At 63.0% G+C, this 57,671-nt stretch carries 48 protein-coding genes, 3 tRNA genes and 6 pseudogenes (1 of these 57 running past the window's edge); 38 read left to right on the plus strand and 19 right to left on the minus strand.

Annotation, left to right across the window (positions count from 1 at the left end):
* Window positions 1–1,417: pseudogene (locus tag BF95_RS30985) on the plus strand (glycine--tRNA ligase subunit beta); the annotation flags it as partial.
* A gap of 142 nt (window positions 1,418–1,559) precedes the next feature.
* Window positions 1,560–4,261: pseudogene (ppdK, locus tag BF95_RS10325) on the plus strand (pyruvate, phosphate dikinase).
* 54 nt (window positions 4,262–4,315) lie between these two features.
* Here the strand turns inward: ppdK and BF95_RS10330 are convergent.
* Window positions 4,316–4,795 carry a hypothetical protein gene (locus BF95_RS10330; RefSeq protein WP_043151306.1) on the minus strand — a complete coding sequence of 160 codons (480 nt, stop codon included), beginning with the start codon at window positions 4,793–4,795 and terminating at the stop codon, window positions 4,316–4,318.
* A gap of 140 nt (window positions 4,796–4,935) precedes the next feature.
* On the opposite strand from BF95_RS10330, the gene BF95_RS10335 reads away from it, so the two are divergent.
* Together BF95_RS10335 and BF95_RS10340 are read left to right on the plus strand one after the other, a co-directional pair.
* Window positions 4,936–5,012, plus strand: a tRNA-Arg gene (locus tag BF95_RS10335).
* A gap of 55 nt (window positions 5,013–5,067) precedes the next feature.
* Window positions 5,068–5,144 (plus strand) — tRNA-Arg (locus BF95_RS10340).
* 15 nt (window positions 5,145–5,159) lie between these two features.
* Here BF95_RS10340 and BF95_RS10345 read toward each other — a convergent pair.
* The 7 genes and pseudogenes from BF95_RS10345 to BF95_RS10375 all read right to left on the minus strand — a co-directional run bounded on the left by BF95_RS10345 (window position 5,160) and on the right by BF95_RS10375 (window position 11,928).
* Window positions 5,160–6,608, minus strand: a complete 1,449-nt coding sequence (locus tag BF95_RS10345; RefSeq protein ID WP_043151363.1) for a cobyric acid synthase — start codon at window positions 6,606–6,608, stop codon at window positions 5,160–5,162.
* A gap of 46 nt (window positions 6,609–6,654) precedes the next feature.
* Window positions 6,655–6,873: a hypothetical protein gene (locus BF95_RS10350; protein WP_043151364.1), complete on the minus strand. Its 219-nt coding sequence runs from the start codon at window positions 6,871–6,873 to the stop codon at window positions 6,655–6,657.
* Window positions 6,874–6,904: 31 nt separating this feature from the next.
* Window positions 6,905–8,164 carry an N-succinylarginine dihydrolase gene (locus tag BF95_RS10355; RefSeq protein ID WP_043151307.1) on the minus strand — a complete coding sequence of 420 codons (1,260 nt, stop codon included), beginning with the start codon at window positions 8,162–8,164 and terminating at the stop codon, window positions 6,905–6,907.
* Window positions 8,161–9,178, minus strand: a pseudogene (locus BF95_RS10360) (arginine N-succinyltransferase). Before BF95_RS10360 ends, BF95_RS10355 begins: the two are co-directional and overlap by 4 nt.
* 18 nt (window positions 9,179–9,196) lie before the next feature.
* Window positions 9,197–10,407: pseudogene (locus BF95_RS10365) on the minus strand (hydrolase).
* Window positions 10,408–10,453: 46 nt separating this feature from the next.
* A complete protein-coding gene (locus tag BF95_RS10370; RefSeq protein ID WP_043151308.1) occupies window positions 10,454–11,353 on the minus strand; it encodes a DUF481 domain-containing protein in 900 nt (299 codons plus the stop codon).
* Window positions 11,354–11,442: 89 nt separating this feature from the next.
* The gene (locus BF95_RS10375) at window positions 11,443–11,928 is read right to left on the minus strand and encodes an RNA pyrophosphohydrolase (RefSeq protein WP_043151309.1); all 486 of its coding nucleotides are present in this window, start codon (window positions 11,926–11,928) and stop codon (window positions 11,443–11,445) included.
* A 188-nt stretch (window positions 11,929–12,116) separates the two neighbouring features.
* Here BF95_RS10375 and BF95_RS10380 point away from each other — a divergent pair, with 188 nt between their 5' ends.
* Both BF95_RS10380 and BF95_RS10385 read left to right on the plus strand, forming a co-directional pair.
* Window positions 12,117–13,499 (plus strand): cryptochrome/photolyase family protein, encoded by a 1,383-nt coding sequence (locus tag BF95_RS10380; RefSeq protein ID WP_152542653.1) that lies wholly within the window; start codon window positions 12,117–12,119, stop codon window positions 13,497–13,499.
* Window positions 13,500–13,535: 36 nt separating this feature from the next.
* A complete protein-coding gene (locus BF95_RS10385) occupies window positions 13,536–14,801 on the plus strand; it encodes an SAM-dependent methyltransferase (protein ID WP_043151312.1) in 1,266 nt (421 codons plus the stop codon).
* 46 nt (window positions 14,802–14,847) lie between these two features.
* Here BF95_RS10385 and BF95_RS10390 read toward each other — a convergent pair whose 3' ends face one another.
* Both BF95_RS10390 and purF read right to left on the minus strand, forming a co-directional pair.
* Window positions 14,848–15,561 (minus strand): SDR family NAD(P)-dependent oxidoreductase, encoded by a 714-nt coding sequence (locus BF95_RS10390; protein ID WP_043151313.1) that lies wholly within the window; start codon window positions 15,559–15,561, stop codon window positions 14,848–14,850.
* 143 nt (window positions 15,562–15,704) lie between these two features.
* Entirely contained in the window at window positions 15,705–17,165 is a 1,461-nt protein-coding gene (purF, locus tag BF95_RS10395; protein WP_235209679.1) for an amidophosphoribosyltransferase, read from the minus strand.
* A gap of 215 nt (window positions 17,166–17,380) precedes the next feature.
* Here purF and ccmC point away from each other — a divergent pair, with 215 nt between their 5' ends.
* The 8 genes from ccmC to BF95_RS10430 all read left to right on the plus strand — a co-directional run bounded on the left by ccmC (window position 17,381) and on the right by BF95_RS10430 (window position 24,393).
* Entirely contained in the window at window positions 17,381–18,115 is a 735-nt protein-coding gene (ccmC, locus tag BF95_RS10400) for a heme ABC transporter permease CcmC (protein ID WP_043151315.1), read from the plus strand.
* Window positions 18,116–18,132: 17 nt separating this feature from the next.
* Window positions 18,133–18,264, plus strand: a complete 132-nt coding sequence (locus BF95_RS30330) for a hypothetical protein (protein WP_268747164.1) — start codon at window positions 18,133–18,135, stop codon at window positions 18,262–18,264.
* Window positions 18,261–18,707 carry a cytochrome c maturation protein CcmE gene (ccmE, locus tag BF95_RS10405; protein WP_043151316.1) on the plus strand — a complete coding sequence of 149 codons (447 nt, stop codon included), beginning with the start codon at window positions 18,261–18,263 and terminating at the stop codon, window positions 18,705–18,707. Before BF95_RS30330 ends, ccmE begins: the two co-directional genes overlap by 4 nt.
* A gap of 135 nt (window positions 18,708–18,842) precedes the next feature.
* On the plus strand, window positions 18,843–20,771 hold the full coding sequence (locus BF95_RS10410) for a heme lyase CcmF/NrfE family subunit (protein ID WP_043151317.1): 1,929 nt from the start codon (window positions 18,843–18,845) through the stop codon (window positions 20,769–20,771).
* The gene (locus BF95_RS10415; RefSeq protein ID WP_043151365.1) at window positions 20,768–21,295 is read left to right on the plus strand and encodes a redoxin family protein; all 528 of its coding nucleotides are present in this window, start codon (window positions 20,768–20,770) and stop codon (window positions 21,293–21,295) included. Before BF95_RS10410 ends, BF95_RS10415 begins: the two co-directional genes overlap by 4 nt.
* Window positions 21,292–21,702: a cytochrome c-type biogenesis protein gene (locus tag BF95_RS10420; protein ID WP_043151319.1), complete on the plus strand. Its 411-nt coding sequence runs from the start codon at window positions 21,292–21,294 to the stop codon at window positions 21,700–21,702. Before BF95_RS10415 ends, BF95_RS10420 begins: the two co-directional genes overlap by 4 nt.
* Window positions 21,699–22,340 (plus strand): tetratricopeptide repeat protein, encoded by a 642-nt coding sequence (locus tag BF95_RS10425; RefSeq protein WP_043151320.1) that lies wholly within the window; start codon window positions 21,699–21,701, stop codon window positions 22,338–22,340. Before BF95_RS10420 ends, BF95_RS10425 begins: the two co-directional genes overlap by 4 nt.
* Window positions 22,341–22,467: 127 nt before the next feature.
* Entirely contained in the window at window positions 22,468–24,393 is a 1,926-nt protein-coding gene (locus tag BF95_RS10430) for a potassium transporter Kup (RefSeq protein ID WP_043151321.1), read from the plus strand.
* A gap of 55 nt (window positions 24,394–24,448) precedes the next feature.
* On the opposite strand, the gene BF95_RS10435 is transcribed toward BF95_RS10430, so the two are convergent.
* Window positions 24,449–24,922, minus strand: coding sequence for an Hsp20 family protein (locus BF95_RS10435; RefSeq protein WP_171899275.1), 474 nt, complete (start codon window positions 24,920–24,922; stop codon window positions 24,449–24,451).
* Window positions 24,923–25,025: 103 nt separating this feature from the next.
* Window positions 25,026–25,169, minus strand: coding sequence for a hypothetical protein (locus BF95_RS27865; RefSeq protein ID WP_161774267.1), 144 nt, complete (start codon window positions 25,167–25,169; stop codon window positions 25,026–25,028).
* Window positions 25,170–25,442: 273 nt separating this feature from the next.
* Here BF95_RS27865 and BF95_RS10440 point away from each other — a divergent pair, with 273 nt between their 5' ends.
* The 3 genes and pseudogenes from BF95_RS10440 (at window position 25,443) to dnaE (ending at window position 30,973) form a co-directional block, all read left to right on the plus strand.
* Entirely contained in the window at window positions 25,443–26,693 is a 1,251-nt protein-coding gene (locus BF95_RS10440; protein ID WP_043151322.1) for a lipoprotein-releasing ABC transporter permease subunit, read from the plus strand.
* On the plus strand, window positions 26,686–27,360 hold the full coding sequence (locus BF95_RS10445; protein WP_043151323.1) for an ABC transporter ATP-binding protein: 675 nt from the start codon (window positions 26,686–26,688) through the stop codon (window positions 27,358–27,360). The genes BF95_RS10440 and BF95_RS10445 overlap by 8 nt, the downstream gene beginning before the upstream one ends.
* A 68-nt stretch (window positions 27,361–27,428) precedes the next feature.
* Window positions 27,429–30,973, plus strand: a pseudogene (dnaE, locus tag BF95_RS10450) (DNA polymerase III subunit alpha).
* On the opposite strand, the gene BF95_RS10455 reads toward dnaE, so the two are convergent.
* On the minus strand, window positions 30,974–32,038 hold the full coding sequence (locus tag BF95_RS10455) for a PA0069 family radical SAM protein (RefSeq protein ID WP_043151324.1): 1,065 nt from the start codon (window positions 32,036–32,038) through the stop codon (window positions 30,974–30,976). It abuts the pseudogene before it with no gap.
* Between the two features lie 103 nt (window positions 32,039–32,141).
* Here BF95_RS10455 and rnr point away from each other — a divergent pair, with 103 nt between their 5' ends.
* On the plus strand, window positions 32,142–34,442 hold the full coding sequence (gene rnr, locus BF95_RS10460; protein WP_043151325.1) for a ribonuclease R: 2,301 nt from the start codon (window positions 32,142–32,144) through the stop codon (window positions 34,440–34,442).
* Between the two features lie 100 nt (window positions 34,443–34,542).
* On the opposite strand, the gene BF95_RS10465 is transcribed toward rnr, so the two are convergent.
* Entirely contained in the window at window positions 34,543–35,274 is a 732-nt protein-coding gene (locus BF95_RS10465) for an SIMPL domain-containing protein (protein WP_043151326.1), read from the minus strand.
* Window positions 35,275–35,414: 140 nt separating this feature from the next.
* Between BF95_RS10465 and BF95_RS10470 the strand changes: the two genes are divergently transcribed.
* The 6 genes and pseudogenes from BF95_RS10470 to BF95_RS10495 all read left to right on the plus strand — a co-directional run bounded on the left by BF95_RS10470 (window position 35,415) and on the right by BF95_RS10495 (window position 41,669).
* A complete protein-coding gene (locus BF95_RS10470) occupies window positions 35,415–37,196 on the plus strand; it encodes an ABC-F family ATP-binding cassette domain-containing protein (RefSeq protein ID WP_043151327.1) in 1,782 nt (593 codons plus the stop codon).
* Window positions 37,197–37,310: 114 nt separating this feature from the next.
* Window positions 37,311–38,030, plus strand: a complete 720-nt coding sequence (locus tag BF95_RS10475; RefSeq protein ID WP_043151329.1) for a VIT1/CCC1 transporter family protein — start codon at window positions 37,311–37,313, stop codon at window positions 38,028–38,030.
* Between the two features lie 34 nt (window positions 38,031–38,064).
* On the plus strand, window positions 38,065–38,610 hold the full coding sequence (locus BF95_RS10480) for a glutathione peroxidase (protein ID WP_043151330.1): 546 nt from the start codon (window positions 38,065–38,067) through the stop codon (window positions 38,608–38,610).
* Window positions 38,610–39,916: pseudogene (locus BF95_RS10485) on the plus strand (M20/M25/M40 family metallo-hydrolase). The gene BF95_RS10480 and the pseudogene BF95_RS10485 overlap by 1 nt, the downstream one beginning before the upstream one ends.
* 180 nt (window positions 39,917–40,096) lie before the next feature.
* A complete protein-coding gene (gene hemB, locus BF95_RS10490) occupies window positions 40,097–41,092 on the plus strand; it encodes a porphobilinogen synthase (RefSeq protein ID WP_043151331.1) in 996 nt (331 codons plus the stop codon).
* A 1-nt stretch (window position 41,093) separates the two neighbouring features.
* Window positions 41,094–41,669 carry a gamma carbonic anhydrase family protein gene (locus BF95_RS10495; protein WP_043151366.1) on the plus strand — a complete coding sequence of 192 codons (576 nt, stop codon included), beginning with the start codon at window positions 41,094–41,096 and terminating at the stop codon, window positions 41,667–41,669.
* Window positions 41,670–41,676: 7 nt separating this feature from the next.
* Here BF95_RS10495 and BF95_RS10500 read toward each other — a convergent pair whose 3' ends face one another.
* From BF95_RS10500 to zwf, 5 genes are all read right to left on the minus strand, one after another.
* The gene (locus BF95_RS10500; RefSeq protein ID WP_043151367.1) at window positions 41,677–42,189 is read right to left on the minus strand and encodes a hypothetical protein; all 513 of its coding nucleotides are present in this window, start codon (window positions 42,187–42,189) and stop codon (window positions 41,677–41,679) included.
* Window positions 42,190–42,229: 40 nt separating this feature from the next.
* Window positions 42,230–42,850: a bifunctional 4-hydroxy-2-oxoglutarate aldolase/2-dehydro-3-deoxy-phosphogluconate aldolase gene (gene eda / locus BF95_RS10505; protein ID WP_043151333.1), complete on the minus strand. Its 621-nt coding sequence runs from the start codon at window positions 42,848–42,850 to the stop codon at window positions 42,230–42,232.
* Window positions 42,847–43,827, minus strand: coding sequence for a glucokinase (gene glk / locus BF95_RS10510; protein WP_043151334.1), 981 nt, complete (start codon window positions 43,825–43,827; stop codon window positions 42,847–42,849). Before glk ends, eda begins: the two co-directional genes overlap by 4 nt.
* A 116-nt stretch (window positions 43,828–43,943) precedes the next feature.
* The gene (gene edd / locus BF95_RS10515; RefSeq protein ID WP_043151335.1) at window positions 43,944–45,770 is read right to left on the minus strand and encodes a phosphogluconate dehydratase; all 1,827 of its coding nucleotides are present in this window, start codon (window positions 45,768–45,770) and stop codon (window positions 43,944–43,946) included.
* Window positions 45,763–47,226 (minus strand): glucose-6-phosphate dehydrogenase, encoded by a 1,464-nt coding sequence (gene zwf, locus BF95_RS10520; protein ID WP_043151336.1) that lies wholly within the window; start codon window positions 47,224–47,226, stop codon window positions 45,763–45,765. The genes edd and zwf overlap by 8 nt, the downstream gene beginning before the upstream one ends.
* 206 nt (window positions 47,227–47,432) lie before the next feature.
* Here zwf and BF95_RS10525 point away from each other — a divergent pair.
* The 14 genes from BF95_RS10525 to BF95_RS27325 form a co-directional block, all read left to right on the plus strand.
* A tRNA-Leu gene (locus BF95_RS10525) sits at window positions 47,433–47,517 on the plus strand.
* 487 nt (window positions 47,518–48,004) lie between these two features.
* Window positions 48,005–49,321, plus strand: a complete 1,317-nt coding sequence (locus BF95_RS10530; protein WP_235209680.1) for a tyrosine-type recombinase/integrase — start codon at window positions 48,005–48,007, stop codon at window positions 49,319–49,321.
* A gap of 491 nt (window positions 49,322–49,812) precedes the next feature.
* The gene (locus tag BF95_RS10535; RefSeq protein ID WP_043151338.1) at window positions 49,813–50,037 is read left to right on the plus strand and encodes a helix-turn-helix transcriptional regulator; all 225 of its coding nucleotides are present in this window, start codon (window positions 49,813–49,815) and stop codon (window positions 50,035–50,037) included.
* Window positions 50,038–50,244: 207 nt separating this feature from the next.
* Complete coding sequence (locus tag BF95_RS10540) at window positions 50,245–51,753, plus strand: DUF3987 domain-containing protein (RefSeq protein ID WP_161774269.1); 1,509 nt, start codon at window positions 50,245–50,247, stop codon at window positions 51,751–51,753.
* Window positions 51,754–52,094: 341 nt separating this feature from the next.
* Window positions 52,095–52,370: a hypothetical protein gene (locus BF95_RS10545; protein WP_152542646.1), complete on the plus strand. Its 276-nt coding sequence runs from the start codon at window positions 52,095–52,097 to the stop codon at window positions 52,368–52,370.
* Window positions 52,371–52,437: 67 nt separating this feature from the next.
* A complete protein-coding gene (locus BF95_RS10550; protein ID WP_043151343.1) occupies window positions 52,438–53,040 on the plus strand; it encodes a hypothetical protein in 603 nt (200 codons plus the stop codon).
* 274 nt (window positions 53,041–53,314) lie between these two features.
* Window positions 53,315–54,016, plus strand: coding sequence for a hypothetical protein (locus tag BF95_RS10555; protein WP_043151345.1), 702 nt, complete (start codon window positions 53,315–53,317; stop codon window positions 54,014–54,016).
* A gap of 29 nt (window positions 54,017–54,045) precedes the next feature.
* The gene (locus BF95_RS25580) at window positions 54,046–54,531 is read left to right on the plus strand and encodes a DUF5681 domain-containing protein (protein WP_043151346.1); all 486 of its coding nucleotides are present in this window, start codon (window positions 54,046–54,048) and stop codon (window positions 54,529–54,531) included.
* A gap of 85 nt (window positions 54,532–54,616) precedes the next feature.
* A complete protein-coding gene (locus BF95_RS10565) occupies window positions 54,617–55,036 on the plus strand; it encodes a hypothetical protein (RefSeq protein WP_043151347.1) in 420 nt (139 codons plus the stop codon).
* On the plus strand, window positions 55,026–55,355 hold the full coding sequence (locus tag BF95_RS10570; protein ID WP_043151349.1) for a hypothetical protein: 330 nt from the start codon (window positions 55,026–55,028) through the stop codon (window positions 55,353–55,355). The genes BF95_RS10565 and BF95_RS10570 overlap by 11 nt, the downstream gene beginning before the upstream one ends.
* Before the next feature lie 4 nt (window positions 55,356–55,359).
* Window positions 55,360–55,590: a hypothetical protein gene (locus tag BF95_RS10575; RefSeq protein ID WP_043151350.1), complete on the plus strand. Its 231-nt coding sequence runs from the start codon at window positions 55,360–55,362 to the stop codon at window positions 55,588–55,590.
* Complete coding sequence (locus tag BF95_RS25585; protein WP_051519953.1) at window positions 55,580–55,930, plus strand: hypothetical protein; 351 nt, start codon at window positions 55,580–55,582, stop codon at window positions 55,928–55,930. The genes BF95_RS10575 and BF95_RS25585 overlap by 11 nt, the downstream gene beginning before the upstream one ends.
* Before the next feature lie 518 nt (window positions 55,931–56,448).
* Complete coding sequence (locus tag BF95_RS29020) at window positions 56,449–57,159, plus strand: integrase arm-type DNA-binding domain-containing protein (RefSeq protein ID WP_161774271.1); 711 nt, start codon at window positions 56,449–56,451, stop codon at window positions 57,157–57,159.
* Window positions 57,153–57,671, plus strand: partial view of a tyrosine-type recombinase/integrase gene (locus tag BF95_RS27325; protein ID WP_327195446.1) — the 5' portion only. Its footprint extends 60 nt past the window's final position; only the first 519 of its 579 coding nucleotides appear in the window; its start codon is at window positions 57,153–57,155; its stop codon lies beyond the right edge, outside the window. Before BF95_RS29020 ends, BF95_RS27325 begins: the two co-directional genes overlap by 7 nt.

Consider the following 57,671-nt stretch of genomic DNA (forward strand, 5'->3'; position numbering starts at 1 on the left):
CGCGCGACACCGGCGTCGAACCCCCTCACCCCAGCCCTCTCCCCGCAGGGGAGAGGGAGCAGTTGGCCACCCTAGCCGAACAAGCCGCCCGCCTCTGCAAGGCCGACCTCGTCACCGAAATGGTCGGCGAGTTCCCAGAACTGCAAGGCATCATGGGCGGCTACTACGCCCGCGCCGAAGTGGATGAGAATGGCCTGCGGCGCTGGCCCGACGCCGTAGCCGACGCCATCCGCGACCATTACAAGCCGGTCGCCAAGGCGACGACGTCCCCACCGCGCCGGTCACCGTGGCAGTGAGTTTGGCGGATAAGCTGGATACTCTGTTCGGCTTTTTTGCCATGCATGAAAAGCCTAGCGGATCGCGAGACCCGTTTGCACTCAGGCGGGCAGCGATAGCGTCTATAAGGCTTATTTCTGAGAATAGGCTGCGTGTACCACTATCAGAGGTTCTTTTTGCTTGGCTGTTTATATTTGGCCGAGAAGGGTATGCATGGACGCTAGATGATGAAGTCGTTCGGAATGATGAAATCCGGTTCCATGGCCAGACTTCAGGTTTCAGGATGCGCGCCGAGGGTTTCAGCACGCGCGTAATTTCCGTCTTTGATGCCAAGACTGGGCATACGCTTGAGAATTACGTATTTTCCGAAATGAAATTTGCGAGTGAGGAATGGGCGAATAGTCGCATTTCGTTCATCGTTGAACGCGAACTTGGCGGTATCGAACTGGGCAAGTCGTATCAGGAAGGCGATGTCCACCTTTGGGATGTTGATGCTCCCGTAGATCAGGCTGCAAGTATCCTCGACTTCTTCGCCGACCGCCTCAAAGTCCAGCAACGCGAAGCCGGTGTCCGCCACGACCTGATCGACGCGGTGTTCGCGCTCGGCGGCGAGGACGATCTCGTCCGCCTGCTCGCCCGCGTCCATGCGCTGCAATCCTTCGTGGCGACCGATGACGGCGCGAACCTGCTCGCAGGCTACAAGCGCGCCGCGAACATCCTCAAGAAGGACGCGCCCGCCTCTTCCCCCCTCCCTATTAGGGAGGGGCCGGGGGTGGGTGCCGCCGTAGGCGGCTCCGACCTCTCGACGGAGGAAGGCTCGCTCCGCTCGCCACCCACCCCCAACCCCTCCCTGGAAGGGAGGGGAGGAAATTCGCTGTCCTACACGCCCGAAATAGCCGAAGCTGCGCTCATCGCCGCGCTCGACGTGGCGGAACCGCGCACGGCGCAGGCGGTGGCGGCGGAGGAGTTCGAGGGGGCCATGGCGGCGCTCGCTACACTCCGCGCGCCGATCGACGCCTTCTTTGAAAGCGTGACGGTCAATGACGCCGATCCCGCCAAGCGCTCGGCCCGCCTTGCGCTGCTGGCGCGGGTGCGTGACGCCGTTCATAGCGTGGCAGACTTTTCGAAGATTGCGGGATAACGCAACGAAATGCCAAGATGTGCGGGAAAAGTGCGAAGTTAAGACGGAATAATCCTATTCGATCGGGCGCGATCCGGCTATTGCTGCTGGATTGTTGCAACGCAATATATCGCATCGGCAATCAGTGCAGGGAGAGCCGGGAATGACTGAGACAGATGAGGCCATCATGACCAAGACCACGACGCGTTATGTCTATCGTTTTGGCGGCGGCGTGGATGATGGTGGGCAGGGGGATCGCAACCTTCTGGGCGGCAAGGGCGCGAACCTCGACGGCATGGCCGCGATCGGCCTGCCGGTGCCGCCGGGTTTCACCATCACGACGGAAATGTGTACGCGCTATTATGAAGATGGCGGCGTCTATCCCGATAGCGTGAAGGCGGAAGTCGCCACGGGCCTTTCCCATATCGAAGGGATCACTGGCAAGAAGTTCGGCGACGCCGCCGATCCGCTGCTCGTCTCGGTCCGTTCCGGCGCGCGCGCTCGATGCCCGGCATGATGGACACCGTCCTCAACCTCGGCCTCAACGACGAAACCGTCATCGGCCTCGCCACCACCTCGGGCGACGAGCGGTTCGCCTGGGACAGCTATCGCCGCTTCATTCAGATGTATTCGGACGTCGTGCTGGAACTGGACCATGGCGCGTTCGAGGAAGCGCTCGAAGTCGCCAAGGAAGACCAGGGCTACAGCCTCGACACCGAAATGACCGCCGACGACTGGAAGGCATTGGTCGCCGAATATAAGGCGCTCGTGAAGAAGCTGTGGGACAAGCCCTTCCCGCAGGACGTGCATGACCAGCTTTGGGGCGCGATCAGCGCCGTGTTCGGCTCCTGGCAGTCGGAACGCGCGAAAGTCTATCGCCGCCTCAACAACATCCCCGGCGAATGGGGCACCGCCGTCAATGTGCAGGCGATGGTGTTCGGCAATATGGGCGAAACCTCGGCCACCGGCGTCGCCTTCACCCGCGATCCCTCGACCGGCGAAAATGTCTATTATGGCGAATTTCTGATCAACGCCCAGGGCGAGGACGTCGTCGCCGGCATCCGCACCCCGCAATATCTGACGCTCGCCGCGCGTGAGCGGGCAGGGGCCAAGCCGCTGTCGATGGAAGAGGCGATGCCGGACACCTATGCCGAACTGGCCAAGGTGTTCCAGATCCTCGAAACCCATTATCGCGACATGCAGGACATTGAATTCACCGTCCAGCAGGGCAAGCTGTGGATGCTCCAGACCCGATCGGGCAAGCGCACGGCGAAGGCCGCGCTGAAGATGGCCGTCGACATGGCGCATGAAGGCCTGATCACCGAGGAAGAAGCCGTCGCCCGCGTCGATCCCGCCGCGCTCGACCAGCTGCTTCACCCCACGCTCGATCCCAAGGCCCCGCGCGACGTGCTGACCAAGGGGCTGCCCGCCTCGCCCGGCGCGGCATCGGGCCATATCGTGTTCGACGCCGACACCGCCGAACGTCGCAACGAAATGGGCGACGCCGTCATCCTCGTCCGCGTCGAAACCAGCCCCGAAGACATTCACGGCATGCATGCGGCCAAGGGCATCCTGACCGCGCGTGGCGGCATGACCAGCCACGCCGCCGTCGTGGCGCGCGGCATGGGCCGTCCCTGCGTCTCGGGCGCTGGCGGCATTTCGATCGACACCAAGGCGAACATCCTGCGCATCGGCGGCCGTGAGCTCAAGGAGGGCGATATCCTCACCCTCGACGGGTCGACCGGCGAAGTCATGGCGGGCGAAGTGCCCACCGTGCAGCCTGAGCTGGCGGGCGACTTCGGCGTCCTGATGGTCTGGGCCGACAAGGTCCGCCGTCTCAAGGTCCGCGCCAACGCCGAAACCCCGCAGGACTGCAAGGTCGCGCGCGAATTCGGTGCGGAAGGCGTCGGCCTCTGCCGCACGGAACATATGTTCTTCGACGCCGCCCGCATCACCGCCGTCCGCGAAATGATCCTCGCCGACAGCGAAAAGGGTCGCCGCATCGCGCTCGAACGGCTGCTGCCGGAACAGCGCGACGATTTCGCGCAGATCTTCATGGTGATGGCGGGCCTGCCCGTCACCATCCGCCTGCTCGATCCGCCGCTGCACGAATTCCTGCCGCATGCCGAAGCCGAGTTCGAGGAAGTCGCCAAGGCGGCGGGTATTTCGGTGGACGTGCTCAAGCGCCGCGCCAGCGAACTGCATGAATTCAATCCCATGCTGGGCCATCGCGGGTGCCGTCTGGGCGTCACCTATCCCGAAATCTACGAGATGCAGGCCCGCGCAATCTTTGAAGCGGCGTTGATCGTCAAGCAGCGCGGCGGCGAAGCGCCGATCCCGGAAGTCATGATCCCGCTCGTTGCGACGCGCAAGGAACTGGAGTTGATGAAGGCGATCGTCGATCGCGTCGCCGCCGAAGTCTTCGCCGAACAGGGCGACAGCGTCGAATATCTCGTCGGCACGATGATCGAACTGCCCCGTGCCGCGCTCAAGGCCGGGGAAATCGCGGAAGTTGGCGAATTCTTCTCCTTCGGCACCAACGATCTGACCCAGACGACGATCGGCATCAGCCGCGACGATGCAGGCCGGTTCCTCGGCACCTATGTCGACAAGGGCATCTTCGCCCGCGATCCCTTCGTCAGCATCGATGTCGAAGGCGTGGGTGAACTGATCCAGCTCGCCACCGAACGTGGCCGCAAGACCCGTCCCGGCATCAAGCTCGGCATCTGCGGCGAACATGGCGGCGATCCGGCCTCGATCGCTTTCTGCGAAGAGACGGGACTCGATTATGTCTCGGCCTCGCCCTATCGTGTGCCGATCGCCCGCCTGGCCGCTGCGCAAGCCGCACTCGCCAGCAAGGCATAAGAAAAGGGCGGGGAGCAATCCCCGCCCTTTCCATGTGTAAACCGACGCTGGGGCTTAGCCGAACAAGCCACGCTTGGCGGGCTTGGTCTCCAGCGTTTGTGCCTGACCGCGCCAATCCTCCCGCGCGATCGTGCCGGGCTGCAACCCCAACCGGGCTTCCAATGTGGCTTCCTGCTCGGCACCGAGCGTCGCGATCTGCCCGAACCGCTGATAGCCCGCTTCGTTGAGCGACACTTCCTGCGCCTGGCTGATCCCGTTGATGCGGCTCAGATCATCGCGCTCATGCGTGGCAGCAGCGGCCACGCCGCTCGTCGCACCGGCGCCTACCGGCACCGCCTGCCGTTCCAGCTCGCGCACGCGCGTCTCGGCCGCCTCTAACCGGGCATCGCGATCCTTCACCGATTGCCGATGCAACAATTGTTCGTCGCGCCAGGCCCGGCGATATTTGCCGCGCCCACTTATCATCAGGCCGAATATCAGGCCGATGACCAAGGCGATCAACAGCAAGGCAATGTCATTCAGGGTAAAGCTCATGGCGGGTCCTCCTGCCCATCCGAACGGTGCAGCGCGGCAAAAGTTGCTCGTTCTTCGTTCCGGTTCGGAAACGGGCCATAAAAGTGCAAAAAAGGGGCTTGCCCAAATGGCCGGGCGCTTCTATCTGCGCCTCTCCAAATGCACCCATAGCTCAGCTGGATAGAGCATCAGACTACGAATCTGAGGGTCGGGCGTTCGAATCGCTCTGGGTGCACCATTTTCCGAAGGGCTTTATCGGGCAGGCTTCCAGCCTCTCCGCCAGCCTTTCCTCTGCACCCATAGCTCAGCTGGATAGAGCATCAGACTACGAATCTGAGGGTCGGGCGTTCGAATCGCTCTGGGTGCACCATTTTTCCCATCAGCGTCAGCCCATCGCCAGCGCGATCATGGCATCGACATCGGCATGGGTTTCGAGCAGGTTCGCGACCTCCTCCAGCGCATCCTCGACCGACTGGTCATAATCCTGCCCCGCCGACGCACTGCCCAACCGCCGCAGCAAGGCATCGCGCAACGCCGTGCTGGCAAGCAGCCCATGGATATAGCTGCCCATCACCCGCCCATCGCGGCTGATCGCGCCATCTGGCCTGTCGCCCAGCATGGCAAAGGGCCGCGCGCAATCCGGGCCAGCGGTCCGCCCCATATGCATCTCATAGCCGCCAAATTCGGCCCCCAGCGCCCGGCCACGCACCGCTTCCAGCGTCTTGGTCCCGCCGAGCACCGTCTCGATATCCAGCAGCCCCACCCCCGCGACCGACCCCGGCGGTCCCTCCAGCCCGTCCGGGTCGGCGATCGTCCGCCCCAGCATCTGGTATCCGCCGCATATCCCCAGCACCGCGCCGCCGCGCCGGTGATGCGCGCATATGTCGATGTCCCACCCCTGCGCCACCATCGCCCGCATATCCGCGACGCTGGCCTTGGAGCCGGGCAGGATCACCAGCGCCGCCTCGGCCGGAATGACCTGACCCGGCCCGATCATGCGCAGGTCGATGCCGGGTTCCAGCTTCAGCGGATCGACATCATCGAAATTGGAAATGCGCGGCAGGACCGGGCAGGCGACCACCAGCGGCGCTTCGACCGAAAATTGCCGCCGCTCCAGCACGACCGCATCCTCGCTCGGCAGCCGCGCGACGGCATCCAGCCAGGGCACCACCCCCATGCCACGCCAGCCTGACAGCGCCTCGATCTGCGCATAGCCATCCATGAACAAAGCCGGATCGCCGCGAAATTTGTTGATCAAAAATCCGCGGATCATCGCCGCATCCGCCGGGTCGATCACCGTGCGCGTGCCCACCACCGCCGCGATCACGCCGCCCCGGTCGATATCGCCGACCAGGATTACCGGCACATTGGCGGCGCGGGCAAAGCCCATATTGGCGATGTCGCCCGCGCGCAGGTTGATCTCGGCGGGCGATCCCGCGCCCTCGACCACGACGATGTCGCATTGCGCCTGCAACCGGGCATAGCTGTCCAGCACCGCCCCCAGCAATTCGCCCCGCGCCGCGCGGAAATTGCCCGATCCCAACGTGCCGCGCACCTGGCCATGGACGATCAGCTGCGATGTGCGGTCGGCCTGCGGCTTCAACAGCACCGGGTTCATATCCGTATGCAGCGGCACGCGGCAGGCAATCGCCTGCAACGCCTGTGCGCGGCCGATCTCGCCGCCATCGGCGGTCACCGCCGCATTGTTGGACATATTCTGTGGCTTGAACGGGCGGACCCGATAGCCGCGCCGCACGAGCGCCCGGCACAGCCCGGCGACCAGCACCGACTTGCCGACATCCGATCCGGTTCCCTGCAACATGATGGCACCCATGGCCATCATTCCTGACCGGCGGGGCCGACCAGCGCAAGCCCTTGGGCTATCCGTAGGTGCGCCGATATTCGAGCGTGTCCAATATCATGCCGCCGCCCATGAACACCGCGCCGGTGCACGCGAGAGCCAATAGCTGTCCGCCGGTGCCGGGATATTGCTGCATATAGGCGACGCCGCGCTCGGTCGCGCCCAGCGCGAGCGCATAGATGATCAGAAACGCCTCGAACTTGGTCTTGACGATGAAAAGACGCTTGATCCGTTCCATTTCGATTCCATCCGGCGTTTGGCCCCCGCCATCAGGGCGATAGATCGCCGGAAAGCTGCAGATGGTCAACAAGCGTTAACCATGATTGTTCGATCCGCGCGATCAACGTGGTGTCGCCCAGCCCGTCTGGCGCGATGTCTTCGGGCCAGTAATCTGCCACGATTCCCGCGATTGCGTCCAGCTTCGCCTCATCCACCAGGAAGCGCGGATCGATCGTCGCCGGATCGGCCACGACGCGCAGGCGCAGACAGGCCGGACCACCGCCATTGGCCATTGATTGACGCACATCGACAGGTACGAGTCGCCGGATCGGCCCATTGCCCGCGATCATCTGCTCCAGCCATTGCCATACCGCTGGCGTCTCCCGCGCTTCGGTCGGCAGCACCAGCGCCATTTCGCCGGTCGGCAGCGTGACCAATTGCGCATTGAACAGGTAACTTTTGATCGCATCGGACAGGCTCACCGCGCTGGCGGGCACCTCCACAATCTCGACGCAGGGCAGGGCGGCGCGCAGATCGGTATAGAAACCCTCCTTGTCGGCAAAGGCCAGTTCATGGGTGAACAACACCCGCTCATTGGCCACCGCCACCACATCATTGTGGAAAGCGCCCGCCGCAATCGCTTCCTCGGACTGCTGCACGAACAAAGTCCGCGCCGCGTCCAGTCCATGCCGCCGCGCCACGGCCTTGCTCGCCTCGACATGCTGGCGCGCGGGGAAGGGGCCGCCCGACTGGCCATAGACGAAGACCTCGACCCCCGGCTGGTCATGCCGTTCGGCCAACCGCATATGATTGGCCGCGCCCTCGTCGCCAAAGGGCGGCGGCACCGGGCCATGGACGGCGAAAACGCTCTGGTCGGAAAAGGCGACCCGCAATTGCGCCAGCGTCTGGGGCCATTCATGGCTGCGATGCGCCATCGTCACCAGGTTCGCGACGGTCAAATGCGTGCGCCCGTCGCCTGTGTCGCTGGCGGGCGACACCGTCGCCGCATTGGCGGCCCACATGGACGAAGCCGACATCGCCGCCGCGCGGATATGCGGCTCGGCCGCGCCGACATCAGTCCCCAACTGCGCCAACCACGCCCCATCGGGTCGCCATTGCGGCAGGAATAGGCCCTGTGTCAGCCCCAGCCGAATATTGCCGCGCATCTTTTCGATACCCTGCAACGCCGCCGCGCGCGGATGCGACACCGCGCCCGCATTGCGCGCCGACGCCAGATTGCCGACGCTCAAGCCCGCATAATTGTGGCTCGGCCCGATCAGCCCGTCGAAATTAATCTCGGTAACGCTCATGCCCGCCCCGCCATGGTGAACTCGACCCCCGGTTCCAGCCCGATCCGCGCCGCGCTCGCCGCATCGAGCGACACGACGCCGTCCACTTCCTGCACGAAACCCCAGGTGCAGCGATAGTCCGCCAGCCGCCCGGTCGCGATCAGCATCTTGTCGCCGCCCTTGTCATGCGTCGCACCCAGCGTCACGTCGCGCGCGCCCGCAATCGTCTTCAACTGGTCGATCTGCCCGACCATCGTCGGCCCGCCGTCGAAAAATGTCGACATAGCCCGCATTGTCGAACCCTTCGGTCTCCAACATCCGCATCGCCGCCCGGCCATTGGGATGGGGCAGGCCGATGACCGCGCGCGCACTGTCGGTCAGCATCGCGGTATAGATGGGCGTCTTGGGCATCAGGTCGGCGATGAACTGGTTGCCGTTGACGGCATTGAACTCGTCCGCCTCCTGAAAGCTCATGCCGAAAAAGCGTCCGGCCAACCCGTCCCAGAAGGGCGAACCGCCCGCCTCGTCGATCACCCCGCGCAATTCGGCGATCACCTTGTCGCCGAAACGCTGCCGATGCCCGCGAATATAGAGATAGCGGCTGCGCGACAGCAGCAGACCCAGCCCCTCGGCCCGTTCGCGCGGATGCAGGAACAGCCCGCCGACCTCGACCGACCCTTCCAGATCGGTCGTCAGCGATAGCATCTGCGCCCGGAATGTCCGGCCGAGTTCACGGCTATGCTGGGTCAGCATCCCCAGCCGATAGGAATAGAAGGGCCAGCTTTGCCCCACGGTCGAGAAGATCTGGCAAGTGCCGCGCACTTGCCCCGTCTCGACATTTTCCAGCACCATGACGATCAGCTCGTCGGCAATGCCATCCTCCTCGCGCGCCAGCGCCGCCTCGGTCCGCTCCAGCTTGGCGGCCAAAGATTTGCGGTCGGGCGGCAGGTTGGTGAAGCCACCTCCGGTTAGCTTCGCCATTTCATACAGCGTCTGCAAATCCTCCGCCCGCGCGGTTCGCATGATGAAACTCAAGCGCTTACCCTCTCTTCTTCATATCTTATATCTGCCTTGCGCGATCCGCAGCAGCGCCAGCGCCGACAACCGCGCCCGTTCGGGCAGGCTGTCGGCGATCAGAAATTCGGCATCGCTATGGATGCTCCCGCCGCGCACGCCCATCGTGTCGACCACCGGCACACCGCAGGCCGCGATATTATTGCCGTCGCACACGCCGCCCGTATCGCGCCACCCGATCTCCAGTCCCAGGTCCGCGCCACATTGCTTGACCAGCCCGAACAAACGCTCGGCCTTGTCATCCATGGGCTTTGGCGGCCGTCCGAAGCCGCCGTGGAGATGCAGGCTGACATCATGGTCGCGCGCCACATCGGCCATCGCCCGCTCGATCAGCGCTCGCGCTGCCGCCTCATCCGGCGCGTCCGGGGCCGGAAATTGACCCGCAGTACCGCATGGTCGGGCACCACATTGTTCGGCCCGCCGCCTTCGATTTTCACGGGATTGCACGAACAGCCGGGGCCACTCCCGGCCTTGAGCCGCAACGCCAGATCGGCCGCCGCCAGCAGCGCGTTGCGCCCATCATCGGGATTGCGCCCGGCATGGGCGCTCAGACCGGTCACCACGATCGAGAAATTGCCGCTCCCCGCCCGCGCGCCCGCCAGCGTACCATCGGGCAGGGCAGGCTCATAGGTGAAGGCCGCGACCTTGCCAGCCGCCACTGTCCGCAACAATCCGGCGGAGGAGGGGCTGCCCACTTCCTCGTCACTGTTGATGACGACGTCATAGCCAAGTGTCTGCGCCGCCTCCGTTCCCTCGATCGCGCGCAGCGCCGCCAGCATGACCGCAATGCCGCCCTTCATGTCGGCGACCCCCGGCCCGTTCAGAACGCCGGGTTCAATCCAGCGCTGCGCTTGGAACGGGTGATCGGCGGCAAAGACCGTATCCATATGTCCTGTGAGCAAGATCTGCACCGGGGCTTCCGGCCGCACCGATAAATGCAGATGCTGCCCATGCCGGATCGTCTCGACGCGCCCGTCGGCGCGCATCGTCTCGACCGGTGCCGCTTCGATCAGCGTCACGTCGCCCGGCAGCACGGAAAAAGCATCCGCCAGCGCCGCCGCCATCTGCGCCAGTCCATCCAGATTGCGTGATCCGCTGTTGATCGCTGCCCAATCCTGCACCTGCGACAGCATCGGGGCATCCGCAGCCCGCTCCAGCAGAGCGGCTTCGATCGATGATAAGGGGTTCATGGCAAGGGTCTATCAGAGCGCGTCGCGCGCCTCCACCCCCACCGCGTCAGAAGTCGTAGGTCAGCGTCAACCGGCTCAGCGTGTCCAGATCGCGCGCGCTCAGCAGCGTTTCCGATTCATATTGGACGTTATAAGACAAGGCGGCCGACAGTCGCGCCGCCACCTTCGTTTCTACTGCCGTCAGCGAATTGAACGAATAGACATCGCTCTCCGCATAACCTGCCGCCGTCTGCTTGAGCGTCAGCGTCGGCGACAAGCGCCACACCGCCGCCATCGATCCACGCGCACCGAGTTTGGTCTCGCGCTCGCCGGTCAGATATTTGGCATGGCGCACCGACGGGCCGATATCGACTTGCAGGTCCAACGGCGTACTGACGATCAGTTTATAGCCGATGCCGACTGACCCGGTATAGCGTTCATCATAGCCGATCGACGTGTCGCGCTCGAACTGCGTCAACCCATAAGCAAAGCCGCGCGGATCGAACTGATAGCGTGGCTCATAGCCGGCAAGATAGCGTTCGCGCGACGTCACGCCATTGGCGCGGCGATAATCCGCCGTCGCGCTCAATTTGTGGGACCATTGCAGGCCGGTACGAGTCGCGGTGGCCGTGCCGCTCAGGCCCAGCTCGCTGGTGGAGCCGGTCGAGCGGAACCCGCCCGCTTCGACCCGACCAGTCCATAATTCGGTGAAGCGGGCCTCGCGAATCACGGTGTCGTGGGTCGCCTTGGTCCGTTCCTTCCAGCTATTGACCATCCGCTGGATTTCGTCGCCCGACGCCGGATTGGTCTGACGGGCGATTTTGGCGACGGTGGCGATCTCCGTCTCGCTGCCATTGGCGATTGCCGCTTCCAGCATTTCGCGCACCGATGTCGGCAACAAAATGGGATCGGCAGCCAGGGCCGGGGCAGCAAACAGGAAAGACATCAGGATCAGACAAGCGCGCATTTGTCCGTCATAACCGCTCGACCGCAAAACTTAAGCCCCTAAGTGCCCGTTTTAAACACGGCCCGCCGCAGGAAGTGTGTCGCAACGGTTCAGATCAACGATTTGAATTCCTGCAGGATATCGCGATACAGCTTGCGCTTGAACGGCACGATCAGTTCCGGCAGCGTTTCGGGTTCGGCCCATTTCCAGCTGCGAAATTCGGGATGCTTGGTCTCAATATTGACGTCGCTGTCCTGCCCCAGGAAACGGGCGAGATACCAATATTGCCGCTGGCCGCGATATTTGCCGCCCCATAATTTGCCTAGCAATTCGGGCGGCAGGTCATAGAAATGCTCGTCCTTCGCCTTGGCGATGATCTCGACATGCTCCGGGCCGATGCCGGTTTCCTCGCCCAGTTCGCGCAGGGCTGCCGTCTTGGCGTCCTCGCCCTCGTCGATTCCGCCTTGCGGCATTTGCCAAGCTTCCACGACATTATCGAGCCGCTGGCCGACGAAGACCTTGCCATCCCTGTTGACCAGCATGATGCCGACGCACGGCCGATATGCCATTTCCCGTTCATTGGGCGTGGAAGCCATAAATCCCCTGAATCTTTCTCATATGATGCCACTCACCCCAAGCAGGGCACCGGCCCTAAGGATAAGCGCGGCCGCAGCGCGCGTCCATGGATCGAATCGCGCATGGCCTGATTTGCGACGGGCCGTTGGTCAGCAATATGCCCGATAGGGTGGTTGGAACCCGGCCCGGTGCCGCGCATTGCCCAACCATGTCCACCAACGCCCCCGTCCTGCTCTGGCTTCGCCAGGATCTGCGCCTGTCCGATCAGGCTGCGCTCGCCGCCGCCGTTGAGGAAGGCCCGGTTATCCCGGTCTATATATTGGACGATGCCACCCCGCGCACCTGGGCGATGGGCGGCGCGTCGCGCTGGTGGCTGCACCACAGTCTGTCCAGCCTGGACGCGCAGCTGCGCGAAAAGGGATCGCGCCTCATCCTACGGCGCGGGGCGTCCGCCGAGATGCTCGCGCAACTGGCGCAGGAGACGGGTGCGCGCCGCGTCCACGCCCTCCATCATTATGAACCTTGGTGGCGCAATGCGGAAAAGGCAGTGGCCAAGGCGCTCGACCTTTGCCTTCATGATGGTGGTCTGCTGCTGCCACCGGGCGCGGTGCGCACCGGGGCAGGGGGCATCTATCGCATCTATACGCCCTTTTCCCGCGCGGTGATGGAGCATATGCCGCCGCCTACGCCCACCCGCGCGCCTGCAACCATCCCGTCACCCGACCAATGGCCAGCCAGCGACGCGCTGGAGGACTGGGCCTTGCTGCCCACCAAGCCCGATTGGGCCAGCGGCTTCACCGAAGACTGGACGCCCGGCGAAGCAGGTGCGCGCGCGCATCTGACCGCCTTTCTCGATGAGGTTGGCGACTATCCGGTCGCGCGCAATCTGCCTTCGGTCGAAGGCTCCTCGCGCCTGTCACCCCATCTCCACTTCGGCGAAATTTCGCCCGCCACCGTCTGGCACCGTGTCGCGGCTTCAGGACAGGATGCAACAATCTACCTCAAGGAACTGATCTGGCGCGATCATGCCCATGTGCAGATTTGCCAGATGCCAACCTATGGCTCCGAAAATGCCCGCGCCGATTTCGACGCGCTGGAGTGGCGCGACCTGCGCGGTGCCGGGTCCGATTTTGCCGCTTGGAAGACCGGCCATACCGGCTATCCGATCGTGGATGCGGGCATGCGCCAGCTTTGGGCGACCGGCTGGATGCATAACCGTGTGCGCATGATCGCCGCCAGCTTCCTCATCAAGCATCTGCTGATCGACTGGCGCCATGGCGCGCGCTGGTTCTGGGATACGCTGGTCGACGCCAGCTACGCCAATAACAGCGTCAATTGGCAATGGGTCGCGGGCAGCGGGGTGGATGCTAATCTGTTCACCCGCATCATGGCCCCGCTCAGCCAGTCGGAAAAATTCGACGCCGCCGCCTATATCCGCCGCTGGGTGCCTGAACTGGCCGACCTCAACGACAGCGTCATTCACGACCCCGACGCGCATGGCGCTCGCCCCGCCGCTTATCCGCCCAAGATCATCGAGCATCGCGAAGGCCGCGAGCGCGCGCTGGCCGCCTATCGTCACGCAAAGGGGTGATTGCAGCGCCCGCCTGCTTGGGGCAGGAATGACGTCATGAATGCAGTCGATCCCCGCCGCGGCCGTCGCGCGCTTTCCGTGCGTCAGCCGCCCCGTTCCGGCAAGCCCGGCCGGTTGGGGCGAGTGCTTGGACCGCTCTTCCATCATTTGCTCGACCGGATCGACCGGGGATTGGATCAGGGATCGCTCGATGCCATTCTGCCCGACGGCGCGCGCCGGATGTTGGGCGGTCGTGCGCCGGGGCCGCATTGCGAAGTCCATCTCGTCCATTGGCGCGCGCTGGTCCGCTTGGCCACTGGCGGATCGGCGGGCTGGTATCGCGCTTGGGCGGCGGGCGAATGGACCAGTCCCGACCCGGTGCCGCTCTTCGCGCTGTTCATGACCAATGCCGTCGCGCTGGGCCGTGTCGCGCGTCCCAATGGCCCGACCCGCTGGATTGGCCGTGCCATCCACTGGGCCCGCCGGAACAGCCGCACCGGATCGCGCCACAACATCGCCTATCATTATGACCTGGGCAATGACTTTTACCAGCTCTGGCTCGACGAACTCATGCATTATTCCAGTGCCTTGTTCACTGATCCTGACAGCGAGTCGGAAGACCTGGAACAGGCCCAGCGGCGCAAAGTCGATGCGATCCTCGACCGGCTGGCGCTCAAGGATGGCGATTCCCTGCTCGAAATCGGCTGCGGATGGGGTGGCCTCGCCGAACAGGCGATGGAGCGGCGGGCGATCGCCTATACCGGCCTGACCCTCTCGACCGAGCAGGCCGATTATGCGCGCGACCGCCTCGGCTCGGGCGCACAAATATGCCTCACCGACTATCGCGATGCACAGGGGCAATATGACGCCATATCCAGCGTCGAGATGGTCGAAGCCGTCGGGCTACGCTATTGGCCCGCCTATCTCGCCACCATCCATCGCTTGCTCAAACCCGGCGGACGCGCCGCGATCCAATATATATTGATCGATGACGCCATTTTTGACCGCTATGCGCGCGGCGCGGACTTCATCCAGACCTATATCTTCCCTGGCGGCATGCTGATGTCGGAAAGCCGCTTCCGCGCGCTGGCCGAGAAGCAAGGGCTGGAATGGCGCGACGTCCATCGCTTCGGCCAGCATTATGCCCAAACGCTCCGCCGCTGGCGCGAACGCTTCGACCAGGCGATCGAGCAGGGCCGCTTGCCTGCCAACTTCGACCAGCATTTCGTGGCTTTATGGCGCTATTATCTTATGTATTGTGAAGGCGGCTTCCGCGGCGGCGGCATCGACGTCGCGCAGGTCACACTGGTAAAGCCCAGCTAAAATCACTGTTGGTTTCGAGCGTAGTCGAAAAACGCCCGCGCCGCGTTCAGCCATCGACCCGCATGCGATATCCAGTCGGCGTATCCGCCGCGACCATCCCGACGATCGCATCGGCCACCACTTCCGGGCCTTTGAGCGTCGCAGGGTCTTCCCCCGGAAAGGCCCGCGCGCGCATTGCCGTGCGGGTCGCGCCCGGATCGACAATATGGGTGCGGATGGCCGAGATATTCTTCATCTCTTCGCCATAGGCCCCCACCAACGTCTCCAGCGCCGCCTTCGACGCGCCATAAGCGCCCCAATAAGCCCGCGGCACCACCACCGACGATGTCACCGCCACCACTCGCGCATCGCCGCTTGCGCGCAACATGCCGTCGAACGCCGCTATCAGCGCCTGGGGCGCGACGATATTGAGCGTCAGCATCCGCGCAAATTCCTTGGCGTCGATCGCCGGCACAGCCGCCAGCGCGCCCAGCGTCGCGGCATTCAGCACCAGGATATCGAGCGCGTCCCAGCGCCCGCCGATCGCCTGCGCCAGCCGCCCGATGCTCTCGCCGTCGATCAGGTCGAGCGGCGCGATCGTCGCGCTGCCGCCTGCGCCATGAATGCGCTCCTCCACTTCTTCCAGTCCGCCGGTCGTCCGTCCCGTAAGCACGACATGCGCGCCCGCTCGGCCCAGCGCCTCGGCGGTCGCTGCGCCAATGCCCCGGCTCGCCCCCGTAACGAGAGCCAATTTGCCGGAAAGGGGAAGCGTGTCAGTCATAGCATCTCGTCATTGTCAAACAGAGTAGGTTCCGTTCGCCCTGAGCCTGTCGAAGGGCCTCACTTCCTGGAGAAGGAAGGGGCTGCGACAGGCTCAGCCCGAACGGATATTTTAGGTTCGGAGAAAAGCGCAAGGAAAGCCCGTCAGGCCACCCGTTCGGCCAGCAATTCCAGCTGGTTGGTTACCACCACGTCATCCTGGTCGGTCAGTGCGGTGGGATAGTCGCCGGTAAAGCAGGCGTCGCAATATTGCGGCCGCGTATCGGCCCGCTTCGCCTCGCCCAGTGCCTTGTACAGACCATCGATCGAGATGAAGGACAGGCTGTCGGCATGGATGAAATCCTGCATGCCGCCCACGTCCAGCTTATGCGCCAGCAGCTTGGTGCGTTCGGGCGTATCGACGCCATAGAAGCAGCTATGCTTGGTCGGTGGCGACGCGATCCGCATATGCACCTCAGCCGCGCCCGCCTCGCGCATCATCTGCACGATCTTTAAGGACGTCGTCCCCCGCACGATCGAATCGTCGATCAGCACGATCCGCTTGCCTTTGATCAGCGCACGGTTGGCATTATGCTTCAGCTTCACGCCCAGATGCCGCACCTTGTCGCCCGGCTGGATGAAGGTCCGCCCGATATAGTGCGAGCGGATGATGCCCAGTTCAAAGGGAATGCCCGATTGCTGCGCATAGCCGATCGCGGCAGGCACGCCGCTGTCGGGCACGGGGATCACATAATCGGCCTCGACCGGATTTTCGATCGCCAGCTGCGCGCCGATCGCCTTGCGGACTGAATAGACGCTCGACCCATCGACGATCGAATCGGGGCGGCTGAAATAGACATGCTCGAAGATGCAGGGGCGCGGATGCACGGCGCCGAACGGCCGATGCGACCGGATTTCGCCTTCATTGGTGACGATCACCAGTTCGCCCGGCTCGATCGTGCGCAGATATTCCGCACCAACCACGTCCAGCGCGACTGTTTCGGACGCGAAGATCGTCGTCTCGCCCAATTTCCCCATCACCAAAGGCCGGATGCCCAGCGGATCGCGGCAGGCGATCATGCCTTCGGGCGTCATGACGATCAGCGAATAGGCACCCTCGACCTGCTTCAACGCATCGATGAACTTGTCGAGCAACGTGCGATAGCTTGATGTCGCCACCAGATGGATGATGACCTCGGTATCCGACGTCGACTGAAAGATCGACCCGCGCCGAATCAGTTCGCGCCGCACCTTCATCGCGTTGGAGATATTGCCATTATGAGCGATCGCGAATCCGCCCGAATTCAACTCGGCATAGAGCGGCTGCACATTGCGCAGCGATGTCTCGCCGGTGGTCGAATAGCGCACATGGCCGCAGGCCGCGTCGCCCGGCAATCCGCGAATCACCTCGTCCCGGTCGAAATTCCCCGCCACATGGCCCATGGCCCGGTGGGTGTGGAAATCATGCCCGTCCCAGCTGGTGATACCGGCGGCTTCCTGCCCCCGATGCTGGAGCGCGTGGAGGCCGAGCGCGACGATAGCGGACGCCGAATCAGCGCCGGAAACGCCGAAAATGCCGCATTCCTCGCGCAACTTGTCGTCGTCGAAGGGGTTCGTAGTCATCATGGGTGCGAGCGGTTCCATAGCCGTTCCAGAACAACCCGAAAGGAATATCCCAGGGCCGTCGTTGAGCGCGCATATAGGGACTTGCGACCGCTTTGTCGCCCTCCTGTCATAAAAAAGCGTCGGGGCGTGCCGCAACGCAGCGTTTCCGTCGGCTCGCTATCCGCAAAATGCCCCACTGGCATTGCTTCCTACGCCCCGCTACAGACGCAGCCCTGATGCATCGCTTTGCCAATCCCGCCCGCTTCCTCAAGATCGCGCGCCCATTGACGGGCTGGCTGTTCTGGCCGGGCCTTGCCCTGTTGCTGGCGGGCTGCGCTTGCGGCCTGTGGCTGACGCCCGCCGATTATCTGCAGGGGCAGACGGTGCGCATCCTTTATATCCATGTGCCCGCCGCCTGGCTCGGCATGGGTGGCTGGACCGGCATCGCCATCGCCGCGCTGGTGCAACTGGTGTGGCGGCACCCGCTTGCCGCCGTGGCTGGCCGCGCCATTGCTGCGCCCGGCGCGCTGTTTACCGCCATCTGTCTTGCCACCGGATCGATCTGGGGACGCCCGACCTGGGGAACCTGGTGGGAATGGGACGGGCGTATGACCTCCATGCTGGTCCTCTTGTTTCTCTATCTTGGCTATATCGCGCTCGCCAATGCCAGCGCGCGACAGGGAACGAGCGCCGGGCAGGGCGGCGTCAGCAACGTCACCGCCATCTTCGGCCTGGTCGGCGCGGTCAATATTCCAATCATCAATCGCTCGGTCGTCTGGTGGAATAGCCTGCATCAGGGGCCATCCATCACCATGCGCGGGTCCAGCATCGATATGGCGATCCTGTGGCCGCTGGGCCTGACGTTGCTCGGCTTCACATTGTGGTTCGGCGCGATCGTGCTGATGCGAATGCGCGCGATCCTGGCGCAGAACAAGGTCGAGGCGCGGATGCAGCGCCTTGCCCGTGGATAGGCGGAGAGGGTGACCCGATGAACCAATGGACCTTCGTCATCGCCGCCTATGCGGTCACGCTGCTGGGCACGGCGGCGGTCAGCTGGCTTAGCTGGCGCGCCATGGGCCGCGCCGAAATCCAGGCCGAAAAGCTGGTGGACCGCGCATGAAGGCCAAGCATCAACGGCTGATCCTCGCGCTCGCCGCGCTGATCGCGCTCATCGGCGCGGGCCTGCTCGCCGCCTCTGCGCTCAAGGATGAGGCCGCCTATTTCTATGCGCCTGGCGATGTGAAGACCAAGGGCGTCGAACCCGGCAAGGCGATCCGCCTGGGCGGTATGGTGGTCAAAGGCAGCCTCAAGCGCGCACCCGATGGCGTCACCCTGTATTTCGACGTCACCGACGGCAAGGCGACCGTCCCCGCCACCTTCAGCGGCATCGCGCCCGACCTGTTCAAGGAAGGCAGCGGCGTCGTCGCCGAAGGATCGTTCGATACCAAAGGCACCTTCATCGCCACCAACCTGCTCGCCAAACATGACGAACGCTATATGCCCCGCGAACTGGAAGGCATGAGTTACAATGAAACCACCCGCGAAATCGAGGTGGACCGGTGAGGCGTTTTCAAAATTCCGTTCGCCCTGAGCCTGTCGAAGGCTCGACCGACCGAAGGGAGGTCACTTCGCTTCGCTCAGCGGAGGGCTTCGACTTCGCTCAGCCCGAACGGTAGCTATTATGATGGCATCCGCCCTATGATCGCCGAAATCGGCCTCGCCGCGCTCTGGCTCGCCGCCGCGCTCGCGCTGCTGCAACTCGTCCTCGCCTTCACTGGCCTCAAGGGTAACAAGCCCGATCTGCTCGCTGCCGTTCGCCCCGCCGCCGTGGCGCAGGGCGTGTTGACCGCCATCGCCTTCGCCGCGCTCGTAACGCTCTTTCTGCGCTCGGACATGTCGGTGCTGCTGGTCGCCACCAACAGCCATTCGGCCAAGCCCTGGCTCTATAAATTCGCGGGCACCTGGGGCAATCATGAAGGCTCGATGCTGCTCTGGGTCACGGTCATGGGCGTCGCCGGGGCCGCCGTCGCCCTGTTTGAGCGCGCGCTGCGCCGTGACACCCATATGGCGACGCTGGGCGGACAGGCGGCGATTTCCCTCGGCTTCTACGCTTTCCTGCTCTTCTCCTCCAACCCCTTCGCCCGCATCGCCCCGGCACCGGCGGACGGGCAGGGGCTGAACCCGCTGCTGCAAGACCCCGGTCTCGCCTTCCATCCGCCCACGCTTTATATCGGCTATGTCGGCCTCTCGGTCGCCTTCTCCTTCGCGATCGGCGCACTGCTGACGCGGCAGGTTGATGCCGCATTTGCGCGTGCGATGCGTCCGTGGGTGCTGGCCGCTTGGGTGATGCTGACGCTGGGCATCACCGCGGGCAGCTACTGGGCCTATTATGAATTGGGCTGGGGCGGCTGGTGGTTCTGGGACCCGGTCGAAAATGCCTCGCTCATGCCCTGGCTCGCCGCGACCGCCTTGCTCCACAGCGTTACCGTGCTGGCGACCCGCGACGCCCTGCGCGCCTGGACGGTCATGCTGGCGGTCGTCGCCTTCTCCATGTCGATGGTCGGCACCTTCCTTGTGCGGTCGGGCATCCTCACCAGCGTCCACGCTTTCGCGGTGGACCCGGAACGCGGCAGCTTCATCCTCGGCCTGCTCGCCCTCTATATCGGCGGTGCGCTCGCCCTTTTCGGCTGGCGCATCGGTGCCGTCCGCGAAGGCGCGCCATTCGAACTGGTCAGCCGCGAAACCATGTTGGTTATCAACAACTTGCTGCTAACGGTCATATTGGGCCTGGTCCTTATCGGCACCCTCTATCCGCTGATGACCGAAGCGTTCGGCCACAAGGTCTCGGTTGGCGCGCCCTATTTCGACCGGATCGCCGGGCCGATCGCGCTGGCGCTGATGATCGCCATGGCGGTCGGGCCGATGGTGCGCTGGCGCAGGGACAATGCACGAGTAGTGACCAAACGTTTGGTAATCCCCTTTCTCATAGCGCTATCCTTGTCCGCTTCGCTGTCCGTTTTGGCGTGGGGCCGCATCGGCATTCTGCCGTTCCTTGGCCTCGTCATCGCCGGAGCGGTTGGAGTCGCCAGCCTCGCGCCCTTGTGGAAACGCAACCTCCGCCGCACTCCGCTGTTCACTTATGGCATGGTCATCGCGCATCTGGGCTGTGCCGTCAGCTTGGGGGGAATGGCCAGCGACTCCGCCTTCACGGTCGAGAAACTGGTCGCCGCCCGCCCCGGCGACATGATCCAGACCGCAGGCTGGCAGCTCCGCTTCGTACAGATACAACCCATAGCGGGCGATAACTGGACCGCGCTCCAGGCCGACATGGAAGTGCGTCGCGGCGGCGCGCCGGTGATGATCCATCCCCAGTCCCGCTTCTTCGCCTCGCCCCCGACCACGACCAGCGAGGCGGCTTTGCTCACCCGCTGGAACGGCCAGCTCTACGTCGTGCTGGGCGAAGAGGTTGAAGGCGGCCGCTGGCAATTGCGCATCTGGTGGAAGCCCTTCGTCACGCTCATCTGGTTCGGCGGCATCCTGATCGCCTTGGGTGGCGCGCTGGCGCTGCTCGGTCGCGAACGGCGCGGCTGGCTGATGAAGTGGCGCGCAAAGGCGGCGATGGCATGAGGAAGCTGCTGATCTGGCTCCCGCTTGGGCTTTTCCTGGGCTTCATCGCCCTGTTCGCCAGCGGCTTGTTCCAGCCTGACGATCGCGTCATCCATTCCCGCCTGGTCGGCCAGCCGCTTCCGGCTTTCATGCTGCCCGCCGCCGCCAGCGACCGTCCGCCGCTCGCCAGTGCGCAAATGGCTACGGGCCAGCCGCGGCTGCTCAATATCTTCGCCAGCTGGTGCGTCCCCTGTGCGGCTGAAGCCCCGCAATTGCTGGCGCTCAAACAGGCCGGTGTCCCGATCGACGCGATCGCCATCCGCGACGCCCGGCCCGATGTCGATGCCTTCCTCGCCCGCTATGGCAATCCTTACGCCCGCATCGGCCTCGACGCCCGCAGCGCCGTCCAGATCGCACTTGGATCGTCGGGCGTCCCCGAAACCTTCATCGTCGATGGCAAGGGCCGCATCGCCTACCAGCATATCGGCGACATCCGCGCCGACGATGTGCCGATGATTCTCGAAAAGCTTAGGGCCGCGCAATGAGACTCATCCTCGCGTTCCTCTTCGCGCTGATCGCGACCCCGCTCGCCGCCCAAACCGCGCTGCCGCCCGCGCCCTATGCCGATCGCCAACTCGCCGACCCGGCACAGGAACACAAGGCCAAGGCGCTGATGGAGACGATCCGCTGCCTGACCTGTCAGAGCCAGTCGATCGCCGACAGCAATGCCAGCATGGCCGGCGACATGCGCTCGCAGATCCGCGAGCGGATCATGGCGGGTGAGCAACCCGAAGCGATCCGCGCCTGGCTCATCGCCCGCTATGGCGACTGGGTCAGTTACGAACCCACCGCCGCCCCCATCCTCTGGCCGCTGTGGGGCGCGCCCTTGCTGCTGCTTGGCCTTGGCCTGCTGTTGCTGCGCGGCCGGATCAAGCGAAAGGCGCGGTCATGACCGGCTGGTTCCTTGCCTTCGGCCTTGCCGCGATGGCCTTCATCGCCATGCTGCTGCTTGGCCGCATTCCGCGATCCGCGCGCGAGATCAGCGCGGCCGCGTTGCTCCTGGGGCTTGCGGGTTATGCTTGGCAGGGCAATCCCGGCCTTGCCGGTGCGCCACGCTCGACCAAGCCGATCAAGGGCCAGTTCGACGAGAAGCTCGCCGAAGAGCGGCGCAATCTTGGCGAGCGCTTTGGCCCGACCGGGCAATGGCTGATCCTGTCCGATGGCCTCGGCCGCCAGGGCAAGACGAAGGATGCCGCCAACATCCTGCTGTCGGGCCTGCGCGCCAGGCCCGACGACGCTACGCTGTGGCTCGGCTTCGGCAATGCGCTCGTCGCCCACGCCGATGGCATATTGTCGCCGGGGGCGGACTTCGCCTTCCGACGCGCCATGGCGCTCGATGCCGAAGGCCTTGCGCCCCGCTATTTCTACGGCCTGGCGCTGGCGCGCAACGACCAGTTGCAGGCGGCGCGCGCGATGTGGGCACCGCTGGCGGCCAGCGCGCCGGAGGGTAGCAAGTTCAAGACGGAACTTCAGGCCAATATCGCGCGTATCGATGCCCTTCTGGCTCAGGATGGAACGGCCGCACCTTAGGCACGCAGCGTCGCATTGCACGCCCCAGTGGGGCATGGTAGGGCGCGGCGGTTTGTGGGGTGACAGCATCGTCCGTCATCGCTTCTCTTCGGATGTCGACACAGTATGACCATTGCGTTTTTCCTGCATGGCTGACCTGCTTCCCAACACCGCGCCGACGTCCGGCGAGGAAGAAACAGGCCACGGACACGCCCGTCAGAAAGCTACCGTCAAGCTGGTGGTTGGTGCCATCGGCATCGTGTTTGGCGACATCGGCACCAGCCCGCTTTACGCCTTCCGCGAAACCTTCGCCGGTCATCACCAACTGACGCTCGATCCCGACCATATATTGGGCGTGATCAGCCTGATGTTCTGGTCGATGATGCTGGTGGTGACGCTGAAATATGTCAGCATCATCATGCGCGCCGACAATAAGGGGGAGGGTGGCAGCCTGGCGCTGCTCGCGTTGATCAACGGCAAGACCCAGACCCAGCGATGGTCGCGCGGCATCGTCCTGCTCGGTGTGTTCGCGACGGCGCTCTTCTACGGCGACTCGATGATCACCCCGGCGGTTTCCGTACTGTCTGCGGTCGAAGGACTTGCGGTCTACAATCCCGTCTTGGCACCCGCGATCCTGCCCGTGGTAATCCTGATTCTGGTCGGTTTGTTCTGGATACAGGGTTTGGGCACGAATAAGGTCGCGACGCTCTTCGGCCCGATCATGCTGCTTTACTTCTTGACGATCGCGACGCTGGGTGTGCTCTCGATCATCCAGACCCCTGGCATCCTCTACGCCTTCAACCCCTATTGGGCGGTGATGTTCTTCGTCACCGATCCGCTGCCCGCCTTCCTCGCGCTTGGCTCAGTCGTGCTGGCGGTCACCGGTGCAGAAGCGCTCTATGCCGATATGGGCCATTTCGGCCGCAACCCGATCCGCGTATCCTGGCTTGCTTTCGTGCTGCCCGCGCTGATGCTCAACTATATGGGGCAGGGCGCTCTGCTGTTCCGTGAAGGGGCCGCAGCGCTTGACAGCCCCTTCTACAATCTCGCACCGCAATGGGCGCAGTTGCCCTTGATCGGCCTTGCGACCATGGCCGCGATCATTGCGTCGCAGGCGGTGATCTCCGGGGCCTTCTCGGTCACGCAGCAGGCGATCCAGCTTGGTTTCATGCCCCGCTTGCGTATCGCCCACACCAGCGCCGCGACCGCAGGCCAGATCTACATTCCCCTCATCAACTGGGGTTTGATGGTGATGGTCATCCTGCTTGTGCTGACCTTCAAGACCTCGTCCAACCTGACCGCTGCCTATGGCATCGCAGTCACCGGCGCGATGTTCATCGACAACGTCCTGCTGACCGTCGTGCTGTACCGGTTGTGGAACTGGAAATGGTATTATGCCGCGCCGGTGCTGGCCGTTTTCTACATCGTCGATGGTGCCTATCTCGCAGCAAACCTGACCAAGGTGCCCGATGGTGGCTGGTTCCCGCTGCTGATCGGCTTCATCATCTTCACCCTGCTGACCACCTGGTCGCGCGGTCGCCGCCTGGTGCAGGATCGCCTGCGCGAAGCCGCGATGCCGATTCCGGTCTTCGTGGCATCCGCCGCCAACAGCGCGGTGCGCGTGCCGGGCACAGCGGTTTTCATGACCTCGACGCCCGATGGCGTACCCCATGCGCTGCTCCACAACCTCAAGCATAACAAAGTGCTGCACGAGCGGGTCATCCTGCTGACGGTCAAGATCAAGGACGTGCCGGTGGTCGAGGATGACGGCCGCTGCAAGCTGGAGGATCTGGGCCGGGGCTTCTTCCGCATGGTCCTGCAATATGGCTTCATGCAGGAACCCGATGTCCCCGCCGCGCTCAAAAATGTGTCGGGCTGCGGCCAGGCGTTCAAGATGATGGACACCAGTTTCTTCCTGGCGCGCCAGACCCTGTTGCCGTCGTCCAAGCCCGGCATGCCGCTGTGGCGGGAAAAAATCTTCGCCTGGATGCTCCGCAACGCGGAAAGCGCGATGGAATTCTTCCGCCTGCCCACCAACCGCGTGGTCGAATTGGGCAGCCAGGTCGAGATATAAAAAGGGCGCGGCCTTTACCAAAGCCGCGCCCCACAGGCTTACGTCATTCCACCGCTCATGCGGCGTCGCGGTCCTTGGCGGTGATCTCCACAAGCTGACCGCCATTGATGGCGATCTTCTTGGGCTTCATCGCTTCGGGCACTTCGCGCAACAGGTCGATCACCAGCAGGCCATCGGCGAGGTCAGCCTTTTCCACCCGCACGAAATCGGCGAGTTCGAACCGCCGCTCGAAGCTGCGGTTGGCGATGCCGACATGCAGATATTTGGACCGATCCGATGCCGACCCTTCATCCTTGCGACCGATCACCTGGAGCAGGTTCTGCTGCGCAGTGATGTCGATCTCATCAGGACGAAAACCGGCGACGGCCAGCGTCACGCGATAGCGATCCTCCGACAGGCGCTCGATGTTGAACGGGGGATAATTGTCACCCTGGCTCAACCGGGCGTTGTTTTCGATCAGGTCGAACAGACGATCGAAACCGACGGTGGAACGACGATAGGGGGTAAGGTCAAATGCACGCATTGTCATAATCTCCCAAAGAGCAAAATGAACAAGCCGGACCCGAAACAGGCGTCCAGCGATACTGCGTCCAACCCCATGTGGCGGCTGGACAGCGTGGATATGGTTTTGCCTAAAGCGGTTTCAAGAGGTCAGGATGCGGCCGCCCGATGGCCGGAAAAAGCAGGCCTTGGACCTTTTGTCCAATGGCGATCATCAGAAAGCGCAGCCAAATAAAAAGCGCCCGGATCGTGTTTTCACGATCCGGGCGCTTCATAGACGATCACTCGTCTCCCCCTTGGCCTGCCTCAACCGCTTCTCAGCCCCCTAAGCTCGAAGCGGGATGCAGTATCCCTGAACCACGGCCTTTTACCTGTGCTTCTAGGGTCTTGCTATGACTGCGGCGGCCCGGAGTCACGGGCAAAATCGGGCGATTGTGATTTTGCGGTGCGCCCTGTGGCCAGGATGCAACAATCTGGCAATGCTTGCCGTTCGGCCCCGCCATGCCTAGACGATCAGCCTATCCTTCCACAGAGGCCGTCCGCGCCACATGATTCTTTCCCGCTACGAACGCATGATCGCCAAGCGCTACCTTTTGCCCGGCAAGGGGGAAGGGTTCATCTTTCTGGTTGCTGGGATCAGCCTCGCCGCAGTGATGCTCGGCGTCGCCGCGCTCATCATCGTCATGAGCGTGATGAACGGCTTCCGCGCCGAACTGTTCGACAAGATTGTCGGCCTCAACGGTCATGCCGTGGTGCAGGGCTATGGTGGTCGCCTGCCGGACTGGCAATCGGTGCTGGCGCAGGCCAGGGCGACGCCCGGCGTCACCAACGCCACGCCGATGATCGACCAACCGCTGCTCGCGACCTTCAACGGTCGTGTGGAGGCGGTGCTGGTCCGTGGCATGACGGTGCCCGACATTCGCGCAAACAAGACGCTCAAGGGCAAGGTTTTGGCCGGCAGCCTGAACAATCTGGTCGCCAATGGAGGCAAGATCGGCATCGGGTCGCGGCTGGCCGAGAATATGGGTGTCCAACTAGGCGACAGCCTGACCATCGTTAATCCGGCGGGGCGATCGACGCCGTTCGGCACCGTGCCGCGGCAGGTCGCCTATCAGGTCGCCGCCATTTTCGAAGTCGGCGTCTATGATTATGACAAGGCCATGGTGGTCATGCCGATCGAGGATGCGCAGACGCTGCTGCTGCTGGGCGACGTCGTGGGCATGATTGAGGTCGAAACCGTGGATGCCGATCGGGTCGGCCAGATATTGGAGCCGCTCGCTGGCAAGGTTGCGGGTCGAGCTGTGGTAAACGACTGGCGGCAGATGAACGCTTCGCTGTTCGAGGCGCTGGCCGTGGAGCGCATCGCGATGTTCGTCGTCCTCTCGATCATCGTGCTCGTTGCCGTGTTCAACATCCTCTCCTCGCTCATCATGCTTGTTCGCGCCAAGACGCGCGACATCGCCATCCTGCGGACGATGGGGGCGAGCCGGATCGGGCTGGTCAAGATTTTCATGACGGTCGGCGTCACCATCGGCACGCTGGGCATGGTGGCGGGCATGGTGCTGGGCTTCACCTTCCTCTTCTTCCGCCAGGGGATCGTCAACGCGATCCAGTTCGTGACGGGGCAAAATCTCTGGGATCCGTCGATCCGCTTCCTGACCGAATTGCCATCGCAGCCTGATCCGGTGGAGATCGCCACCATCTGCATCATGGCGCTGGTGTTCAGTTTCCTTGCCACCCTCTATCCGGCCTTCAAGGCCGCCAATACCGATCCGGTCCAGGTGCTGCGCTATGAATGACATATTGAAGGTCACGGGCCTCACCCGCAGCTTCACCCAGGGCGGCGTCACCATCGATGTGCTGCGGGGCGTCGACCTCAATGTAGGGCCAGGCGAGATCGTGGCCCTGCTAGGCCCATCGGGGTCGGGCAAATCAACGCTGCTCCAGGCGGTCGGCCTGCTGGAAGGAGGGTTCGAAGGATCGATCCGCATCGATGGCGAGGAAGCGGCCAAGCTCGACAATGACGGCCGCACTCGCCTGCGCCGCGATGCCCTGGGCTTCGTCTATCAGTTCCATCACCTGCTGCCCGATTTCAACGCGACCGAAAATGTGATCCTGCCGCAAGTGATCCGCGACGTGGACATGGGTGCTGCCAAGGCGCGCGCCGAATCGCTGCTGACCGCGCTCGGCCTTGGCCATCGGCTCGACCATCGGCCCAGCCAGTTGTCAGGGGGCGAGCAGCAGCGCGTCGCGGTCGCCCGCGCCCTCGCCAACCGTCCGGCGCTGGTGCTGGCCGACGAGCCGACCGGCAATCTGGACGAGCGCACGGCGGATATCGTCCTTGCCGAATTTTTAGGGCTGGTTCGTGGCGAAGGATCGGCGGCGCTGGTCGCTACCCATAATGAACGGCTCGCCAGGAAGATGGACCGCGTCGTTCGGCTGCACGAAGGGCGGCTGGAGAGTTGAGCGATTTACCCACAGCTTTTGTCGGCATCAGGCTGGCCTCATCGGACGCGCCTGCCTAGACTGACCTGATGCCTCATGCCGCTTTCGTTCCCCTCCGCATATTCTCCTCCTACACCATGCTGGAAGGCGCGATCGATCCCAAGGTCATCGCCAAACAGGCCAAGGCGCTGGGCTTTCCGGCCGCCGCCATCACCGACCGCAACGGCCTCTATGGCTCGATGGCCTTTTCCGACGCGTGCAAGAGCGATGGGGTACAGCCGATCATCGGCGCGATGCTGGGCATCCTGCGGCCGGGCCGTCCAGCCAATGCGTCGGCGGTCCATGATTGGCTCGCCCTCTATGCGCAGGATGCGACGGGCTATGACAATCTTTGCGCGCTCGTCTCAATGGCCCATCTCGACCGGCCGTTGGAAGAAGTGCCCCATGTCGGCCTCGACGTGCTGGAAGGTCGCACCGATGGACTGATCGCGCTGACCGCAGGTGGGGAAGGGGCGCTGGCGCGCCTCTTTGTCGAGGACCAGCCCGACGCAGCCTTCGCCTATGCCGACCGGCTGGAAGCGCTGTTTCCCGACCGGCTCTATATCGAACTTTGTCGCCGTCTCGATCCGGTCGAGGGTAAGGCCGAACCGCATCTCCTCGATCTGGCCTATGCGCGCGACCTGCCCTTGGTCGCGACCAACCCGACCTGCTTTACCGAGCCGCATTTCCACGCCGCGCATGACGTCATGCTCTGCATCGCCGACAGCGCCTATGTCGACATGCCCGACCGGCGGACCAGTTCGCCCGACGCCTGGATGAAGCCGACCGGCGAAATGAAGCGGCTGTTCGAGGATTTGCCCGAAGCGCTTGCCAACACGCTGGTTGTGGCACAACGCTGCGCCGTCGCCGCGCCCAAGCGCAAGCCGATCCTTCCTAGTTTGGCAGGTGACATTGAGGGCGAGGCAAGGATGCTGCGCGAGTCGGCCAGCGCAGGCCTCGAAGCGCGGCTCGCCAAGCTGGGCATCATCGACAGTGCGGCCCGTCAGACCTATCTGGACAGGCTCCAGTTCGAGACAGACATCATCATCCAGATGGGCTTTCCCGGCTATTTCCTGATCGTCGCCGACTTCATCAAATGGGCGAAGGATCACGATATTCCGGTGGGTCCGGGCCGTGGGTCCGGTGCAGGGTCGGTTGTTGCCTGGGCGCTGCTGATCACGGATCTCGATCCGCTGCAACTGGGCCTGCTGTTCGAACGCTTCCTCAACCCGGAACGTGTGTCGATGCCCGACTTCGACATCGATTTTTGCGAAACCCGGCGCGGCGAAGTGATCCGTTACGTCCAGCAGAAATATGGTGTCGACCATGTCGCGCAGATCATCACCTTTGGAAAATTGAAGGCGCGCGCCGTGCTGAAGGACACCGGCCGCGTGCTCCAGATGAGCTATGGCCAGGTCGATCGGCTCGCCAAGCTGGTGCCCAACCATCCGACCGACCCCTGGACCCTGGAACGCTCGTTGAACGGTGTTGCCGAATTTCGCGCCGAATATGACAATGACGCGCAGGTCAAACGGCTGATCGACTATGCGATGAAGCTGGAAGGCTTCCCGCGCCATAGCAGCACCCATGCGGCGGGCGTGGTCATCGGTGACCGGCCCTTGCAGCAACTCGTGCCGCTCTATCGCGACCCTCGATCCGACATGCCCGTCACCCAATTCGATATGAAATATGTCGAGGGCGCAGGCCTGGTAAAGTTCGACTTTCTGGGGTTGAAGACGCTGTCGGTGCTGCAAAAGGCGGTCCAGTTACTGGCGACGCGCGGGGTGACGGTTGATCTCGACACGCTCGCCTGGGAGGATAGCGCCGTCTACGACTTGCTCCAGCGCGGCGACACGGTCGGCGTGTTCCAGTTGGAATCCGAAGGCATGCGCAAGACGCTCGCCGCCGTCCGGCCGACCAATTTTGGCGACATTATCGCGCTCGTCTCGCTCTATCGGCCCGGCCCGATGGACAATATCCCGATGTTCGGTCGCCGAAAAAATGGGCAGGAAGAGATTGAATATCCCCACATCCTGCTGAAACCGATCCTCGAAGAAACCTATGGCATCTTCGTCTATCAGGAACAGGTGATGCAGGCCGCGCAAATCCTTGCGGGCTATAGCCTTGGCGACGCCGACCTTTTGCGCCGCGCCATGGGGAAGAAGGTCAAGGCCGAGATGGACGCGCAGCGCTCGCGCTTCGTCGAGGGCTGCGCTGCCAAGAGCGACATTCCCAAAGCCAAGGCGAACGAACTGTTCGATTTGATCGACAAATTTGCAGGCTATGGCTTCAACAAGAGTCACGCCGCCGCCTATGCTCTGCTCGCTTATCAGACCGCCTGGCTCAAGGCGCATTATCCGGCGGAATTCTACGCCGGGTCGATGGCCTTTGATATCCACCTGACCGACAAGCTGACGATCTTCGTCGATGATATGCGCCGCATGGGGCTGACCTGTCTTGCGCCCGACATCAACCGCAGCCAGGCGGACTTTTCGGTCGAGGCGGTGCCTTATGAAGGCGAAGACCCGCGTTTGGGCTTTGCCGTACGCTATGCTTTGGGTGGCCTCAAAGGCGTGGGCGAGAAGGCGATGGACCAGTTGGTGGCGGAGCGCGATGCGGCCGGGCCTTTCGAATCGCTGGATGATTTCGCCGACCGCATCGAACCGCGCCTGCTCAACCGGCGGCAGTTGGAAAGTCTGGCGGCGGCGGGGGCGTTCGATGATGTGCATCCCGACCGCGCCGGGGTCCATGCTGCTGCGGAAACGATCCTGGCCGTTGGTGTCAGTGCGGCGCAGGCGCGGGAGAGCGGGCAGGGTGGTCTGTTCGGCGACGTTGAGACGCCCCATGCTGATGTCCGCATTCCGCCGCATCAGSCTGGACCGTGTCCGATCGTATGGCGCAGGAAAAGGAGGCGTTCGGCTTCTATTTCTCCGCCCATCCGGTCGATCGCTACCGCCATCTGGCCGATGCGCGCGGCGCGCGCAGCTATGGCGCGGTCTGTCAGCAGCCGGTGGGCATGCCGAACGAGGAAGGGCGCGTGATGACGATCATGGCGGCGATGGTGGAAGATGTGCGCTGGCGCGAAACCAAGCGCGGCGCGCGTTATGCCAACGCGACCTTCTCCGACAGTAGCGGCCAGTTTCAGGCCAGTTGTTTTGAGGAAGATGCGTGCAAGGCGATTGAGGAATTGGCGCGCGACGGTGATTGCGCCCTGCTAGTCGTCGAACTGGATCGGCTGCCGGGGGAAGAAACGCCGCGCGTCACGGTTCGCGGCGTCGAACCCTTCCGCCAGATCGCCAGTGCTTCGCGCATGGAATTGACGGTGGACGTGGAAACGGCGGAAGCGGTTGCCAAGCTGGCGGAGATATTGAGCCAGGCCGAAGGTGGCCGCAGCGAGATATTCCTGCGCGCGCCGGTCAGCGATGGTCAGGCGGCGCGCGTCTTCCTGGGCGACAGGTTCAGTCTGGGCGCGGATCAGGTCGATGCGATCGGTGCGATCCGGGGTCTGACCATCCACCGCTTCGAGCGGATGGACGTGAAGGCTGACGGCTATAAGACGCGCACCCGCCGGTCGGGCATGCGGTTGGTGGGTTGATCAGAAAAGCCGCATCTGCGCCCCTTCGGGTGGGCGGAACAGGTCGGTGCGCAAGGTCAGCCGATCGTCGCCAAAGCCCGCCTTCCGGCGCGCCTTGACGAAGCGGCTGCGGATCAGGTCGGCCCAGACCCCCTGTCCGCGCATTCGGCTGCCAAAATTGGGGTCATTGTCGCGCCCGCCGCGCAGGTCGCGGATGATCGCCATCACTTTGGCCGCGCGGTCGGGATGATGCGCGTCGAGCCAGGCGCGAAACAGCGGCGCCACCTCATGTGGCAGGCGGACGAGGATATAGTTGACGTCCCGCGCCCCTGCCGCCGCGACGCGGGCGACCATGCTTTCGATTTCATGGTCGTTGATGGCGGGGATGATCGGCGACATGTTGGCCGACACGGGAATGCCCGCCTGCGCCAGTTGCGCAATCGCTTCCAGCCGCCGTTCCGGGTGCGGCGCGCGCGGCTCCAGTGTGCGGGCAGCCTTGGGGTCGAGCGTGGTGACCGAAATCATGACCGCCACCAGATTGTCGCGGGCCAGATCCGCCAGCAGATCGATATCGCACAGGATGCGGTCGGATTTGGTCGTGATGAAGGTCGGATGCCGCGTTTCGACCAGCACCTCCAGGACTTGCCGCGTGATCCGCCAGTTCTTTTCGATCGGTTGATAGGGATCGGTATTGGTGCCCATCGCGATCGGCGCGACGCTGTAATTTTTCCGCGCTAGTTCGGTGCGCAGCAGGGCGGCGGCGTCGGGCTTGGCGAAGAGCTTGGTTTCGAAATCCAGCCCCGGCGACAGGTCATGATAGGCGTGACTCGGCCGCGCATAACAATAGATGCAACCATGTTCGCAGCCCCGATAGGCGTTGATCGACCGGTCGAAGCCGATGTCGGGAGAAGCATTGCGGGCGATGATGGTGCGTGGTCGTTCGACCGTGACTTCGGTGCGGAGTCGCGGGAGCGCGCCTTCCAGCATCGCCAGGTCGAGCCAGTCGCCGTCGACTGCCCGCTGTAGGAGGTTGAAGCGAGCACTTTCGCCGTTAACGGTCGCGCCTCTGCCCTTTTCGATGGTCATGACCAAGACTAGAACAAATAAGGAACGTTGGCAACATCCTCGACTGAGACTTCGTTCATGCGGGGCACTGGCGTCGCAGGGGCGGCGTCCCTATAGCTGATGCATGGCATCAACCCAAAAACACAAGACACCGGACAAGGTCCGCCCCGCAGGTTTCCCGACGCGCGACCAGGTGATGGATTTCATCACCACATCGGACCAGCCCGCAGGCAAGCGGGAGATCGCTAAAGCCTTCGGCCTCAAGGGTCAGGAGAAGATCGCGCTCAAGGCGCTGCTCAAAGATATGGCCGACGAAGGGCTGATCGATCTTGGTCCAGCGCGCGCTTTTCACAAGCTGGGCGGGGTGCCCAAGGTGACGGTGCTGCGGATCATCGATGTCGATGAAACGACGCTGATCGCGACGCCCGAACGGTGGGAGGCGGAAGGCCAGCCCGCGCCGCGGCTGCGGATCGTGGAGCGTGGCAAGCGTGGCGCGCTGACGATCGGCGATCGCATCCTGGCGCGGACCGAGGAAGCCGGGCGCGGCTGGGTTGCGCATCCGATGAAGAAGCTCGCCAAGGCGACCGAGATGCTGCTGGGCGTAGTTGAGGAGATGGCCGACGGCAAATTATGGCTGCGCCCGGTGGACAAGCGCATCCGCAAGGATACGCCGATCAGCGACGCGGGCAACGCCAAGAAGGGCGACCTCGTTCTGGCCGAGCCATCCGGCCGCCCGCCGCGCATTTCGGCGCGGGTGACCGACATATTGGGCGACCCCTTCGCCCCGCGCAGCTTCAGTCTGATCGCCATTCACAAACATGGCATCCCCCATGTATTCCCCGAAGCGACGGAGGAAGAGGCGCTGGTCGCCGCCGCCCTGTCGCTGCATGAGGAGAAGCGCGAGGACTTACGGCACCTGCCGATCGTCGCGATCGATCCGGTGGATGCGCGCGACCATGACGATGCCGTGTGGGCGGAAGCGGACAGCGACCCGGACAATAGTGGCGGGTTTCGCGCGATCGTCGCTATTGCTGATGTCAGCTACTATGTACGCCCCGGCAGTGCGCTCGATCGCGAGGCGCGCAAGCGGGGAAATAGCGTTTATTTTCCAGACCTTGTCGTGCCGATGCTGCCGCATCAGCTATCTTCGGACATGTGTTCGCTTCGGGCCGGACAGGACCGGGCGGCGATGGCCTGTCACCTGACGATCAATGCGCAGGGAAAGGTGACGGCCTGGCGCTTCACCCGCGCGGTGATCCGCGTCGCGTCGGTTATGGCCTATGAAGATGCGCAGGCGGCGATCGACGGGACGGGCGAGCATGCATTGCTGGAAACGGCGCTCAAGCCGCTTTGGGCTTGCTGGGCGTTGTTGCACAAGGCGCGGCTGGCGCGCGAGCCGCTGGCGCTCGACCTGCCCGAACGGCGGGTGGTGCTGGACGAATGGGGCAAGATCGTCAGCGTCGCTGTCCGTGAACGGCTCGATGCGCATATGCTGATCGAGGATTATATGATCGCCGCCAATGTCGCGGCGGCCAAGGCGCTGGAAGCGAAGAAGGCGCCGGTCATGTACCGCGTCCATGAACCGCCAAGCCGCGACAAGCTGGTAGCGCTCAAGGAATATCTCGCCACCTTCGACATTGAGTTCGCGTTGGGGCAGGTGATCCGGCCCGCTACCTTCAATCATCTGATCAAACGGGTGGGGGAGGCTGAGGCCAAGCCGCAGATCATGGAGCAGATATTGCGCAGCCAGACCCAGGCCTATTACAGCCCGCAGAATATGGGGCATTTCGGGCTGGCGCTCGGTTCTTACGGTCATTTCACCTCGCCGATCCGCCGCTATGCCGACCTTCTGGTCCATCGCGCGCTGGTGGGGGCTTATGGGCTGGAACTGCCTGCGCCCAAGGGCGGGATCATTCCCGACCGATCCTCGCTGAGCCAGGAGGATTATGAGAATATGGGCAAGGTCGGCGAGATGATTTCGGGCCATGAACGGCGCGCGATGGAGGCGGAGCGCGATACGGTCGATCGCTATGTCGCCGCCTTCCTGGCCGCTCATGTCGGCGAACTGGTCAAGGCGCGGATTACCGGGGTGCAGAATTTCGGCTTCTTCGCGACCGTCGATGGCCTCGGCGGTGACGGGTTGGTGCCGGTATCGACTATGGGGGCCGAACGCTTCTTCTATGACGAGGCGGGCAAGGCGTTGGAAGGCGTCGAGAGCGGCGATCGCTATACGGTCGGTCAGCGGCTGGAACTGCGGCTGGCCGAAGCGGACCCGATCAATGGATCGCTACGCTTCGAACTGCCCGATCACCCCGCGCCGCGCGGCGGGCCGATGAAGCGGGACCGGACCAGGCCGGGCAGCCATCGGGGACGGCCGATCAACATCCGGCATGTCGGTGCCAAGCGGGGCAGGCATAAACGGTAGGTGGCATATCAACACCTCCCTACCGTTCATGCGCTGAAGGCCATCCATTCTGGACCTAAGCCGCTTAAGCTTGCGGTTCCGCCTTGGTGGACGCTAGGGCTTATTTGTCCAATGCATATTGTACGGTCAGCGTGACCGACGCGCTGACCTGACCGGGCTCGACCGGCGTCGTCGCGACCGAATCCGCCTTGAAACGCGCGCTTTGCAGCATTGACATTGGCGGCTGGCCACCGCTGTTGTTTTCGCTGATCGAAATCAGCCGCGCGGCGCGGAAACCCGCCGCCTGGGCGTAGAAATCGGCCTGCGCCTTGGCGCTCTTGAGGGCCTGGCCGCGTGCCTGGGCCAGCATTGGCGTGGGATCGTCGATCGCGAAGCTGGGACCGTTGATGTTCGTCGCGCCGGCCGCGACCATCGCGTCGAGCAGCGTACCGACCTTCTTCACGTCGCGCAGCTTGACGGTCAGATTGTTCGACGCTTCATAGCCCAGAAAGCGCGGGCCAGTGGGTTCGCCGTCGCGCTGATTATAGTCATATTGCGCATTCAGGTTGATGCCGCTGGTCTGAATGTCCTTCTTGGCGATACCTGCACGAGCGAGCGCGGCAATCAGCTTTTCGGTCTTGGCGGCATTGTCCTGCATCGCGGCCTGTGCGGTCTGGGCACGGGTCTGAACGCCCGTGCCTACGGTCGCGATGTCGGGCGATCCTGCCACGCTTTCGGTGACGTTGAGCGTTACGACCGGTGCGGTTTCAGCGATGGTCACGCTGGTCTGGGCAGCCGCGATGGCGGGCAGGGCGGCGCTGGCCAAAGCCAGAAGGACGAGGGCAGATTTCATAAAGGGTAAGGCTCCAATAGGGATGCAGGTCTTTTGTATCGGCTGCGATGAACGGACGCTGACATGCGTTGAAAGCCGTAGGACAGCTTCCGGTTCCTTCGCGCTTGCCCCCCGGCGCGCTAAGGCCTAGCTGCACGACCATGGCAGCACCTATTCTTTCCTATGAAAATCTCGGCCTCTCGCAGGGCACCCACTGGTTGTTCGAGGGGATCGATATTCATGTCGGCCAACGCGACCGGCTGGCGCTGATCGGGCGTAACGGCGCGGGCAAGACGACCTTGCTGAAACTCGTCGCCGGGCTGATCGAGCCGGACAAGGGCACACGCTCGGTGCAGCCGGGCGCGCGGGTCATCATGCTGGAGCAAGACCCCGACGTAACGCCCTTTGCGACGCTGCATGATTTCGCGCTGGCGGGCGAGTTTGCGCCTGCCCCGCATGAGGTGGAGGCGATTGCCGACCAGCTCGGCATCGACCTGTCGCGCGAAGCGAAGACGGCAAGCGGCGGCGAACGGCGCCGTGCCGCCATCGCCCGTGCGCTGGCAAGCGAGCCGGACCTGCTGCTGCTGGACGAGCCGACCAACCATCTGGATATCGCCGCGATCGACTGGCTGGAAAATTGGCTGGCGCGCTATAATGGCGCGTTCGTCGTCATCAGCCATGACCGCGCCTTCCTGACCCGGCTCACGCGTCAGACGCTGTGGCTCGACCGGGGTGTCATGCGCCGCAGCGAAATCGGTTTCGGCGGCTTCGAACAATGGATGGAAGCGGTCTATGCCGAAGAGGCGCGGGCGGCAGAGAAGCTGGACGCCAAGCTGAAGATCGAGGCGCATTGGCTGGAACGCGGCGTGACCGCGCGGCGCAAGCGCAACCAGGGGCGGCTCGCCAAATTGTGGGAAATGCGCGAAACCCGCGCCGCGATGCAGGGACCGCAGGGCACTGCCAAGATCGCCGTGGCAAGCGACGACAGCAAGACCAAGAGCGTCATCAAGGCCGAGCATGTCACCAAGATGTTTGGCGACCGGATGATCATTGAAGACTTTACCCTGCGCATCCAGCGCGGCGACAGGATCGGCATCGTCGGTGGCAATGGCGCAGGCAAATCGACCTTGCTCAAGCTGCTGACCGGCGAACTCGCGCCCGACAGCGGCAGCGTGACGCTGGCCCAGACGCTCGACATGATCTTCATCGACCAGCAGCGCAGCCTGATGCAGGGCGACAAGACGGTGCGTGACGTGCTGGCCGAAGGCGGCGACTGGATCGACGTGCGGGGGGTGCGCAAGCATGTCCATGGCTATCTCAAGGACTTTCTGTTCGATCCGAGCCTGGCGGAGGCCAAGGTCGCGACCCTCTCCGGCGGTGAACGTTCGCGCCTGCTGTTCGCGCGCGAATTCGCCCGCGAATCGAACCTGCTGGTGCTGGACGAACCGACCAACGATCTCGATCTCGAAACGCTCGACCTGCTGCAGGAAGTGATTGCCGATTATGACGGCACGGTCCTGATCGTTAGCCATGACCGCGACTTTCTCGACCGCACCGTGACGGTCACGCTGGGGCTGGACGGCACTGGCGTCGTCGATGTGATCGTCGGCGGCTATGCCGACTGGATCGCCAAGCGCGATCCGCGCAAGGCCGCCAAGGCCGAGAAGAAAGCCGTCGCCGCGCCCGCGCCGCCCAAGCCCGTCTCCGCCAAGCTGACCTATAAGGACCAGCGCGACCTGGAACTGCTGCCCAAGCGGGTCGAGGAACTGGAAGCGGCCATCGCCCGCGACGAAGAGGCACTGGCCGACCCGGCGCTCTACACCCGCGATCCGAAAAAATTTGCGGCACTGACCGGGGCGATCGACAAGGCGAAGGCCGAGAAAGAGGCGGCGGAAATGCGCTGGCTGGAATTGGCGGAAAAGGCCGAAGGGTTGGCGGGGTAAGCCACCTACTTCCGTTCGGTTCGAGCGCAGTCGAGAACCCATCGTGCAAACGCTTCTCGACTTCGCTCGAAGCGAACGGCAGTGATGGGACTGGATCGTAACAGGGACGGACCGATGAACGCACAGACCGACATGGCAATCGACCAGCCCCACCACGCGGTCCATTATGTCAACCGCGTTGGTTGGCTGCGCGCTACCGTGCTGGGGGCCAATGACGGGATCGTGTCCACCGCCAGCCTGATGACCGGCATCGCCGCGTCGGGTGCGAGCAGCCAGACGATATTGCTGACAGGCGTCGCCGCTTTGGTCGCAGGGGCCATGTCGATGGCGGCGGGCGAATATGTGTCGGTCAGCGCGCAGTCCGATACCGAGCGCGCGGACCTTGCCAAGGAGCGTAACGCGCTCGCCACCCAGCCGCATGCCGAATGGGTGGAATTGCGCGACATCTATGTCGAACGCGGGCTGACCGCCGATCTCGCAGGGCAGGTCGCGGAGCAGTTGATGGCGACCGATGCGCTTGGCGCGCATGCCCGCGACGAACTGGGCATTTCGGACATGGCGACCGCGCGCCCGGTGCAGGCGGCGCTGGCCTCGGCCGCCAGTTTTGCTGTCGGGGCCACGCCGCCGGTGCTGGTCGCGGCGATCGTCCCTGCGAGCAGCGCGATGGTGGCGATCGTTGGCCTGTGCCTCGTCTGCCTTGCCCTGCTGGGCTATGTCGGTGCGCGGCTGGGCGGGGCGAGGCCGCTGCGGTCCATCTTGCGCACCCTGCTGTGGGGCGCGCTGGCGATGGCGATCACGGCGGCGGTAGGACATCTTTTCGGCGCGACCATATGATGGCAAGGTCCGCGCCCACACGAGGAGACGAAGCATGACCGACATTCAGCAGATTCCGCTCAAGACGATCAAGGGTGCCGACACCAGCCTCGCCGACTATGCGGGCAAGGTGGTTCTGGCGGTCAATGTCGCGTCCAAATGTGGTCTGACCCCGCAATATGAGGGGCTGGAGCAGCTATATGCGGCCTATAAGGACAAGGGGCTGGTGGTCGCGGGCTTCCCCGCCAATGATTTCGGCGCGCAGGAGCCGGGCAGCAATGACGAGATCGCGACCTTCTGCACCACCAATTTCGGTGTCGATTTCCCCATGTTCGAAAAGATCGTGGTGACCGGCCCGGACAAGCATCCGCTCTATGCCGCGCTGACCAGCGCGATGCCGGACGCGCAGGGAGAAGGCGATGCCTTCCGTGAGAAGCTCAAAGGCTATGGCATGACCCCCAATCCGGTGCCGGAAGTGCTGTGGAATTTCGAGAAATTCCTGATCGCCAAGGATGGCAGCGTTGCCGCCCGCTTTGCGCCGACCACCGCGCCCGATGATACGGCGCTGGTCGCGGCGATCGAAGCGGAACTCGCCAAGTGATGCGGGCAGGCCTGATCGCGGGCGCGCTGCTGCTGGCGGGCACGCCTGCCATGGCGGCGCTGTCGCCCGCCGAACGCGCCATGACGCAAAACGTCGAGGCGGGCTATGAGCCCGCGATCGGCCTGCTCGAAACCCTGGTGAACCAGAATAGCGGATCGATGAATTTCGCGGGCGTGAAGGCGGTGGCTGACATGCTGCGCCCGCAGTTCGAGGCGCTGGGCTTTACCGTGACATGGCAACCGATGGACGCCGCCAAGCGCGCCGGGCATCTGATCGCGGTGCATAAGGGCCGTGCCGGGACCACGAAGATGTTGCTCATCGGCCATCTCGACACGGTGTTCGAACCGGACTCCCCCTTCCAGACATTCGAGCGCACGGGCGACATGGCGCGTGGGCCAGGCGTGGCGGACGACAAGGGCGGCGTTGTCACGATGCTGCTGGCGTTGAAGGCGATGCAAGCGGCGGGTACGCTCAAAAATGCCAATATCGAAGTCGTGCTGACCGGCGACGAGGAAGATGCAGGCGAGCCCATCAGCATCGCGCGCGCGACCTGATCCAGGCGGGCAAGCGCGCCGACGTGGCGCTCGATTTCGAAGGGCTGAGCCAGGAGAATGGCAAGGATATGGGAGCGATCGCGCGGCGATCCTCCAATAGCTGGACGCTGACCGCGACCGGCAAGTCGGGGCATAGTTCGGGCATCTTCTCCGCCAGTGCGGGCGATGGCGCGGTCTATGAACTGGCGCGGATCATCGTCGCCTTCCGCAAGGGACTGCCCGAACCCAATCTGACCTTCAATGTCGGCCTGATCGGCGGCGGGCAGAGCGCGGACATGGACAAGGACGGGGTGCGGATCGCGGTGACCGGCAAGACCAACATCATCCCGCCCATCGCCGTGGCCAAGGGCGATTTTCGCACACTGAGCGAAGAGCAGACCGCCCGCGTGCGGGATAAAATGCAGGCGATCGTCGGGGCAGGGCATCTGCCCGGCACATCGGCCAGCATCGCCTTCGACATGGGCTATCCCTCCATGGCCCCGACGGAGGGCAACCGGGCGCTGCTGTCCAAGCTCAACGGCGTCAACGCCGATCTGGGGCTGGCGACGATGCCCGAACTTGACCCGCTCAAGCGCGGCGCAGGCGACATCAGCTTCGTTTCGCAGGATGTGGACGGCCTGATCGGCCTCGGCGTCACATCGACCGGCGACCATAGCCCGGCGGAACAGGCCGACCTGTCGAGCATGAAACGCCAGGCCAAGCGCGCCGCCATCCTGATGAGCCGCCTCGCCGAAGAGAAGGGACGGAAATAGGTCTTTCCGTCAATTTGCATACTTCCCAACGTCATTCTGAGGGGTGGCGAATAAGGAGGGCGCTTATGTTTTTTACTTCCGTTGCCGCGGGCAGGCGGAGAATAGGTCCGGCTATTTTATGGCATAGTGCGGTAGCATGCGCCCCTTGATCCCCCGCCGCCCCGCGCCTAGACCTGCGGGATGACCCATGCCCCCTATCCGGCGCTGCGCTTGCGCCGCACTCGTGCCTCGGCCTGGAGCCGGACGATGTTTGCCGAAAACCGGTTGTCGCCCGCCGACCTGATCTGGCCGCTGTTCGTGACCGAGGGGCGGCAGGTCGAAGAGCCGATCGCCGCGCTGCCCGGCGTGTCGCGCTGGTCGGTGGATGGCATTGTCGACCGCGCCCGCGAAGCGCGCGATGCGGGCATCCCCTGCCTCGCGCTGTTCCCCAACACCCAGATCGACCGGCGGAGCGACGATGGGGCCGAAGCGCTTAATCCCGATAATCTGATGTGCCGCGCCATCCGCGCGATCAAGGACGCGGTGCCCGACATTGGCATCCTGACCGACGTGGCGCTCGATCCCTATACTGCCCATGGCCAGGACGGGCTGCTGGACGAGGAAGGTTATGTCGTCAACGATGCCACCGTCGATGTGCTGATCGGCCAGTCGCTCAACCAGGCGGCGGCGGGTGCGGACATCATCGCGCCCAGCGACATGATGGATGGCCGGGTCGGCGCGATCCGCGAGGCGTTGGAGGAAACCGGCCACGCCAATGTCCAAATCATGGCCTATGCCGCGAAATATGCGAGCGCCTTTTACGGCCCCTTCCGCGACGCGGTGGGGTCGCGCGGGCTGCTGAAAGGCGACAAGAAAAATTACCAGATGGACCCGGCCAATAGCGAGGAAGCGCTGCGCGAAGTGGCGCTCGACCTAGCCGAAGGGGCGGACAGCGTGATGATCAAGCCTGGCCTGCCCTATCTCGACATTGTCCGACGGGTGAAGGAACGGTTTGAAGTGCCGGTGTTCGCCTACCAGGTGTCGGGCGAATATGCGATGATCGAACATGCCGCCGCTGCCGGTGCGGGGGACCGCGACGCGCTGATCCTCGAAACGCTGATGGCGTTCAAGCGGGCAGGCTGTTCGGGCGTGTTGACCTATCATGCGCTGCACGCCGCGCGTCTGCTGGGCGCGTAAGATGCGCGACTATCCCGATGTTTCCATCATCCCGTTCAACGGCAAGGCTCCGCTGATCCACCCCAGCGCCTTCATTGCGCCCGGATGCCGCATCATCGGTGATGTCGAAATCGGCGAGGATGCCAGCATCTGGTATAATTGCGTCATCCGGGCCGACGTGAACCGGATACGGATCGGCGCGCGCAGCAATGTGCAGGACGGCACGGTGATCCATTGTGATAGTCCGGGCGATGGTATCAGTCGCCCGAGCGAAGGCTGGCCGACGATCATCGGAGAGGATGTGCTTATCGGCCATATGGCGATCGTCCATGGCTGCACCTTGCAGGACCGGTCCTTCGTCGGGCTGGGCGCGATCGTCATGGACGGGTGCGTTGTCGAAAGCGACGGGATGCTGGCGGCGGGTGCATTGCTCTCGCCGGGCAAGACGGTGCCCCATCGCCAGCTTTGGGCGGGGCGTCCCGCCAAATATATGCGTGACCTGTCGGATGATGCGCTGGTCCAACTGCGCAGTAGTGCCAATCGTTATGTCCACTATGCCAAGGCGCATAAGGGCGCCGTGAAGGACGCGCTGGACTAAACGTCGATCAGGGCCGCGCGAGGCGGCCCTTCATCGCGTCGATCCGGTCATTTTGGCCATCCACCATTGCCAGCGTAGCGGCGCGGGCCGTGTCGATTTCCGCGAGGCCGCCCCGTTCCCGGCCGTCGGCAATGGCATTGCTGCGCTGGACATAGAGGGTGTCGAGGCTGGCGAGCGCCGACACGCTGTCGTTGCGCGCCGCTTCGAGCGCACTGATCGCAACTTGTGCCGAGACCCACGCATCGCTCGATACGGCCGTGCCCGATGCCGCTGTCGCCGCCCGATCAGCCCGCACAAAGGCGTGGTCGAACGCACTGCGCCCCTTGTCCGCCTGCGCCACATAGCGGGCGATTTCCGCCGTCAGCGGCGCATCGGCCGCAATCGGGGCCGGGGGCGGCATGATTTCCGCTACCGGCGCGCCCTCCACGGCCCGCTTGGCAAGCGAGGGGTAAGCCTGCTGCGATCCAGTGCAACCGGACAGCAGCAGGGCAAGCGTAGCAAGAAGGCGGCGCGGATTCATGGCGTCCATCTAGGCAGGTGGGCGCGCGGGCGCAATGGCGTCAGCGTGGCAGCGCAGCGGCTTCTTTGGCCAAAGCCTCGATCTTCGCCGCATCGATCGGCCCCTTGGGCACGATCCAGCTGCCGCCGACGCATTTGATAAAGGGCTGGGCCAGCCATTCGGGCGCGGATTTGGCGGTGATACCGCCAGTGGGGCAGAAGCGGGCGGTGTGCAGCGGCGCGGCCAGCGCCTTGAGCGCGGGCAGTCCGCCCGATGTTTCGGCAGGGAAGAATTTGAAATGGGTCAGACCCATATCCATGCCGCGCATGATATCGCCCGCCGTTGCCGTGCCGGGCAGGAAGGGGATTTTCGCCGCGATCGCCGCCTTGCCCAAGGGCTTGGTGAGGCCGGGGCTGACGATGAAGCGCGCGCCCGCTTCCATGGCGGCATCAAGGTCGGCCGGGTTCAGCACCGTGCCCGCGCCGACGACGGCGCCCTCGACCTTGCTCATCTCCCTAATGACATCCAGCGCGGCGGGGGTGCGCAGCGTCACTTCCAGCGCGGGCAATCCGCCCGCCACCAGAGCGCGCGCAATCGTGAGCGCATCTTCCACCCGGTCGACCACCAGCACCGGAATGACCGGGGCGAGTTCCATCACCTGTTCGACGGTCAGCTTGCTCATTTTTTCATCTCCCTAAAGGCGGCGGCGGCCCCGAACAGGCCGATTTCATCATGGACGGCCAGGCGGATCGGTACGCTCGCCATCAGGCTTTCGAACCTCCCCTTGGCCTTGAAACGGGTGTGGAAACCGCTGTGCGGCAGGAAGTCGCGCATCCGCTGCGTCAGCCCGCCCGCCAGCACGACGGCATGGGGGCCATGGGCCAGCGCCAGGTCGCCCGCGACCGACCCATAGCAGAGGCAAAAGCGTTCGAGCGCGGCGCGGGCGAACGGGTCGGTCCCGTCGAGCGCAGTTTGCCACAATTCGGGGTCTTCCATCAGCATGACCCGGTCATGGCCGATCGTCGCCATCGCCTTATAGATATAGTTGAGGCCCGGCCCCGACACGATCCGCTCGGTCGATACGCGCAGGAATTTGTCGCGCAGATAGGAGAGGATCTTCTCCTCCATATGATCGAGCGGCGCGAAGTCGAGATGGCCGCCTTCGGTCGCGATCACATGGGGATGGCCGTCATCATAAGCGATCATCGCCACGCCAAGGCCGGTGCCGGGGCCAAGGATGGTGACCCCGCCATCGCGTGGAAACGGCCGATCCTTACCAAATATCAACGGGAGGTTCTCATCGGGCAGGCGAGACACGGCATGGGCCACGGCCTCGAAATCATTGACCAACCGCACGCTGCGCATGCCCAGATCGGCCGCCAGCGTATCGGCGTGGATCACCCAATTGCTGTTGGTCAGTTTGATGACTTCGCGCCCGATGGCAGTGGCAAAGGCGATGGCCGCGGCGTTCGGCAGCGGCGTTTCGTCGGCCTTCGCTTCGTCATTGACGAAGGCCTGCCAGCAGGATTGCAGGCTGGGATAGTCGGCGACCTTATATTTGCGCACCGTGCCCAGCGTCGGCACGCCACGTTCGTCCAGCGATGCGCGGGCAAAGCGCGCGTTGGTGCCACCAATGTCGGCGGCGATGATGTCGGTCATCAGGGCATCCCATTCTTTTTATCCGTCATCCCAGCGAAAGCTGGGATCTCCCTGTCTTCGACCAATGCAAGGGGGAAGAAGGGAGATGCCAGCTTTCGCTGGGATGACGGTGGATTTTAGATTTCGGCTTCCATCGCCGCCAGCAATGGCGACGCGCCTTGTTCAGCCAGGTCGCTATGATGGCGGAACAGCGCGAACAACTCCCGGCCCGTATCATAGGGCGGAGGCGGGGCAGGGGCGATCTCCCGCGCGTCCCACTCCGCCGCATCGACGAGCGCTTCGATCACGCCATCCTCGGCACAGACCCGGACTTTATCGCCGTCGCGCAGCTTGCCGATCGCGCCGCCGCCCAAGGCTTCGGGCGACAGATGGATGGCGGCGGGCACCTTGCCGGATGCGCCGGACATGCGCCCGTCGGTCACCAGCGCGACCTTGAACCCGCGATCCTGCAGCACGCCTAGCGCCGGGGTCAGTTTGTGCAGTTCAGGCATGCCGTTCGCCTTCGGCCCCTGGAAGCGGACGACGACGATGACGTCGCGCTCCAGTTCACCCGCTTTGAAGGCGCGCAGCACGTCGTCCTGCGTATGGAAGACGGCGGCAGGCGCTTCAATCGTCCACAGCGCCGGGTCGACCGCGCTGACCTTCATGACGCAGCGGCCAAGATTGCCCGCGAGCAAGCGCATGCCGCCATCCGCGCTGAATGGATTGGAGACAGGACGCAGCATATTTTCGTCACGCGACGCGGGCACGTCACGCCATTGCAGCGCTTCGTCTTCCAGCACCGGCTCCTTGCCATAGTCGGTCAGGTTGCCGCGCGCGACAGTCAGGATATCGCGGTGGAGCAGGCCGCTGTCTAGCAGTTCGCGGATGATGAAGCTCATGCCGCCCGCCGCATGGAAATGGTTCACATCGCCCGATCCATTGGGATAGACCCGCGCCAGCAGCGGCACGACATTGGAGATTTCGGCAAAGTCGGTCCAGTCGATGGCGATGCCAGCGGCCCGCGCGATCGCGGGCAGATGGATCGCATGGTTGGTCGAGCCGCCTGTGGCCATCAAGCCGATGATCGCGTTGACGATCGCCTTTTCATCCACGCAATGGCCGAGCGGGCGATAATCCTCGCCATCCCACCCAATGCTGGTCAGTCGATGCGTCGCCGCGCGGGTCAATTCGCTGCGCAGCTTCGTGCCCGGATTGACGAACGAGGCGCAGGGCATGTGCAAGCCCATCACTTCCATCATCATCTGATTGGAGTTCGCCGTGCCGTAGAATGTGCAGGTGCCAGCGCCATGATAGCTGGCACTTTCGGACTCCAACAATTCGTCGCGGCCCACTTTCCCTTCGGCATAGAGCTGACGGATGCGGACCTTTTCCTTGTTCGCGAGCCCGGAGGGCATCGGTCCTGCAGGAATGAGGATGGTGGGCAGATGGCCAAAACGCAGCGCGCCCATCAACAGACCCGGTACGATCTTGTCGCAAATGCCGAGCAGCGCGACGCCTTCGAACATCGCATGGCTGAGCGACACGGCAGTCGACAGCGCGATCGTGTCACGGCTGAACAGCGACAATTCCATGCCCGATTGGCCCTGCGTCACGCCGTCGCACATGGCGGGTACGCCGCCCGCGACCTGCGCCGTGGCACCCACTTCGCGCGCCGCGATCTTGATCTGCTCGGGGTAGCGGCCATAAGGCTGATGCGCCGAGAGCATGTCATTATAGGCGGTGACGATGCCGATATTCATCGCGCGCCCGGTGCGGATGGCGGGCTTGTCCTCGCCGCTGGCGGCAAAGCCATGGGCCAGATTGCCGCAGGATAGTTGGTCGCGATTGGTGCCCGCTTCGCGCCCGCGCTCGATCAGGTCGAGATAGGCGCGGCGACGCTTGGCACTTCGCGCGACGATGCGCTCGGTCACCTTGGCGATTACGGGGTTTAGTTCAGTCATGCCAGCTTGCTCCGTCTCGTTCGATAAGGGCAATGGCCGATGACGGCCCCCAGTTCCCCGATGAATAGGCGGCGGGCTTCATATTGGCCTCTTTCCACCCGTCTATGATCGAATCGATCCATGTCCATTGCGCCTCGACCTCGTCGCGGCGCACGAACAGGGTCTGGTCCCCTGCTAGCAGGTCCAGGATCAGCCGTTCATAGGCGATCCGCCGGCGCTGCCCGGCAAAGGCAGCGGTCAGCGATACGTCCAGCGTCACTTCGTCCAGCAGCACCTGGCGCTCCAGCCCCGGCCGCTTCGACATGATGAGCAGGCGAATATATTCCTCCGGCTGCAACCGGATGATCAGCGTATTGGGCTCCAGCCCGGTTCCATGCCCGTCGCGGCCGAAGATGGAATGGCGCACCGGCTTGAACTGGATCATGATTTCGGACTGGCGTGCGGGCATCCGCTTGCCGGTGCGCAGGTAGAAGGGCACGCCCTGCCAGCGCCAATTATCGATATGCGCCTTCAGCGCCACGAAGGTTTCCGTATCCGATGGCTGGCCAAGTTCATCGGCATAGCCGGTCACGATCTGGCCGCCGACCGCGCCCGGCGTATATTGGCCGCGTACGCTATGCGTCTTGACCGTTTCCGCTGTCATCGGCCGCAACGACCGCAGCGCCTTCACCTTCTCGTCGCGCACGGCGGTTGGGTCCATGCGGGCGGGCGGCTCCATCGCGATGATCGACAGGATCTGCAGCATGTGATTCTGCACCATGTCGCGCAAGGCACCGACGCCGTCATAATAGGATACGCGCCCTTCCAGCCCCACGGTCTCGCCGACGGTGATCTGAACATGGTCGATCGCGGTGGCATTCCACAGCGGCTCGAACATCACATTGCCAAAGCGCAGCGCCAACAGGTTCTGCACCGTTTCCTTACCCAGATAATGGTCGACGCGGAAAATCTGCTCTTCAGCGAACATCGCGCCGATGCCGTCATTGACCTCCTTGGAGGATGCCAGATCCTTGCCGATGGGCTTTTCCATCGCGATCCGCGTCAGCGGCGTGATGAGGCCCGCTTCGGCCAGCCCTTGCGCTGTGGGCGCGAACAGCGACGGGGGGGTGGAAAGATAGACCGACAGGCCGCGGTCGAGCCGCCCGTCGATACGCTCGGCCAGCGCCACGAACTGGTCCGCCTTGCCCGCCTCGACCGGTTGATAGACGATCATCTGGCCAAATGTCGCAGCGGTATCGGCATCATAGCGATCCGCCGCCAGAAACTGGCGCAACGCGGCATCGACATCACCACGAAAATCCTCGTCGCTCATCGGCGACCGTGCCGACGCGACGATCAGAAAATCGTCGGGCAGCAAATTATCGGCGAGCAGATTATAGAGCGATGGAAAGATCATGCGGCGCGCCAGATCACCAGTGGCGCCAAATAACAGGAACGTAGCAGACGATTCGGTCAAAGGATGGTCCTTCTCCGTTGAAATTATCTATGTCTGCACGAAGCGGGCTTATAACGTACGCGGATCATAGCGCAACCCAGGCTATCGCCCCTTTGCGCGCACCGCAACACATGCCGAAATCGGCGCTAATCGATCCTTGGGACAGGCAAGCCCATTTTCGGCTGGACGATCGCGTCGGATTTTGCCATTTGGCCTCTCCCAGCCGTGCGGGCGTGGTGAAACTGGTAGACGCGCCGGACTCAAAATCCGGTTCCGCAAGGAGTGTCGGTTCGATTCCGACCGCCCGCACCATTCTTCTACAGAATGATCTTCAGTCTCGTGCAAACTGCGCGGCTTTTCCCCATGCCGAGGCATGGCGGCTTGAATTCAACGATCGCAGCATCAAGGGCTTTGGATGTGTTGCTCGGCAACGCCCCATGGCCGCGTGCTGCGGTTTGAGGATGGCGACTCTCTTGCTTGAGCGGTGCATCTTGGTCAGCAGCATAATATGGCCGCTCGCACTCCTGCGCGAATGCGCAGCAGTGTGATGGTGTCATCATCTAAGATGCAAGTTGCTTTTATCTTTGGAAAATATGGTGGACGCACTTGGGCTCGAACCAAGGACCCGCTGATTAAGAGTTTGACTGCTACGAGGTTTGCGCAAGTTTGCAGAGGTATGCGCAGGTATGTAAGTATCTTGATATTAAACGGAAATTAGCCCGTGGACGGTATGTGCAAGTTAGCGTAAGTATATGCAGCGCTCTTACACTGTTCTTACACGAGGCACGCTATGCCAAAAATGAAGCTCACCAAAACGAATATCGACCGGGTGCGGAAACCTGGCACCGGCACGGTCATCTATGTGGACACCGAGACCAAGGGGTTCGGTTTGCGCGTCACAGCCTCCGGTGCAGCCAGCTTCATTGTCCAGCGCATGATCGCGGGGCAGAGCAAAGAGCGGCGCATTACCATTGGCGAGTATGGTGTGTTCACCGTCGATCAGGCGCGAACGGTCGCGGAGGAATACATTCGCACGATGAAAATGGGCATCGACCCCATCGAGGTGAAAAAGGCGGAAATTGCGAAGCGGGCAGAGGACGAACTTCTGGCAGTGTCGCTTCAGGAAGTTTTGGAATCGTATGTGGCCCGACCGGGTAAGCTGAAAGCCAGCACGGCAGCGGAGTATCGCCGTCACGTCGAGAAGGTGTTCGCGTCTTGGAAGGACAAGCCCATCGCCAGCATCACGCGCGATATGGTGCAGGAGCGCCATCGGGAGATTGCTGAAAAGGGTCTCGAAGGGAAGAAGGCTGCACCCGCCAGCGCCAATGCGGCGTTCGTCACGCTCCGCATCCTGTTTCGGTATGCAATGGACGAATACGTTCGCGCTGACGGGGAGCCAGTCATTGAGCGTAACCCTGTGACCGCGCTCAAAAATCATTGGGCGGAGACAGGCGACCGCACCGAACGCTATATCGACAAGGCGAAGGTGGGCGCGGTGTGGAACAAGCTACAAGAAGATCGCGCAGACCCGCGTAGCCGGGATGCGCTTGCTGGTATCGACCTCACCATCTTCCTTCTGCTGACCGGCGCGCGTCGTGACGAAGCTGCGGCGCTGACATGGGATCGCGTGGTTATTGATGACCACAACCCGTCCGAGAGCCGCTGGCATCTGATAAACCGCAAGCGTGGCAAGCCCATCTGGCTCCCGCTCAGCAGTCAGGCCGTTGCGCTGCTCAAGTCCCGCCCGCGCCGCACGCTGGAGGACGGCACGGAAAGTCCGTTTGTGTTCCCGTCATGGGGCAAGACCGGGCGGATTATGGACGCGCGTGCCACGATGGAAACCGTGGGCGAGATAGCCGGTCAGCACCTGTCGCTCCACGACCTCCGCCGCACGTTCACCAACATCTGCATACGCGAATGCCGAGTTGGCAAGTTCGAGACTGATCTGCTCACCGGCCACAAACCGCCCAAGAACGACACCACATCGAACAATTATTTCGACCTGACGAACCTGCAATGGCTTCACAAGGAGGTCCAGCAAATCGGTGATTGGATTGAGCAGCAGGGGTTGATTGCCGCCGCTGGCAACGTGGTCGCGCTGCCCAAGCGAGCGTGATGCACGGCGGGGAGCGCACAGCCGAGCGCACAGGGGGCGACGGTAGCGCGCCGCAGGGTTAGGGGCGGCAGCGCGGCGATCGCGCCCCACGCCGCCTTACAGCGAAGGTCGGCCCAGCCAGCCCAAATTGCGCTTTTCAGGCAAAATCGGTCGGAGCCGGCCCCCCGCCAAATCACCCCCTGATCGGTTTACGAAACAAAAATCTGCCGACCTGATCTTTGCCGATCAGTGGCGCGGCTGTGGTGTATAGTGTGTATAGTTTATCGCACTGCTGGCGGACCCTCAAACCATACACACCCTACATCAAAGTGTAGCCAGATGCCGCAAGTAAAAAGTTGCCGGAACTGCGCATATTATCAAACACTTTCCCAACATACTTATATATACTGTTGCTACTGCACTGCCTCGATACTTGGGGCATCCAGTAATCCTATCGGCTCCATGGTGGAGCGTTCACCCTGACGCTTGGTTACAGCGGATGGAGCCGATGAGTGACCACACTTCTGAACAGCAACGCCGCTGCCTCCGCGCTGGGCATTTCGCCCGTCACCCTGAAAATCTGGCGGTGCAAGGGCAAGGGGCCGCGCTTCATTAAGCTGGGCGAGTCCAAGCAGGCCGGTGTCGCATACGACCCCGCCGAGATCGAGGCGTGGAAGGCAGCGCGCACCTTCACCAGCACCAGCGCCGCGACCGTGAGCCACCCCGGCAACGCATGACCCCATTCATGAATAGGCGGCAGGGAGCCACCCCCACCGCCCGGAGTATCAAAGTGAACAGCACCAATGTAACCGAAAGCGGCGATAGGTCGCAAACATCATGCCCCGAACATTATTGGCAATTTTCGTGCAGCGCTAAAAATTGTTCGGATGCAGATGGCGATGGGCAGAAATCCCCTCCTAGCCCGACCCGGCAGGAGGTGCGTCATGGTTGAGCAGCCTCATATCACCCTTGGTCCCAACTTCTTCGCTAAGGCTGATGCAGAACTTGCGCGCATTCAGGCAGAGCAGAGGGCAGACTTCCAACGGAAGCTTGATGCAGCAGCGCAGGCATCGGGTGGCGGCGCATATGCTGCTGACGTTCCCGCGCCACCCGTGCAAGGTGCGCTGCCCATGCCACCGGGCTTCGTCGGGGACGTGGCGCGCTTCATCTATCAGAACGCACTGCTCCCGGTGCCGGAGGTTGCTATCACGGCGGCGCTAGGGTTCATGGCTGGTATCTGTGGCAAGGTTTGGGTGATCCCCAAGAGCGGCCTCAACCTGTATATCGTCCTCGTGGCCCGGTCGGGCATTGGCAAGGAGGCGATGCACGACGGCATTTCGGACCTGATTAACGCCGCACTGCCGCTCTGCCCAGTGGCAGGGAACTTCGTTGACTTCACCGAATACGCATCTGGACCAGCGCTCATTAAGGCGTGCGCGCACAACCAATGTTTCGTGAATGTGAGCGCGGAAATCGGGCGCAGGTTCCTTGCTATGTCAGCGAACAGAGATCCGAGTATGCAGACGCTCAGAACACAGATGACAAACCTCTACAGCAAGTCCGCTCCGAACAGTGTCACGGGCGGGATCACCTACAGCGACCAAGACAAGAATGTGGAGTCGGTGAAGGGGATCGCGTTCAGCATCGTTGGCGAGACGACACCGGGGACGTTTTACGAGTCCCTGACGCCCGCCATGATGGAGGACGGCTTCATGTCACGGTTCTGCGTCATTGAATATCTCGGCGACAGGCCAGAAAAGAACCGCGCTCAGATCGAATGCCCGCCTGAAAAGCTGGTGACGTATCTCGCCGGACTTATGACCCATTCAGACATGTCTATCGGAGCGGGCAATAATCAGACGGTGGCATACAGCGCGGGTGCGTGGGAGCTGCTTGAGCGGTTTGACGGGAAGTGCGCTGAGGGCGTCCGCGCGTCGGGCGACGACGAGGCAAAGCGGCAAGTGTGGAACCGTTCCCACCTTAAGGCCCTTCGGATCGCTGCCCTGCTCGCTGTCGGTGATAACTACCTCAATCCCGTTGTAACCGAAGAGCAAGCGCAGTGGGCCATCGGTCTCGTTGAATACGGCAACGGCACGTTCTTGGGTCGCATTGACGCTGGCGAGGTGGGCGTCGGCACTGACAGCGGGCGCGAGCAGAAGGTGATCGACTTGTGCGTTGAGTTCCTTCGACTCCCTGATAACCACAAAAAGCTGGCTGACTATAAGCATGGCAAGGCGATGCGGGATGCAGGTATCGTTCCGCGCAGATACATTCAGCAGCGAACCCAACGCCTGTCCATGTTCGAGAACCATCCGCTCAAACATACGGCGGCTATGGTTGGCGCGATCAAGTCCGCCATGGCGAACGGCAAACTGCTGGAAGTGAAGCGCGTCGCGATGGGGGAGAGCTATAACTATCACGGCGAGGGTTACAGGCTGGTTGATCCCGGTTGAGCGATAGTATTCGCGGGCTGCCGCCGGTGGGCGCGTTAGCCTTGCAGCCCGCGCCACTACCTGACCTTCGGGCTATAGGCAGCCCGCTATAGCCTCGGCGAGGCTAACGCCCCAAACCCGCGAAAACCCTAGGGATTTTATGTAAAATATGTGTGTGTTAGTGTGTTAGCCATACTACCCCCGATCTCTCGTATTTCGCCAGAAAGAGCGTTATTTGGGTCATATATTTACTCTCTAGGGAGGCTACACGCTATTGCACTACAGCCGGTCCCGTGCGCTGCCCTGTGGTCATTCCGGCATTCGGTGATAGAAACGCTTGTTCAGTTGGGGGAGGGGTGGCGATGGCAATCGTCGTATTTGCGCTTTGGATTGGTTCAGCGATAGCGGGCTGGTATTTGTTCTGGCCTTGGCTCGCAGTGCCGGTGGCAGTGATTGGCCTGCACATCATGCGCGTCTCAGCGAACATGCGTGCCGCGCGCGAGCGCAATGGTCTGCCGGTATCGGGTCGCCCTGGCACTTCAATGGCGGGCGCGAACGTCCAGCTACTTGTGGTCACGCTCGTCCAGCACGCCGTGATCTTTGGTGTCGCCGCTGGCGTGCATTGGCTGTTTCGTTGATGTAGGGTGTGTATGGTTCGGCGCAGCTCGAACGTCTCGTTAAACTATACACCCCATACATCGTATCATGAGCGACAAAGAACCCGAATTCTTCCTGCCCCCGCGTGCGAAGCCGAAGCCCGGTTCGCTGCCCTTAAACCCGCGTCCGAAGAAACCGGAAGAACCTTGCTGGGATGGTATCGCCCCCGCAACGCGGGTAGCATACGAGCAGCGCTTGGCAGAATATGAGGCGCGCATGGCGGACCCGGACTTTCGGGCGACGATGGAAGCAATCACGGAAGCTGCGCAATCCAAACTGCCGCCATGGGGAGAGCCTTCTGAACGGCTAAAACCGAAAAAGCCGGACACGACAAACCTCAAGAAGCTCAAGGCTGCTCGCAAGAAGGTAGCTGAATATAGTGCCGTGCTGCGCACCGACGCTTTCGATGATTGGGTTCGCCGCTGCACCGATACCGCAAGCCAGCCCCGCGAATGGACGCAAGCCGAAACTCTGTATGAAAGCTACCTGCGCCACGCCAAGAAATATGGCGCGAACCGACCTGACAAGCGGCTTGCCAATGTGACCCTCGCGAGCATGACCGCATGGGGTAAGATGATGGGATCGCTGTTTGACAAGAAGCGTCGTCGTGCAGGCCAGTATTACCCCCTGCGGCTCAAGCAAGGCGCATAGCACAGGCGCTTGCGCCGGGCGCTGGGGCGCGAAACCGCGCTTACACTCGCTAGGGTGGCGCTGCACCCCTGTCGCCGCTGTGCGCGCCCCACAGCGCACCGCGCCAGCGTGGTCATCACGCCCAAATCGCCGAGCCTAAAATGTGCAGTAAGGCGTTCCAAGAAATAATTAACTATGGAACTATTTGTTTTTACTGCGAACATATTGCGGAACTACAACACGAATAGCTACCGTGTAAGGGCAGTGTATCTTTCATCCGAAAGTGAAAGCCCAAATGTCCGATAACATCGACACCCGCGTTACCCCATCTTTTCATCCTGATACCGTGCAAGCGCTTGATGGATACGACGACGATAGTGCCAGCATTCTTGCCGGTGTCCAGTCGGCCTTCACCGAAGCCTATATCGGTGTCGGGCGCGTCCACGATGCCCGTGAAGCTGCCAAGACGAACCCGACTTGGAACGAAGCGCAACAGGTCATTGCCACGCAAGACCTTGCCGACAAGCTGACCCTGAACCTCGCCAAGCGGTTCGACAGCGCCACCAGCAACCTGACCCGCGTGGTCGAGGGGCTTGAGCGCGACCTTTCCCAGCCGCTTGAGGGCAGGGGCGTCGGCGCGATGTCGGGCGAGATTCGGTCGTATGTCCACAGCCTGCCCGAAGGGCAGCGAATGGGGTTCATCCAGAAGGCGATTGAGGCGGGCGACGAACGGACGGTCGGAGCCTGCATCGGCGGGCCAGCTTACCTGTGCGGCATCACCCCGGAGGTTCAGGCCATGTTGCTCCGCCTGTATCACGAAAAGACGAACCCTCGTGCAGCCAAGCAATTGCGGGCAGCGAAGGCCGGTCTCGAACTGATCGGGGAGCGTGGCGGCCTGCTGTTTGGTGAGATGGAAAAGGCGGTCGGGGCGAAACAAGCAAAAGTGCAGAAACTTCGTGCAGCAAAGGCGGCGGCTGAAAAGTCGTTCGTCGTCTGATCCTTGTTCTAAACAATCCGAGGCATCCGATGACCGAACAGATTGCACCGCCTTGGGGAACGGACTGGAAGCCCACCCCGCCGCCTATCCCTTCCGAACCGCGTGGTCCGGGCAACCCCGCATGGCAACCCGGAGTGAGCGGCAACCCTCGCGGGCGTCCACCCGGTCGCCCCGACCGGCGTTTGCTCGCCACCGAGCAGATGCTTCAGGAAATGCGCAACATCGTTGCCGTGCTGGTCGGTCGCGCCCTTGAGGGCGATACGAACGCGGCAAGCATCGTTCTTGCCAAGTGCCTGCCCAGTATCAAGGCGCAGGCCGAGAAGGTGAACTTCGAGTTCGATGCTACCGCACCGATCAGCGATCAGGTCGCCCAGGTGCTGGACGCTGTTGCGGCGGGGGCGGTCGCGCCCGACGTGGGCAGGCTCATCATCGACAGCATCAAATCGCTCGCGGACGTGCGCGCCAGCGAGGAGCTGGAGGCCCGGATCGCCGCCCTTGAGGAGAAGCAAGGGTGAGCGTGCAAACAGCAAAATGGGCGTCGTTTGCCAGCGGATCGAGAACGACCGGCAACATCGAAAATCCCATCGTAGGGGGACGGGCATGACGACGATAACCACACAACGGAACACGGTCATCACCGAGGCACCGGAACCGGATGACGTAATGGTCGAGGTGATCCTGTTCGGTGAGGGCGACACGCCCGGAACGGTATGCGCTCGCAAGCTGCGTCACCTGCCTATCAAGCATTATAAGGAATGCTTGGACTGGGCTGTGGCCATCGCGGACCAGATGGCGCGCCCGGTCTATGTCGTGCCGCTCAACCATAACGACATTTTCCGCACGAAGCGCTGGGACCCCTACCGCGAAGCAATCGCTGGCATGGACGGTCGGGAGCGCGGGGAACTGCGCCGGATGATCGTAACAACCGCCGCTGAAGTGATGCGCGACAGCGACGACCCGGAAATCCGCGCCGACATGTTCCACGTCCTGCGCCAACTCAAGGTGACATATGAAAGCTGACATTTCGTTGGCGGAGCGCCGCCGCATTGAGCGGGACCAGCAGGCGGAGATTCGCGCTGCGCTGGCACCCCGTCACTTCGCTGCAATGATGGAGGAGCAGGCAATCACTGCCTACTGGTTCGCCCATGCCCTTGAAGCTGGACCGCGCATCCGTGCAGTGCTGGGGCGCATGGGTTGCGGCTCGGTGCCGGTGCCAGCCCCTGTGGTCACTGCCGAGCCTGAGCCTGTCGCACCTGCACCTGCGCCTCTGCCACTGCCGGTCCGTGCCGGTGCGCCGGACCTGCCGTTTGACATGCGCGAGCGGCTGGGACTGCGATAACCACATGGCGGGCGTCCGGGCATTGCAGAAGCGGTTGGCGCGGCTGGAGGATGCCGGGAAGCCGAAGCCGTCGCTGATTTCCGTCTGGTATGGCTCTTTTGACGCATGGGTTGAGCGCGAGGTGCTGCCGGGGGTCGAGAGCGGGGCGCTTGCCGCTGACGACATGGTTGATCTTGTCGCGTGCCTGCGGCGCTGGGAAACGGACGGGACATGGGGGCAGGCATATGCAGGCTGACGGTGAACCCGCGTGGATGGTAGCATGGCGCGACCGGGACCATCAGCAACCATCGTCGCCGCCCGCCAAGGTCTATGCCCCGCACGACACGTTCAGCTTCCCCGCCAAGAAGGGTGTGGACTGGCAGGGCATGATTGTCCCGAAGCGCTGGGCGTATGACGGGTGCGTGCGCCGGGAGCCGGTTATGGACGCGGATGCCAGCCCGCCGCGCGTGGTCAGGAAGATCGGCTGGCAGCGGTGCATGAAGTGCCGTCGCCCATTTTTCTCGGAGGACATTCTGCGCCTGCGACTGTGCGACGGCGCACAGGGATGCAGGGGCGACGAGGACAGGTTCAGTTAGCGCGGGAGTGCCATCTTGCTCGCCGCGCCGGGGTTAAGGACACCGACCCCCGCCATCTAACATCGGGTCCAGCAGCGGGGACGGGTCTCCTCCCGCCTGACGCTGCCAGCGCCCTGCACCTAGCGGTGTGGGGCGCTGCTATGAGCGGGGCGATTCACCCCGCACTCTTACATAGCTCTTACACGACCGCCGCAGCACGGTGTAAGACCGAACCGCCGAGCGGGTTAAGTTACTGTATTTGCTAGGAAAATTTGGTGGACGCACTTGGGCTCGAACCAAGGACCCGCTGATTAAGAGTCGTTTTAAGAAGATTCCGTCTGCTTCCGTCACCTTCCATCAAGGCTCGTGCGCATTGATTTATCTTGCTGAACTTACTGAATAATATCAGAGAACCTCTTCCATATTTCTCCGTCTGAATGTATGATCGAACACGGGCGGTCAAGGCCATTTTGACATCCATACGGCACCCATAGAAGCTCTATTCTCTCACTTTGCGAGTTACGTCCATGGCTATATCCTTGACAAAGAACGGCATTGAGGCTGCAATTGCCAAACTCCGCTCCGAGCCGGGGAAGCGTATCGAGCTTCGGGACGATAAGGAAGCCGGACTTCTTATCAGAGCCGGCGAACGCGGCGCGAGCTGGTCTCTCGCAGTGCGCCTGCAGGATGGCCAGCGCACTCGGATCAAGCTTGGAACCTGGCCGGGCATGGGGATCGCAGAAGCTCGTGCAGCTGCCCGCGTCGCCCGGACGCAAATCGACCAGGGTAGCAATCCCAACGAACGCAAGCGGGTCGCGCGGCGAACTGCGGCGATTGCTTCGCTCAACCGCAAAACCCTCTCCGAGGTGATCGAGGACTATGACAAGGCCGTGCTTTCGCAGCACCGTCGCGGCGCGCAGACGAAGCGAGCGCTCGACGGCAAGCGGGGGCTCCTGCGCACTCTGCTCAATCGACAACCCGAATCGATCATGAAGGCAGAGATTTCCGATCTCGTAAAAAAGCATGCCAAAACTGCCCCGATCGCCGCTAACAGGAATCTCGCCTACGCATCTGCCTTCTTCACTGGTGCGTCGACGAAGGCGTTTTGGCCGAAAATCCGGCGGAGAAAGTGCGCAAGCCGTCCAAGGAAAATGAGCGCGAGCGGTTTCACACAATCGGTGAGCTCAAAGAGATATGGGCCGCCGCCGGCACATTGGGCTATCCGTTCGCCCAGCTTTTTCGGTTGCTGATCGTCCTCCCCAATCGACGCGAAGAGGTGGCCGCGATGCCGGTCGAGCATCTTGATCTTGCGAGCGATCGGGCGCCCGGCGACGCTGTGTGGTTGTTACCAGGTGCCCGCACCAAGATGAATAATGCGCTTCGCGTGCCGCTCTCCAGACTGGCGCGATCGATCATCATCGAAGCGATGGAGCATCCGGATCGCCCCAAGGACTCCAAGCTCGTTTTCACGACCACAGGTGATACGCCCGTTTCCGGTTTCACCAAGGGACGGCGCAGATTAGATCAAGCGATTCAGGCGGCTCGTATCAAACGGACGGGGGATGAAGAGACCCCCGAGATGCCACACTGGGTAGTTCACGATCTTCGGACGACCTTCAATACGCATGGCTGCGAAATTTTGGGAATTCCTCCCCATGTTGCGGATCGCATCCTTAATCATGTCGCGACCGCTACGCGATCCAAGATCATGCGGGTCTACAATAAGTCCGAACTATTCGAACCGCGCAAGGAGGCGCTCAGC

The sequence above is a fragment of the Sphingobium sp. Ant17 genome (assembly GCF_000588875.1).
GTDB lineage: Bacteria > Pseudomonadota > Alphaproteobacteria > Sphingomonadales > Sphingomonadaceae > Sphingobium.

Coding starts and splice junctions, on each gene's coding strand:
- BF95_RS10370 (WP_043151308.1), bottom strand. CDS start 11,353: ATGCGCGCTTGTCTGATCCTGATGTCTTTCCTGTTTGCTGCCCCGGCC.
- BF95_RS10480 (WP_043151330.1), top strand. CDS start 38,065: ATGACCGACATTCAGCAGATTCCGCTCAAGACGATCAAGGGTGCCGAC.
- BF95_RS10465 (WP_043151326.1), bottom strand. CDS start 35,274: ATGAAATCTGCCCTCGTCCTTCTGGCTTTGGCCAGCGCCGCCCTGCCC.
- BF95_RS10565 (WP_043151347.1), top strand. CDS start 54,617: ATGACGACGATAACCACACAACGGAACACGGTCATCACCGAGGCACCG.
- BF95_RS10330 (WP_043151306.1), bottom strand. CDS start 4,795: ATGAGCTTTACCCTGAATGACATTGCCTTGCTGTTGATCGCCTTGGTC.
- BF95_RS10545 (WP_152542646.1), top strand. CDS start 52,095: ATGGCAATCGTCGTATTTGCGCTTTGGATTGGTTCAGCGATAGCGGGC.
- BF95_RS10455 (WP_043151324.1), bottom strand. CDS start 32,038: ATGACCATCGAAAAGGGCAGAGGCGCGACCGTTAACGGCGAAAGTGCT.
- edd (WP_043151335.1), bottom strand. CDS start 45,770: ATGACTGAACTAAACCCCGTAATCGCCAAGGTGACCGAGCGCATCGTC.
- BF95_RS10425 (WP_043151320.1), top strand. CDS start 21,699: ATGACCGGCTGGTTCCTTGCCTTCGGCCTTGCCGCGATGGCCTTCATC.
- BF95_RS27865 (WP_161774267.1), bottom strand. CDS start 25,169: ATGAAGCGCCCGGATCGTGAAAACACGATCCGGGCGCTTTTTATTTGG.
- BF95_RS10470 (WP_043151327.1), top strand. CDS start 35,415: ATGGCAGCACCTATTCTTTCCTATGAAAATCTCGGCCTCTCGCAGGGC.
- ccmC (WP_043151315.1), top strand. CDS start 17,381: ATGCATCGCTTTGCCAATCCCGCCCGCTTCCTCAAGATCGCGCGCCCA.
- BF95_RS10380 (WP_152542653.1), top strand. CDS start 12,117: ATGTCCACCAACGCCCCCGTCCTGCTCTGGCTTCGCCAGGATCTGCGC.
- BF95_RS10500 (WP_043151367.1), bottom strand. CDS start 42,189: ATGAATCCGCGCCGCCTTCTTGCTACGCTTGCCCTGCTGCTGTCCGGT.
- BF95_RS10350 (WP_043151364.1), bottom strand. CDS start 6,873: ATGGAACGGATCAAGCGTCTTTTCATCGTCAAGACCAAGTTCGAGGCG.
- BF95_RS30330 (WP_268747164.1), top strand. CDS start 18,133: ATGAACCAATGGACCTTCGTCATCGCCGCCTATGCGGTCACGCTGCTG.
- BF95_RS10495 (WP_043151366.1), top strand. CDS start 41,094: ATGCGCGACTATCCCGATGTTTCCATCATCCCGTTCAACGGCAAGGCT.
- ccmE (WP_043151316.1), top strand. CDS start 18,261: ATGAAGGCCAAGCATCAACGGCTGATCCTCGCGCTCGCCGCGCTGATC.
- BF95_RS25580 (WP_043151346.1), top strand. CDS start 54,046: ATGACCGAACAGATTGCACCGCCTTGGGGAACGGACTGGAAGCCCACC.
- BF95_RS10550 (WP_043151343.1), top strand. CDS start 52,438: ATGAGCGACAAAGAACCCGAATTCTTCCTGCCCCCGCGTGCGAAGCCG.
- BF95_RS10440 (WP_043151322.1), top strand. CDS start 25,443: ATGATTCTTTCCCGCTACGAACGCATGATCGCCAAGCGCTACCTTTTG.
- BF95_RS10420 (WP_043151319.1), top strand. CDS start 21,292: ATGAGACTCATCCTCGCGTTCCTCTTCGCGCTGATCGCGACCCCGCTC.
- BF95_RS10345 (WP_043151363.1), bottom strand. CDS start 6,608: ATGGGTGCCATCATGTTGCAGGGAACCGGATCGGATGTCGGCAAGTCG.
- purF (WP_235209679.1), bottom strand. CDS start 17,165: ATGATGACTACGAACCCCTTCGACGACGACAAGTTGCGCGAGGAATGC.
- BF95_RS10570 (WP_043151349.1), top strand. CDS start 55,026: ATGAAAGCTGACATTTCGTTGGCGGAGCGCCGCCGCATTGAGCGGGAC.
- BF95_RS10575 (WP_043151350.1), top strand. CDS start 55,360: ATGGCGGGCGTCCGGGCATTGCAGAAGCGGTTGGCGCGGCTGGAGGAT.
- eda (WP_043151333.1), bottom strand. CDS start 42,850: ATGAGCAAGCTGACCGTCGAACAGGTGATGGAACTCGCCCCGGTCATT.
- BF95_RS10445 (WP_043151323.1), top strand. CDS start 26,686: ATGAATGACATATTGAAGGTCACGGGCCTCACCCGCAGCTTCACCCAG.
- hemB (WP_043151331.1), top strand. CDS start 40,097: ATGACCCATGCCCCCTATCCGGCGCTGCGCTTGCGCCGCACTCGTGCC.
- BF95_RS10555 (WP_043151345.1), top strand. CDS start 53,315: ATGTCCGATAACATCGACACCCGCGTTACCCCATCTTTTCATCCTGAT.
- BF95_RS10430 (WP_043151321.1), top strand. CDS start 22,468: ATGGCTGACCTGCTTCCCAACACCGCGCCGACGTCCGGCGAGGAAGAA.
- rnr (WP_043151325.1), top strand. CDS start 32,142: ATGGCATCAACCCAAAAACACAAGACACCGGACAAGGTCCGCCCCGCA.
- BF95_RS10375 (WP_043151309.1), bottom strand. CDS start 11,928: ATGGCTTCCACGCCCAATGAACGGGAAATGGCATATCGGCCGTGCGTC.
- BF95_RS10385 (WP_043151312.1), top strand. CDS start 13,536: ATGAATGCAGTCGATCCCCGCCGCGGCCGTCGCGCGCTTTCCGTGCGT.
- BF95_RS10435 (WP_171899275.1), bottom strand. CDS start 24,922: ATGACAATGCGTGCATTTGACCTTACCCCCTATCGTCGTTCCACCGTC.
- BF95_RS25585 (WP_051519953.1), top strand. CDS start 55,580: ATGCAGGCTGACGGTGAACCCGCGTGGATGGTAGCATGGCGCGACCGG.
- BF95_RS10475 (WP_043151329.1), top strand. CDS start 37,311: ATGAACGCACAGACCGACATGGCAATCGACCAGCCCCACCACGCGGTC.
- BF95_RS10415 (WP_043151365.1), top strand. CDS start 20,768: ATGAGGAAGCTGCTGATCTGGCTCCCGCTTGGGCTTTTCCTGGGCTTC.
- BF95_RS10540 (WP_161774269.1), top strand. CDS start 50,245: ATGGTTGAGCAGCCTCATATCACCCTTGGTCCCAACTTCTTCGCTAAG.
- BF95_RS10355 (WP_043151307.1), bottom strand. CDS start 8,164: ATGAGCGTTACCGAGATTAATTTCGACGGGCTGATCGGGCCGAGCCAC.
- BF95_RS10410 (WP_043151317.1), top strand. CDS start 18,843: ATGATCGCCGAAATCGGCCTCGCCGCGCTCTGGCTCGCCGCCGCGCTC.
- BF95_RS10390 (WP_043151313.1), bottom strand. CDS start 15,561: ATGACTGACACGCTTCCCCTTTCCGGCAAATTGGCTCTCGTTACGGGG.
- BF95_RS10530 (WP_235209680.1), top strand. CDS start 48,005: ATGAAGCTCACCAAAACGAATATCGACCGGGTGCGGAAACCTGGCACC.
- glk (WP_043151334.1), bottom strand. CDS start 43,827: ATGACCGACATCATCGCCGCCGACATTGGTGGCACCAACGCGCGCTTT.